Source organism: Priestia sp. ABM2_011, assembly GCF_056158845.1.
Genome location: NZ_JBSWUB010000001.1, coordinates 3739581 through 3797251, shown reverse-complemented (window position 1 = coordinate 3797251; position 57671 = coordinate 3739581). Strand labels below are relative to the sequence as shown.

Annotated in this window: 52 protein-coding genes (2 of these 52 cut by a window edge); 41 read left to right on the top strand and 11 right to left on the bottom strand. The window is 38.4% G+C overall.

Annotated elements, in window-relative coordinates; translation table 11 throughout:
* The 4 genes from ACXAE4_RS20195 to ACXAE4_RS20180 form a co-directional block, all read left to right on the top strand.
* Positions 1–968 carry the 3' portion of a LysM peptidoglycan-binding domain-containing protein gene (locus ACXAE4_RS20195; protein ID WP_475236731.1) on the top strand. Its footprint begins 487 nt before the window's first position, so the window shows 968 of its 1455 coding nt (coding positions 488–1455); its start codon lies beyond the left edge, outside the window; the stop codon is at positions 966–968.
* A 287-nt stretch (positions 969–1255) separates the two neighbouring features.
* Positions 1256–2458, top strand: a complete 1203-nt coding sequence (locus ACXAE4_RS20190) for a macrolide family glycosyltransferase (protein WP_224979990.1) — start codon at positions 1256–1258, stop codon at positions 2456–2458.
* Between the two features lie 44 nt (positions 2459–2502).
* Positions 2503–3411, top strand: a complete 909-nt coding sequence (gene galU / locus ACXAE4_RS20185) for a UTP--glucose-1-phosphate uridylyltransferase GalU (RefSeq protein WP_099000077.1) — start codon at positions 2503–2505, stop codon at positions 3409–3411.
* A 103-nt stretch (positions 3412–3514) separates the two neighbouring features.
* Positions 3515–4726, top strand: a complete 1212-nt coding sequence (locus tag ACXAE4_RS20180) for a sugar efflux transporter (RefSeq protein WP_154989238.1) — start codon at positions 3515–3517, stop codon at positions 4724–4726.
* Here the strand turns inward: ACXAE4_RS20180 and ACXAE4_RS20175 are convergent.
* Together ACXAE4_RS20175 and ACXAE4_RS20170 are read right to left on the bottom strand one after the other, a co-directional pair.
* Positions 4706–4927 carry a hypothetical protein gene (locus tag ACXAE4_RS20175; protein WP_154989236.1) on the bottom strand — a complete coding sequence of 74 codons (222 nt, stop codon included), beginning with the start codon at positions 4925–4927 and terminating at the stop codon, positions 4706–4708. The two genes, ACXAE4_RS20180 and ACXAE4_RS20175, sit on opposite strands and share 21 nt — an antisense overlap.
* Before the next feature lie 114 nt (positions 4928–5041).
* Positions 5042–6265, bottom strand: a complete 1224-nt coding sequence (locus ACXAE4_RS20170; RefSeq protein ID WP_028413992.1) for an MFS transporter — start codon at positions 6263–6265, stop codon at positions 5042–5044.
* A 419-nt stretch (positions 6266–6684) separates the two neighbouring features.
* Between ACXAE4_RS20170 and ACXAE4_RS20165 the strand changes: the two genes are divergently transcribed.
* The 6 genes from ACXAE4_RS20165 to ACXAE4_RS20140 all read left to right on the top strand — a co-directional run bounded on the left by ACXAE4_RS20165 (position 6685) and on the right by ACXAE4_RS20140 (position 12185).
* The gene (locus ACXAE4_RS20165; protein WP_028413991.1) at positions 6685–7056 is read left to right on the top strand and encodes a thiol-disulfide oxidoreductase DCC family protein; all 372 of its coding nucleotides are present in this window, start codon (positions 6685–6687) and stop codon (positions 7054–7056) included.
* 147 nt (positions 7057–7203) lie between these two features.
* On the top strand, positions 7204–8124 hold the full coding sequence (locus tag ACXAE4_RS20160; RefSeq protein ID WP_154989232.1) for an oxidoreductase: 921 nt from the start codon (positions 7204–7206) through the stop codon (positions 8122–8124).
* A gap of 181 nt (positions 8125–8305) precedes the next feature.
* Positions 8306–9286: a DUF3231 family protein gene (locus ACXAE4_RS20155; RefSeq protein WP_115653414.1), complete on the top strand. Its 981-nt coding sequence runs from the start codon at positions 8306–8308 to the stop codon at positions 9284–9286.
* Between the two features lie 200 nt (positions 9287–9486).
* Complete coding sequence (locus ACXAE4_RS20150; protein ID WP_099000066.1) at positions 9487–10227, top strand: DsbA family oxidoreductase; 741 nt, start codon at positions 9487–9489, stop codon at positions 10225–10227.
* A 198-nt stretch (positions 10228–10425) separates the two neighbouring features.
* On the top strand, positions 10426–11385 hold the full coding sequence (locus ACXAE4_RS20145; RefSeq protein WP_099000064.1) for a S8 family peptidase: 960 nt from the start codon (positions 10426–10428) through the stop codon (positions 11383–11385).
* A complete protein-coding gene (locus ACXAE4_RS20140) occupies positions 11382–12185 on the top strand; it encodes an endonuclease I family protein (protein ID WP_154989230.1) in 804 nt (267 codons plus the stop codon). Before ACXAE4_RS20145 ends, ACXAE4_RS20140 begins: the two co-directional genes overlap by 4 nt.
* Before the next feature lie 49 nt (positions 12186–12234).
* Here the strand turns inward: ACXAE4_RS20140 and ACXAE4_RS20135 are convergent, their stop codons facing one another.
* Positions 12235–12696: a MarR family winged helix-turn-helix transcriptional regulator gene (locus ACXAE4_RS20135; protein ID WP_014460864.1), complete on the bottom strand. Its 462-nt coding sequence runs from the start codon at positions 12694–12696 to the stop codon at positions 12235–12237.
* Positions 12697–12975: 279 nt separating this feature from the next.
* Between ACXAE4_RS20135 and ACXAE4_RS20130 the strand changes: the two genes are divergently transcribed.
* From ACXAE4_RS20130 to ACXAE4_RS20115, 4 genes are all read left to right on the top strand, one after another.
* A complete protein-coding gene (locus ACXAE4_RS20130) occupies positions 12976–13614 on the top strand; it encodes a biotin/lipoyl-containing protein (protein ID WP_099000061.1) in 639 nt (212 codons plus the stop codon).
* 33 nt (positions 13615–13647) lie between these two features.
* A complete protein-coding gene (locus ACXAE4_RS20125; protein ID WP_099000060.1) occupies positions 13648–15273 on the top strand; it encodes a DHA2 family efflux MFS transporter permease subunit in 1626 nt (541 codons plus the stop codon).
* Positions 15274–15334: 61 nt separating this feature from the next.
* Positions 15335–15763: a MarR family winged helix-turn-helix transcriptional regulator gene (locus tag ACXAE4_RS20120; RefSeq protein WP_047751338.1), complete on the top strand. Its 429-nt coding sequence runs from the start codon at positions 15335–15337 to the stop codon at positions 15761–15763.
* A gap of 45 nt (positions 15764–15808) precedes the next feature.
* Positions 15809–16006, top strand: a complete 198-nt coding sequence (locus ACXAE4_RS20115) for a helix-turn-helix domain-containing protein (protein WP_047751337.1) — start codon at positions 15809–15811, stop codon at positions 16004–16006.
* Positions 16007–16035: 29 nt separating this feature from the next.
* On the opposite strand, the gene ytzI is transcribed toward ACXAE4_RS20115, so the two are convergent.
* Positions 16036–16170 (bottom strand): YtzI protein, encoded by a 135-nt coding sequence (ytzI, locus tag ACXAE4_RS20110; RefSeq protein WP_014460859.1) that lies wholly within the window; start codon positions 16168–16170, stop codon positions 16036–16038.
* 128 nt (positions 16171–16298) lie between these two features.
* Between ytzI and ACXAE4_RS20105 the strand changes: the two genes are divergently transcribed.
* Positions 16299–16460 carry a YfhD family protein gene (locus ACXAE4_RS20105; protein ID WP_074894520.1) on the top strand — a complete coding sequence of 54 codons (162 nt, stop codon included), beginning with the start codon at positions 16299–16301 and terminating at the stop codon, positions 16458–16460.
* 38 nt (positions 16461–16498) lie between these two features.
* Here the strand turns inward: ACXAE4_RS20105 and ACXAE4_RS20100 are convergent, their stop codons facing one another.
* The 4 genes from ACXAE4_RS20100 to ACXAE4_RS20085 form a co-directional block, all read right to left on the bottom strand.
* The gene (locus tag ACXAE4_RS20100; RefSeq protein ID WP_098113438.1) at positions 16499–17506 is read right to left on the bottom strand and encodes a FecCD family ABC transporter permease; all 1008 of its coding nucleotides are present in this window, start codon (positions 17504–17506) and stop codon (positions 16499–16501) included.
* Positions 17503–18513, bottom strand: a complete 1011-nt coding sequence (locus tag ACXAE4_RS20095) for a FecCD family ABC transporter permease (RefSeq protein ID WP_154989226.1) — start codon at positions 18511–18513, stop codon at positions 17503–17505. The genes ACXAE4_RS20100 and ACXAE4_RS20095 overlap by 4 nt, the downstream gene beginning before the upstream one ends.
* 81 nt (positions 18514–18594) lie before the next feature.
* Complete coding sequence (locus tag ACXAE4_RS20090) at positions 18595–19515, bottom strand: iron-hydroxamate ABC transporter substrate-binding protein (RefSeq protein ID WP_028413979.1); 921 nt, start codon at positions 19513–19515, stop codon at positions 18595–18597.
* Positions 19516–20310, bottom strand: a complete 795-nt coding sequence (locus tag ACXAE4_RS20085) for an ABC transporter ATP-binding protein (protein ID WP_014460855.1) — start codon at positions 20308–20310, stop codon at positions 19516–19518.
* 189 nt (positions 20311–20499) lie between these two features.
* On the opposite strand from ACXAE4_RS20085, the gene ACXAE4_RS20080 reads away from it, so the two are divergent.
* The 6 genes from ACXAE4_RS20080 to ACXAE4_RS20055 all read left to right on the top strand — a co-directional run bounded on the left by ACXAE4_RS20080 (position 20500) and on the right by ACXAE4_RS20055 (position 26208).
* A complete protein-coding gene (locus tag ACXAE4_RS20080; protein WP_098113436.1) occupies positions 20500–21549 on the top strand; it encodes an NAD(P)/FAD-dependent oxidoreductase in 1050 nt (349 codons plus the stop codon).
* 154 nt (positions 21550–21703) lie between these two features.
* Complete coding sequence (gene megL, locus ACXAE4_RS20075) at positions 21704–22891, top strand: methionine gamma-lyase (protein WP_033578482.1); 1188 nt, start codon at positions 21704–21706, stop codon at positions 22889–22891.
* A 199-nt stretch (positions 22892–23090) separates the two neighbouring features.
* Positions 23091–24335 (top strand): Bcr/CflA family efflux MFS transporter, encoded by a 1245-nt coding sequence (locus ACXAE4_RS20070; protein ID WP_154989224.1) that lies wholly within the window; start codon positions 23091–23093, stop codon positions 24333–24335.
* A gap of 118 nt (positions 24336–24453) precedes the next feature.
* A complete protein-coding gene (locus tag ACXAE4_RS20065) occupies positions 24454–25296 on the top strand; it encodes an aldo/keto reductase (protein WP_154989222.1) in 843 nt (280 codons plus the stop codon).
* A 139-nt stretch (positions 25297–25435) separates the two neighbouring features.
* Positions 25436–25921 carry a PaaI family thioesterase gene (locus ACXAE4_RS20060; protein ID WP_098113433.1) on the top strand — a complete coding sequence of 162 codons (486 nt, stop codon included), beginning with the start codon at positions 25436–25438 and terminating at the stop codon, positions 25919–25921.
* 38 nt (positions 25922–25959) lie between these two features.
* Positions 25960–26208 (top strand): hypothetical protein, encoded by a 249-nt coding sequence (locus ACXAE4_RS20055; RefSeq protein WP_033578485.1) that lies wholly within the window; start codon positions 25960–25962, stop codon positions 26206–26208.
* 182 nt (positions 26209–26390) lie between these two features.
* Here ACXAE4_RS20055 and zwf read toward each other — a convergent pair whose 3' ends face one another.
* On the bottom strand, positions 26391–27905 hold the full coding sequence (zwf, locus tag ACXAE4_RS20050; RefSeq protein WP_154989220.1) for a glucose-6-phosphate dehydrogenase: 1515 nt from the start codon (positions 27903–27905) through the stop codon (positions 26391–26393).
* Between the two features lie 164 nt (positions 27906–28069).
* Between zwf and ACXAE4_RS20045 the strand changes: the two genes are divergently transcribed.
* The 11 genes from ACXAE4_RS20045 to ACXAE4_RS19995 all read left to right on the top strand — a co-directional run bounded on the left by ACXAE4_RS20045 (position 28070) and on the right by ACXAE4_RS19995 (position 42873).
* Positions 28070–28435: a winged helix-turn-helix transcriptional regulator gene (locus ACXAE4_RS20045; RefSeq protein ID WP_014460848.1), complete on the top strand. Its 366-nt coding sequence runs from the start codon at positions 28070–28072 to the stop codon at positions 28433–28435.
* Positions 28436–28634: 199 nt separating this feature from the next.
* Positions 28635–29276: a 3-hexulose-6-phosphate synthase gene (gene hxlA / locus ACXAE4_RS20040; protein WP_034266616.1), complete on the top strand. Its 642-nt coding sequence runs from the start codon at positions 28635–28637 to the stop codon at positions 29274–29276.
* A 362-nt stretch (positions 29277–29638) separates the two neighbouring features.
* Entirely contained in the window at positions 29639–32062 is a 2424-nt protein-coding gene (locus tag ACXAE4_RS20035; RefSeq protein WP_261765787.1) for a GcvT family protein, read from the top strand.
* 30 nt (positions 32063–32092) lie between these two features.
* Positions 32093–33253, top strand: a complete 1161-nt coding sequence (gene solA / locus ACXAE4_RS20030; protein ID WP_154989216.1) for an N-methyl-L-tryptophan oxidase — start codon at positions 32093–32095, stop codon at positions 33251–33253.
* A gap of 66 nt (positions 33254–33319) precedes the next feature.
* Positions 33320–34468 (top strand): aromatic ring-hydroxylating oxygenase subunit alpha, encoded by a 1149-nt coding sequence (locus ACXAE4_RS20025; protein WP_475236722.1) that lies wholly within the window; start codon positions 33320–33322, stop codon positions 34466–34468.
* Between the two features lie 81 nt (positions 34469–34549).
* Entirely contained in the window at positions 34550–35803 is a 1254-nt protein-coding gene (locus tag ACXAE4_RS20020) for a quaternary amine ABC transporter ATP-binding protein (protein ID WP_028413967.1), read from the top strand.
* Between the two features lie 2 nt (positions 35804–35805).
* Positions 35806–36669, top strand: coding sequence for an ABC transporter permease (locus tag ACXAE4_RS20015; protein ID WP_028413966.1), 864 nt, complete (start codon positions 35806–35808; stop codon positions 36667–36669).
* 21 nt (positions 36670–36690) lie between these two features.
* Positions 36691–37572: a glycine betaine ABC transporter substrate-binding protein gene (locus ACXAE4_RS20010; RefSeq protein ID WP_028413965.1), complete on the top strand. Its 882-nt coding sequence runs from the start codon at positions 36691–36693 to the stop codon at positions 37570–37572.
* Between the two features lie 129 nt (positions 37573–37701).
* Positions 37702–38754, top strand: a complete 1053-nt coding sequence (locus ACXAE4_RS20005; RefSeq protein WP_028413964.1) for a pyruvate kinase — start codon at positions 37702–37704, stop codon at positions 38752–38754.
* A gap of 492 nt (positions 38755–39246) precedes the next feature.
* Complete coding sequence (locus tag ACXAE4_RS20000; protein WP_034266623.1) at positions 39247–42000, top strand: CHASE3 domain-containing protein; 2754 nt, start codon at positions 39247–39249, stop codon at positions 41998–42000.
* Positions 42001–42018: 18 nt separating this feature from the next.
* Positions 42019–42873 carry a CheR family methyltransferase gene (locus ACXAE4_RS19995; RefSeq protein ID WP_154989212.1) on the top strand — a complete coding sequence of 285 codons (855 nt, stop codon included), beginning with the start codon at positions 42019–42021 and terminating at the stop codon, positions 42871–42873.
* A 29-nt stretch (positions 42874–42902) separates the two neighbouring features.
* Here the strand turns inward: ACXAE4_RS19995 and ACXAE4_RS19990 are convergent, their stop codons facing one another.
* Both ACXAE4_RS19990 and ACXAE4_RS19985 read right to left on the bottom strand, forming a co-directional pair.
* Positions 42903–44042, bottom strand: coding sequence for a SpoIIE family protein phosphatase (locus tag ACXAE4_RS19990; RefSeq protein ID WP_028413961.1), 1140 nt, complete (start codon positions 44040–44042; stop codon positions 42903–42905).
* Between the two features lie 186 nt (positions 44043–44228).
* The gene (locus ACXAE4_RS19985) at positions 44229–44843 is read right to left on the bottom strand and encodes a LysE family translocator (RefSeq protein ID WP_028413960.1); all 615 of its coding nucleotides are present in this window, start codon (positions 44841–44843) and stop codon (positions 44229–44231) included.
* 304 nt (positions 44844–45147) lie between these two features.
* On the opposite strand from ACXAE4_RS19985, the gene ACXAE4_RS19980 reads away from it, so the two are divergent.
* The 9 genes from ACXAE4_RS19980 to ACXAE4_RS19940 form a co-directional block, all read left to right on the top strand.
* Positions 45148–46521, top strand: a complete 1374-nt coding sequence (locus ACXAE4_RS19980; protein WP_028413959.1) for an amino acid permease — start codon at positions 45148–45150, stop codon at positions 46519–46521.
* A gap of 173 nt (positions 46522–46694) precedes the next feature.
* On the top strand, positions 46695–47387 hold the full coding sequence (locus ACXAE4_RS19975; protein WP_033578495.1) for a Crp/Fnr family transcriptional regulator: 693 nt from the start codon (positions 46695–46697) through the stop codon (positions 47385–47387).
* 36 nt (positions 47388–47423) lie between these two features.
* A complete protein-coding gene (locus ACXAE4_RS19970) occupies positions 47424–48140 on the top strand; it encodes a YjjG family noncanonical pyrimidine nucleotidase (protein ID WP_099000047.1) in 717 nt (238 codons plus the stop codon).
* Between the two features lie 219 nt (positions 48141–48359).
* Positions 48360–50048 (top strand): gamma-glutamyltransferase, encoded by a 1689-nt coding sequence (ggt, locus tag ACXAE4_RS19965; protein WP_099000045.1) that lies wholly within the window; start codon positions 48360–48362, stop codon positions 50046–50048.
* Positions 50049–50633: 585 nt separating this feature from the next.
* On the top strand, positions 50634–52088 hold the full coding sequence (locus ACXAE4_RS19960; RefSeq protein WP_028413955.1) for a glycoside hydrolase family 68 protein: 1455 nt from the start codon (positions 50634–50636) through the stop codon (positions 52086–52088).
* A 96-nt stretch (positions 52089–52184) separates the two neighbouring features.
* On the top strand, positions 52185–53750 hold the full coding sequence (locus ACXAE4_RS19955; protein WP_289578844.1) for a glycoside hydrolase family 32 protein: 1566 nt from the start codon (positions 52185–52187) through the stop codon (positions 53748–53750).
* Between the two features lie 106 nt (positions 53751–53856).
* Complete coding sequence (locus ACXAE4_RS19950) at positions 53857–54291, top strand: ferritin-like domain-containing protein (RefSeq protein WP_013056263.1); 435 nt, start codon at positions 53857–53859, stop codon at positions 54289–54291.
* A 303-nt stretch (positions 54292–54594) separates the two neighbouring features.
* On the top strand, positions 54595–56055 hold the full coding sequence (locus ACXAE4_RS19945) for an MDR family MFS transporter (protein ID WP_289578845.1): 1461 nt from the start codon (positions 54595–54597) through the stop codon (positions 56053–56055).
* A 462-nt stretch (positions 56056–56517) separates the two neighbouring features.
* A protein-coding gene (locus ACXAE4_RS19940) for a glycine C-acetyltransferase (RefSeq protein WP_289578846.1) crosses the window boundary here: on the top strand, positions 56518–57671 show its 5' portion. Its footprint extends 37 nt past the window's final position; 1154 of the gene's 1191 nt are visible here — the first part of the coding sequence; the start codon lies at positions 56518–56520; the stop codon falls past the right edge of the window.

Genomic DNA, 57671 nt, shown 5'->3' with positions numbered 1-57671 from the left:
GCTGGATCAAAAAATCTGATTTAGCACAAAAGAAGCATCAGCCAGTAGTTATGGGCTGGAGCTTTAATGAAAAAACAGCAGGCTATGCAGAATCGATGAAACAAAAGAACTTAGACGTTGTTTCACCACGCTGGTTTACGCTAACGCGGAGTGACAAAGTTGTTTCATCTTCTATAAATCCATCGTATGTTCAAACGGCTCACAAAAACGGCAAAAAAGTCTGGCCGCTCATCGGTAACAATTTCGATGATGTGCTGACAAGTGACGTCCTAGGCAATAAAGCAAAGCGGCAAAAGCTTGTATCGTCAGTCGAAAGTTCGCTTGTGAAAACAAACAGTGACGGTATTAACGTTGACTTTGAAAATATTAATATCAAAAACAAACAAGATTTTGTTTTATTTATTAAAGAATTAAAAGCAGCGTTAAAGCCTCATGGTATGACCGTTTCAGTAGACGTAACACGAGAGAATAATGATCCGTTTTGGTCAGGAAGCTTTGATCGAAAACAGATTGGTCAAGTGGCAGATTACGTCATTATGATGGGTTATGAAGAACACTGGGGAGGGAGTCAGGTTCCAGGGTCTGTGGCTTCGCTGCCTTGGGTGAAAGAAGGAACAGAACTTCTTATGAAAGATGTACCTGCACACAAAATCCTGCTGGGAGTTCCTTTTTATACGCGAGAATGGAAAACGGATCTATCTACCAAAAAAGTTGTCACAAAAGACTTAACGATGAAAGAAGCCGAAGCAATTATCTCTTCTAAAAAGTTAACTAAAAAATGGGACAGCCAAGCCTCTCAGTACTATGTAGAATACACCGAAAATGGTACGAAGCATCAAATATGGCTCGAAGACAAAGCATCTATGCAGCGCCGGGTTAAATTAATTAATGACTATCATTTAGGCGGGGCGGCAGCTTGGTATATTGGTTCAGAAACATCAGATATATGGGAGTTATATAACTTCTAAATAAAAAACACACCTTATGCTTAATGTAGCTAGGTGTGTTTTTTATTTTCATCATATCGAAGCGTATACATCTATTTACAAACGAGATAAATTTTACAATATTTGTTTTTCTTGAGTTAATTTATAACTATATTCCAAAATGAGCCTATTTAACCTTTTTTTAGTTGAAAACGCTTAATGACTTTACGATAAAGATAATTTATAGTAAATTCAGTTTCTATACAATAAATTTACCAAATGAATAATTAAGTGATTTAATTATTAACTAAGTGAAAGGAATGGATGTTATGGGAAATGTATTAGTAATAGGCTTTCCAGGTGAAGGACATGTGAACCCTTCTTTAGGAATTGTAAAAGAATTAATGGCTCAAGGGGAGAAGGTCGTCTATTACGGCATTGAAGACTATGCTGAAAAAATCCGAAAAGCAGGAGCGGAATTTCGTGAATACGAAGATTTTCGTCCAAGTCTTGATATGAGCAACCGTATGACCAAAGAAGAGTCTTATGACCGCTATGAAATAATGAATTTGTTTTTAAATGAATCTGAAAATATTATTACTAAAATTATGAGTGAAACGAAACATGAAACATATGATTATGTACTTTATGATTATCACCTTTTAGCAGGTTCCGCTGTGGCCGACCTTCTTCAGCTTCCAAAGGTTTCTCTTTGTACGACGTTTGCGTTAAATAAGGAGTTAGCAACTTGTATGATGCCAAGTGGTCAAACAGAACCTGACCAATCTTCCTTTTATCCTCAATTCGAAAAATCATTAAATAAGTTCAACAGCCAATATAATACGGAGTTAAAAGACTCCATGGACATTATGTCAAATCCAGGGGATATTACGTTAGTATTTACGTCAGAATTCTTTCAGCCGCACGTATCTGAATTTACGAGTGAGTACAAGTTTATTGGTCCTTCAATTGTTAAACGACTAGATATTGAAGATCCTTATTACTTACAAAATGAAAATGAAAAAATTATTTTTGTTTCTATGGGAACTATTTTTAATCAGCAGCTAGAAATCTATAACTTATGTATAGAAGCATTAAAAGATTTTGAGGGTAAAGTTATTTTATCTATTGGTAAAAATACAAAACCTGAAGAATTAGCACACATTCCAGAAAACTTCGTTGTAAAACAATACGTACCGCAGCTAGAAATTTTAAAACGTGCGGATTTATTTATTACTCACGGCGGAATGAACAGCAGCAGTGAAGGTTTATACTACGATACGCCGCTTGTCGTTATTCCAATGGCAGTGGATCAATTTATGGTAGGCGATCGCGTGCAGGAGTTAGGAGCAGGCGTGAAATTAGATAAAAATAACGTATCTGCTGAGCTCATCAAAAATACAGTTAACGACGTTTTAACTACTCACACATATAAACAGTATGCACAACAAATCGGAGAATCACTTCGCTCAGCGGGAGGATACAAGCAAGGTGTGAAAGAAATTTTCAAGATGGTGCCTGTTAAAGCGTAATAGATGTAAGACAGCTAGATAACTAACAGAGAGGAGTAAATCATATGCAGACTATAAAAAAAGCAGTTATACCAGCAGCAGGGTTAGGTACTCGTTTTTTACCCGTTACAAAATCTATCCCAAAAGAAATGCTTCCAATTGTAAATAAGCCCGTCATTCAATTTATTGTGGAAGAAGCCTTAAAATCAGGCATCGAAGATATTTTAATTGTTACAGGAAACGGAAAACAAGCGATTGAAAATCATTTTGACCATAATATTCAATTAGAACACTTGCTTCATCAAAAAGGAAAGACCGAACTATTAGAGGAAATGGAGCATATCTCTGAACTAGCGAATATTCATTACGTTCGTCAAAAAGAAATGAAAGGCCTTGGCCATGCGATTGGCTGTGCTCGACAATTTATTGGAAACGAACCGTTTGCAGTTTTACTTGGAGATGACTTAACAGACCCAGATCAGCCTTGTTTAAAACAGCTGATTGACCAGTATACCCAAACGGGATCGTCGGTTATCGGCGTGCAGCGCGTAGAGGAAGAAGCCGTTCATCGTTACGGGATTATAGATCCAAAAGTAAATAAAAACCGATTATACGAAGTGAATGGTTTTGTAGAAAAACCATCAGTCGAAGAAGCTCCGTCTAATTTAGGAATTATTGGACGCTATGTATTTACACCTGACATTTTTGATTATCTTGAAACGCAGGAAGCTGGAAAAGGTGGGGAGATTCAGCTAACGGATGCTATTCAGCGTATGAATATAGACCGTTCTATTTATGCTTACGAATTCGAAGGCGAACGTTATGATGCAGGGGAAAAATTAGATTTTATTTTTACGACCCTTGCTTTTGCGTTAAAAGATGAAGAATTAAAAGCACCTCTTTTAACTAAATTCAAAGAGCTGATCAACAAGGAAGAACAAAAAGAAAAAATTGCTGTACAAATTGGAAAATAACCTTTATTTACACACCTTTCTTCTACTGTTTCTTGAAGAAAGGTGCGTTTTTTTGCGAAAATGGAACGTTTGACAGCTGGATAGAAAGGGTTGAAATGAGTTTATGTCGAAAGCAGAAAATTCGTTTGTATCAGGCATAAAGATTGTATTTACAGACCGGGATTTTCGAACGATTTTTATTTCATTATTTATTATTGGGTTGTCTGTTGGCGGCTTTATGCCTTATTTAACGGTTTGGGCAACAAATACATTGCACGCCACTTCGTTTCAAGCAGGATTTTTATTTGTCCCAATGAGCATTCTTGGTTTAATCGTCTCGTTTTATTTGGCTTCTTTATCAGACAAATGGGGAAAACGAAAGCCATTTATTATTTGGGCCTTACTGATTGGAACCATTTCAAGAGTTCCCTTAGCGTTTACGCATTCTTATACAATAGCACTCATTTTACTTGCTATAGGAGGGTTTAATGCGTTTTCTTTTTTCTTTGCTCTGCTGAATGATTTTATTGTTAAAAAGGAAGAAAGTAAATCGCAGGCAGGTACGATTACCGGTACTGTGCGAATGGCATTTTCACAAGGCTATATTTTTGGACCGATGCTCGGAGCTTTAATCATTGACCACGGAGGGTATACTCTTTTATTTTTACTATCAGGGTTGTTATCGCTGGCAACTTTAGTGTGGGTTCTTTTTGCGCTTAAAGAAGACAGTATGCCTCAACCTTCAGCGCATGCATCTTCAAAAGCGCCAGCTGGTATACCTTCTGTATTAATAGCTGTATTCGTAGCAGCTCTTTTCATTTTTGCGGGGGACTCCGGTCGTTCTATGTATTTGCCGCTGTATGTAACAGATACATTAAAGCAATCCGTTTCGATTGTAGGTATTCTCTTTACCGTAACATCTGTTTTTGAGCTAGTATTTATGCCATTAGGAGGCTATTTTTCTGATAAGATTGGCGTTAAACGATTCTTTATTATTGGAGTAGCTTGCCAAGTGCTTTATTTTATTTTAACGAGTCTTCATCTACCGCTGAGTGGATTAATTGCGCTTCAAGTATTTTATGCTTTTATTCTATCCGCTACAATGGGAGTAGGAATGGTGTATGCTCAGTCACTAGCCCCGCGTCAAATTGGACTAGCCACAACGGCATATATGACGGCTATACAAACTTCAGCAGTTGTCAGTAGCTTAGCTATGGGGTCACTAGTTAACGTGATTCCGTTGCCTTCTACCTTTTACATTTTAGCTGTTTTTGCGGTTGTTTCAGGTGTGATGTTTCTATTTATGAAGCAAAAATCAGCTGAGGAAATGACTTAAAAAGTTAAGAAGAAGTTGAGGTTTTACTAAATTAATCCAATATAAAGACAAACAAATAGTATGCATGAGCTGCACTGCTTGTGACACCGCAGTTGATTTCCGTGCAAGTCTTCGCTTTGCGCGGGTGGCCGATGAGCCTCCTTGCGGGGTCTCATCTGTTCCACTTTCCCCGCAGGAGTCTTCGCCTTGCCCTCCAATCAACTGCTAGAAGGACCTAAAGAAATGACACATACGTTCACCATAACAAAAAACGAACCATTCATTAATGGTTCGTTTTTTTACTTTCTCTAAAATACTTTTGCCCCAGCCTCTTTTTTATGAGGCTGTTTCTTGAATTTGTTCGCGGGGCTTTTTATTTAAAATTTTGCGGTAGCGGTAATTAACAAAAGCCGCCGCCGCCATACCTACTACTGAAAGCATCGCATCAAAGATAAAGATAATTGAAATATGTCCCGTTTTAGACATGAGCCCTGTTGCTAAAGGCAATAAAATTGCAGCTAATCCAGCAGCGGTCGCTACAATTCCTGTAACCGTTCCTTTTTTGTTCCAGAAAAGCTCGGTCATAACGGTAATCGCTAATTGAAAGACCCCAGCCGTAGAAAATCCCATGAAAAAAGCAGCTGCAATTGCAATAGCAGGTACTTTAACAAATAGAAGCGTAAGTACAGCGATAAGAGTAATCATCGGGTAAACGAGAATAACCGTTACAGGACGAAGCACTTTGCTTAATAATACGGCTAATACTAAAACAGAGATTAAAGCTCCGATGCTGTAGTAGCTTAAAAGGCGAACCGAGCTGCTTTCAGCCATACCTAATACTTGTTGACCATAAGTAGGAAGCCAAATTTGAGCCACTGTAAACAGAGCTGTAGAAGTAAATCCAATCACAATAAGAGCGATTCCTTCTTGTTTCATGTTAGGAGGAGAGATAAATTTATTCTCTTCTGTACTTTGCTGTTGAACTGTATTCTGTTCGCGTTTATGATTGGGAAAAGGCAGTTTGAACATAAAGATCATATTTAGTAAATAAATAAGAGCGGGAAGGAAAAAAGCATACCCATAAAACAAATCACGATCCGCAAAAAAGGCAATCATAAACGGCAGAAGCGCTGCTCCAGCTGATATAAATGCTTTTACAAGAACACTGGCTGAACCTGAAGATTTAGGAAAAACTTCAATCAAAGCAGGGTATGTTCCAGCGTCCATAGCAGAGTTTGCAATACCAGCAATAATGGCAAAGATAAAGGCTGTTTGATAATTTGGCGATAATGGAATGCCAATTAAGAAAATAGCCATCGTCAGAGACGAAACAATAATCAAAGGTTTTCGTCCGACTTTATCAGACAAGATGCCTGATAGAGAATATGAAAGCAATTTTCCAATTCCGATAGCAGAAATGATATAGCTGATTCCAGCACCGTCGGTATTTAATTGTTTTGTCAAAAATGACATATTTGATGCAAGCATGATATTGACCATGCCAAGTAGAAAATAGTTAATATACATACCTGAAGCTGACAGCATGTACTTATTTTTCATCGTTTACACATCCTTACGTAAAAAAGCTTATATGAAATGGATAAAAGCAATCACCCAGCCCTCCTTTTTTCATCGTTATTTATAAACCTACTTCCATGATAAGTTTATGAAGACATTACCTTTACCTTTTATCATTGGATTTATTCAGTTCTTTTTAGTATGCGACTAAATGCGTGCATCTAGTGCTTCAAATCAATATGAAATCTATTCTAACATGTTTTTAGCGCTTTAAACCAAAAAAGTGATATTTTATAAAAAAATCCTATCTTCTTTCGCGGCTTCACAAAAGAAACTCCACAAAAAATGTTCGCTTTAAAGCCAGGCTGCACAAGAAGTACCTCTTAATGATGGTTATTAAAAATGAGAAAAGGGTATTTATAAACTAAGGAAAAAGAAATAAGGGAAGAAAGGTGGAAACAATGAAGCACAAAGTATTTTTTGATGCGGAATGTCCTTTATGTTACAACGTAAAAAAAATAATTAAAGCGCTGGACTGGACGAACCAAATCCAGTGGATTCCAGTTCAATACATTGAGCGAACGGAGTATAGCTACTTAAAAGAAGAAGGAAGAGACTTATATGATCAAATTCATATGGTCACCAAAAAAGGGGAAGTATTAGCAGGATTTGAAACGGTCAGACGGCTTTTAGCTGTTTTGCCTCTTACATGTCCAATCGGCGTGCTTCTGCATTTACCATTAATGAAAAAAGCGTTTAGTCCGCTATACAAATGGATATCCACAAACAGGTACGACTGGTTTGGGCGCTACGATTCGCCGCGAACCACATAAACATATAAAAGGGACAAGCTTTTAAAAAGCTTGTCCCTTTTGTTTTGAAAACATTATAATTTATACATAGTTTAATTTTTAAAAGCGTATGTGACCGAGACGCGTAAATTCTAGAAAAAAAGCTATAGCTGAAAGGGAGAACTTTATATGAAAACAAAATGGACAGCTGAACGAATGCCTGATCTAACGGGGAAAACTGCCCTTATAACGGGAGGAAACAGCGGTATTGGGTTTGAAGCTGCAAAGGCTCTAGCAGCTCGCGGAGCAGAAATCATTCTTGCTGTGCGTAATGAAGCAAAAGGGAAAGAAGCTAAGAAAAGAATTAAAGCAGATAACGGAAATGCTAAAGTGACTATTATGTCATTAGATCTTAGTGACTTGAGCTCTATTCGGCATTTTGCCAATCAATTTCTTCAACAATACTCGTCTTTGGATCTTCTCATTAATAATGCAGGCGTGATGGTGCCGCCTCACAGCAAAACGAAAGACGGATTTGAACTGCAGTTTGGCTGTAATCATTTAGGACATTTTGCACTTACGGGTTTGCTGCTTCCTTTACTAATGGCCACTCCACATTCACGTGTCGTAACGGTAAGCAGTATAGCCGCTAATTCTGGAGAAATCTATTTTGATAATCTAGATGGAGAAAAAGGCTACAGTCCAATGAAGTTCTATAGACAAAGCAAACTCGCCAACCTATTGTTTGCCAAAGAATTGCAAACTCGCTTAGAAGCAGCCGGATCAACGACAATTAGTGCCGCTGTACATCCAGGTATTTCTAATACAAACCTATTATCACGCGGTTCAGGCAAAGAACCAAACGGCTTGTTGAAATTTTTAGTCAAGCTATTTAGTCAATCTGCAGAAATGGGCGCGCTGCCTACTCTTTATGCAGCTACTGAATCAATAGAAGGCGGTACATATATTGGGCCAGACGGAAAAGATGCTAAAAAAGGATATCCTGTAAAAGATATGATGGGAGACGTTTTATTTAAACCGGACGTAGCGGAAAAACTATGGAGCGTATCTGAGGACTTAACAGGTGTTGAGTACTCGTTTCGTGCTTAAGATAAAAAACAGTTCTGTAAGTGCGGAGCTGTTTTTTTTGTTGCTCAAAAGCTATAGGTCAGGGGGTTAAATAAAAAAAAGAATGTTGGATAGCATAATGATAAGTAAACGTACAATGAGTATGTTCTCTTTTGAGAGATAAAAGCACTCAACAAAGCTGAAGAAGCGGAGGGAAGTAACAGTGCCTGATAAACCTAGTATTACCTCAAGTGAAATTGGAACGCTGTGGATGACATATCAGCAGAAAACGTTAATCATTTGCTTGTTGGATTATATGATTGAACATGCAGACGATGAAGATGCTAAAACAATTATGACGGACTTGCGTGAACAGCTCATTATATACATACGAAAGATAAAAACAATATTTGAAAAAGAAGGAGCCGTAGTGCCAACCGGGCTTTCATCTCAAGACGTAAACGTACAGGCTCCAAAACTATTTACTAATGGATTTGATATTATGTTTCTTCGTGTTATTAAAGAAATTAGTATGGGGATGTATACATTAAGTTTAGGTAAGGCCTACAGAGAAGATGTGGTGAAATTTTATCAAGATTTAACAAAGATTACGCAAGAGTGCTACGATTCCTGTACGCAGTACTTATTGAGAAAAGGAATTTTATCACGCCCACCCTATATTCCAATGCCAACTACCGTTGAGTTTGTTTCGGATAGAAAATATCTAAGCGGCTTAAATGTATTTGCGGACAAAAGAGTATTAAATACGATGGAGCTAGCGCAGATTTATCATGGAGTCGAAACAAACATTGTCGGGATGAAGTTAATGAAGGCTTTTTCTCAAACGGCGAAAGATGCCGAAGTGAAAAAGCATTTTTTGAAAGGAAAAGAGCTCAGTAAAAAGATTATTACGCGCCTAGAAGAAATAATTATACAAGACGATATTTCACCTTCTGTTGCCTCAACAGGAAGCATAACGACTTCTGAAACGCCTGCTTTTTCTGATCGTTTGATGCTGACATGCGATATTTTACTTAGTAATTTTAGCATTGGAAGTCAGGCATTTGGAGCAGCATTTAGTTTTCGAAGAGATATTGTGGCTAAAATGATGCTGATAGGAGAAGATGCGTTTCAATATGCAAGCGAAGCGACGGAAATTATGATTAAAAAAGGCTGGCTTGAAGTTCCACCAAGCATTAATTAGCTAATATGGAAATACGTATTTACATGATGCTCTTCTAAAAGCAATGAATTTAAAATAGGTGAGATAAAAACACCGTGCTGATTGAATACACTTAGTATGTAAATCAACACGGTGTTTTTGCTTTGTTTGAGCAAGTTATGATGGAATTTCTTCAAAGGTATGCTACGATAAGAATTATCTTGAATTGAAGAGGTGTCACGATGAAAATAGAAGTTTGGTCAGATTTTGTCTGTCCTTTTTGTTATATTGGAAAGCGTCGATTAGAGCAAGCGCTTCAGCAATTTGCAGACAAAGATGATGTGCAGGTTGAATTTAAAAGCTTCGAGCTAGATCCAAATGCCCCAGTTAATACTGGTAAAACGATTAATGAAGCTCTTGCTGCTAAGTATGGAATGACCATTGAACAAGCAAAGCAAGCAAATGAAGGTATCGGACAGCAGGCAGCTGGTGTGGGATTATCCTTTAATTTTGACGATATGAAGCCAACTAATACATTTGACGCTCATCGTTTAGCTAAATTTGCAAAAGCTCAAGGAAAAGAAGCAGCCATGACAGAAAAGCTTCTTTATGCATATTTTACTGAGTCAAAACATTTAGGTGAAGAAGAGACGCTGGTTGCTGTTGCAGAAGATGCAGGTCTTGACCGAGAAGAAGCACGTCAAATTCTTACGGATAAAAACGCATATGCAAATGAAGTGCGCAGTGATGAAGCAACGGCTCAGCAATATGGCATTAGCGGTGTTCCGTATTTTGTTATTAATCAAAAATATGCGATTTCAGGTGCACAGCCAGTCGAGACATTTGTAGGGGCTCTCCAACAAGTATGGGAAGAAGAAAATCCGACTCCCACTTTGAAGAGTCTTTCTCCAGAAGGCGCAGATGATGCCTTTTGTGCAGATGGTCAATGTGCCGTTCCTGATTCCTCTAAAAACCAACAATAAACAAAAAGCAGAGGCGGAAATTTCGCTTCTGCTTTTTGTTTATTTTAAAAAAAATTACAAAAATACAAACGTGTGTTCTATTTTGTGTTATAATAAGTTTAGAAGCAACAAACCTCGATGAGTGAACTCCAAAAATAAGCGATTAAAAGTGATCCCACCATGAACTAGCTTCCATTTAATCCTGCAGGGGGAATCTAAATGAAGAACAAAGTGCGCATTATCCCATTTCAAGTAGTTGAACAATTGAATCAATTTAATGAAGTCCCAGAAGGAGTCGCTCTAATTGGAGCAGAGGAAGTATGGAAGCAAACAAAAGGACAGGGAATAACCGTAGCGGTTTTGGATACTGGCTGTGAGGTTACACACCCAGATTTGCAGGAACGAATTATTGGAGGAAGAAATTTCACGCACGATGATCAGCAAAATCCTGATGTTTATCAAGACTATAATGGTCATGGTACTCACGTAGCAGGCACAATTGCAGCAGCTCATAATGGAAATGGTGTTGTAGGAGTGGCGCCGGAGGTGAATTTACTTATCCTGAAAGTACTTGATGGGAATGGTTCAGGTCAATATGAGTGGATTATCGAAGGTATTACCTACGCCATTCAGCAAAAAGTAGATATCATTTCAATGTCACTTGGAGGTCCGGCCGATGTGCCTGAGCTACATGAAGCGATTCAAGATGCTGTTGATCAGAATATTTTAGTTGTCTGCGCAGCGGGAAATGAAGGAGATGGAGAAAGCTCCACAGATGAGTTTGCGTACCCAGGCTCATATAATGAAGTGATTAGCGTAGGAGCGGTTGATTTAGAGAAACGTTCTTCGATATTTTCCAACTCGAACAACGAAGTAGACGTAGTGGCTCCGGGAGAGAGGATCGTATCAACTTACTTGAATGGAAAGTATGCCGCACTGAGCGGAACTTCTATGGCAACGCCTCACGTAGCGGGAGCTTTGGCATTGATAAAAGTTCTTTCAAATGAAACGTTTGGAAGAGAACTTACAGAACCAGAGCTTTACGCACAGTTAATCAGAAGAACACTTCCATTAAATGAATCACCAAGAGAAGTAGGAAACGGGTTTGTGCACTTGACCATTGTTGAAAAGCTGTTGCGTGAAGTTCAACGTCAAATGACTTCAGAGGTGATGGGATGAGAAGCAGTTTAGATATATTAATGGTGGAAAAACAGCAGGCAAAAGCCCTTTATCAGCAATACGTAAACAATCGAAGCTATTATGATGAAAAGACGGATGAAGAGAGTAAAAATCTTTATTATCGAGGTACTCCCTTTGAAAGAGAACCCATGCAAGCTTTGTTAACGGAAACGCATCAGCATTTGCTAAGTTATTCCCCCCATAAATATGTATATCCATGGGTGGATCTACAGGAGAATGGAGAGCTGAAGAGTCTGTATTCAGGAAAAGGAATGGATCCTTTAGAAACGATACAAAAAGATATTGATGCACTTCAGTCGCTTACTAACTCATCTGTTTCAAACAATGATATACTGCTAAACTGTGAGCACGTTGTCTCGCAGTCCTGGTTTGGAAAACAAGAGCCTATGAGAGGCGATTTACATCATTTATTTGCGTGTGAGCCTTCTTGTAACAGTCGAAGAGGTAATTCTTCTTATATTGACTTCCCGGATTATACACCGGAAGTTAAGCAATCAGATGTGAAAGAAGGATGCGGCAAAGCAGAAAAAGGTAAGTTTGAACCCGAATATGGAAAAGGAATTGTGGCTCGAGCTACGCTTTATTTTTTAATTCGCTATCATAATAAAATTGACTCTTCACGAGTAGATCTTCCTCTTTTACTAAAATGGCATGAAGAATTTAATGTTTCACTTTATGAAAAACATCGCAATGCAGCAATTTTTGAATTGCAAGGCAATCGAAATCCTTTTATCGATTTTCCTGACAAAGCAGCTGCCCTAATAAATTCTGCTTTCTAAAATAACAAAGAGCTTCGCTTCAATTCGAAGCGGAGCTCTTTTGGATAATCTAATATGAAAATCCATATTTATCACTTAAAAGGGCATCCATTTTATTTAATAAGCGAAAATATTCTTCTTGTTCTTCTACAGTTAGAGCTGCTAGCATATCTTTTAAAAATACATTTCGCTTCTCTGTAATCATTGAAACAAGCTTTTTTGATTCATCGGTCAATGAAACCCACACCACTCTCCGGTCTTTTTCGTCTCGCACGCGCTGAATGAGAGATTCTTCTTCCAATTGATTTAATAAGCTAGTTGTAGCGCCCGAGGTTAAGTGAAGTTTATTTGAAATATCTGCTACCATATACTTTGTGCCGCTGGCAATGTAGTTTAAGATATAAAACTTAGTGGGTGTTAAGTGATAAGGCTGCGTTTTTAATGTTTCTTCGACTAAATGTCGCATATATTGAAAAAAAGATGTGTTAATTTGGTAAAGGTGCTCAATTTTTGATTCTAAATTGTTATCCATGCTAGCTTCCATCTCCTTGTACACTACGGACATATATAAACTAACTCTAAAATAAAATGAAACAATTGTAAAGGATGGCAATGATTATCTTTAACCATCGTTATTATTTTTAAATTAATATCTTTACGAAAAAATATCTTTATGATAAAGTTATTTAGGTGGTTAACCAAATAGATGATTATAAAGAAACATATCTCCTAATAGATGGAGATAATATATTTATGAAAAAGCTATATAAAAAAGTAATTTTATTAGTGAAGTATTAAGGAGGAGTAATGAATGTCTAGAAGTCGCTTAATGGTAACAAATTTTATTGGAATCATCGTTATTTTAGCTTTATTAATTGGAGGAGGATATTATTACGTTCAAAAATCGAACTATATTACAACGGATAACGCTAAAGTATCTGGAGATGTATACAACGTAGTTGCACCTGCAGCAGGTAAGGTAGCAAGCTGGACAGTGGAAGAAGGAAATGATGTATCAAAAGATGCTGAAATTGCTAAGATTCAAGCTGAAAAAGGCTCTGTAGCTGCTACAGTACCAGCAGATGGAAAAATTATTCAAACAAATGTAAAAGAAAATCAAATGGTTCAAGCTGGACAGCAAATTGCAACCGAAGTAGATATGAAAGATCTATTTATCGTAGCGAATATCAAAGAGGATCAGCTTAAGGATATTAAAGAGGGCGACGATGTAGATGTAACAGTAGATGGAGACAGTGGTACAAAAATTGACGGTAAAGTTGAAGAAGTGGGATATGCAACTAATTCACTTTCAGCTTTAACATCGAACTCAAGCTCAGATGGAAACTACACAAAAGTATCTCAAACGGTTCCTGTAAAAATCTCTATTTCCAATTATTCAGAGCATGTGCTACCAGGAATGAACGCTGAAGTAAAAATTTCAAAAGACTAATTCTTACTACAACAGTTCAAGAAGGGAGGAAATATGATGACAGCCAGTATAGAAAACACAAGTGATGGATCCATCAAAAAGCATATTCCGCTATTGATTGTTTTAATGCTTGGTTTGTTTCTTGCAATATTAAATCAAACGTTACTAAACGTAGCCATCCCGCATTTAATTACTGAGTTTGGCGTAACCGCAAATACAGCTCAGTGGTTGTTAACTGGATATATGCTTGTGAACGGGGCGTTAATTCCGCTTTCAGCTTTTTTAATTGAACGATTTGGTGTGCGTCGCTTGTTCTTATTTGCAATGGTTTGTTTTACAGTAGGGTCATTGATTTGCGGAATTGCACCTACATTTTCGATTATGCTTACCGGCCGTTTAATTCAAGCTATTGGCGGAGGTGTCTTATCGCCTCTTGTTATGACCATTATTGTGTTTATTTTCCCTCCTCACATGCGAGGAAAAGGGATGGGTATTTTTGGATTAGCCATGATGTTCGCACCGGCTATTGGTCCAACATTATCTGGATGGGTTATTCAAAACTATGATTGGCACATCCTTTTTAACGGCATGGTGCCATTAGGTGCGATTGTATTAATTATTGCTTTCTTTCAATTAAAAGACATTCAGCCTCCAAAGGATGTAAAAGTTCACATGCCTTCGGTTGTGACATCACTTGCAGGTATGGGATTATTGCTTTACGGATTTAGTGAAGCTGGAAATGACGGCTGGACGGATTCAGTTGTTCTTTCTACAATCATTGGCGGGGCAGTTCTTTTAATTATATTTGTTCTTCAACAAATTAAATCTGAAAAGCCGCTATTGGATATGCGCGTGTTTAAATATAATATTTTTTCACTATCAAATATTATTAGTATTGCGATTACAATCAGTATGTACGCAGGTATGTTCTTGCTTCCAATTTACTTGCAAAATATCCGCGGATATTCTGCTTTTGATTCAGGACTGCTGTTGCTTCCTGGCGCACTTGTTATGCTGGTTATGTCCCCGATTTCAGGTACATTGTTTGATAAAGTGGGACCTCGTCCGCTAGCAATCGTTGGTATGCTCATTACATCTATTTCAACGTTTGAATTTACGAAGCTGACGATGGATACACCATTTAATCATATTTTAGCGATTTATATTATCCGCTCGTTCGGTATGTCACTGTTAATGATGCCAATTATGACAGCGGGTTTAAATCAGCTTCCGCAGCGACTAAGCAGTCACGGAACGTCAATGTCTAATACGCTTCGTCAAGTAAGTGGTTCAATTGGTATTAGTTTAATGACGACCATTTTTACAAACCGTACAACGTATCATGTAAATGAAATCAGCAGTTCCATGAATACGTCTGATCCATTCTTTATGAATAGCTTTCATTTATTTGTACAAAAAGTAGCTGCTACTTTGCATTTATCACAAGATCAAGCTCAGCAGCAAGCGCTGACGATTTTATCTGGAAAAATGACGCAGCAAGGTACGATTCAAGGTATTAACGATGCTTTTTATTGGGCAACAGCGATTTCTGTTATCGGTTTAATTTTAAGTTTCTTCCTTCGTGACGTACGTAAAGATAAAGTAGTCGAAAAAAAGAAATCAAAAGCTCAAGAGGAAGATATTCGTATGCTTCCAGCTCCAAAAAGTATAAATTCATAAAGTGCTATAGAATCAAAAGTTCATCATAAAACATGTTGGAGAGAAAGGGGCGGTGAGGTGGATGGATCCATTGATATTTGGTGAAGAAATTCAAAGAATTTCAATATCTTTAAACAAAAAAGTAATGACAAATGTAAAAAGCCTTTTACAGTATTACAGAATTACCCCTTTTCAATATCATATTTTACTGATTGTTGAACGTGCACGTACAATGCCTGTGACCAAAGTGGCAGACGAAATGAAGGCGAGCCCAAGCGTTATCACAGCATCAATTACACGTTTGTATGAACTGAATCTTGTGGAGCGCTACCATTCAAAAGAAGATCGGCGTAAAGTTATGGTTGAGCTTACAAACAAGGGAAAACAAGTGATTCAAGCGGCTGAGAAAGACATGCAGCAAAGGGTTGAAAAACTGTTTGCATGCTATAAAGAAGAAGAGCAGCAGCAATTTCTCACGCTCTGTCGGCAGCTAGATGAACATGTGACTTGAACTTGAGCAGAAAAAAGTATATTGAGTTAAGCGGAGTGAGTGTAAATGAATAAAGAGATGGTAAAAAACATTCGGAAAAACTACAATATGAATCAGCGAAACTTCGCTCAAGCAGTGAACTGCAGTTTTTCTTTAATTGCACTGGTTGAAGTGGGTAAGCGAAGAGTAACAAAAAACTTGGAAGACAAAATTAAGCAAGCATTTCAATTGAACGATCATGATTTAAAATCACTGCGAGGGTAATACAAAAAGTAGGTGTGAAACGAGCTCACCTACTTTTTTTCGTCTTGTTTTTTTGTAAGTGGATCTACCGTATGTTTGTAATCATAAGCTTTCGAAGTGGTAACCACGCACAGCAGTAAAATAACAAATACAATGATAATAGAGAGCGTAATAATGATGACCATATAACACGTCCTTTCTTTTTCTTATTATGTATGCCTTCGGTCTTATTGGTAAAATTCCTTCTTTCTCCACATAGTGCAGAAACGACAAACGCATACTATTAACAGTCTAGAATAAAGGAGTGTTCATAATGAATGAAAAAGAGTTGAAAAAACAATTAAAAAAGGTAGCGGATTATCCTGCATCTAAAGCAGATGGAGTAGATGAAGAGTTTTCTCGTGAATTAGCAGACCAAGACGATTTAGAAGCACAGGCTAGAGCGAACGCTGCAGATGAAAGACAAAAAAAATAATAACTAGACGCGCTTCTTCTAAGAAGCGCGTCTGTTTATTATTTTTTTAAAAGCAAATAAACAAAGTAAGGAGCACCGATTACGGCGGCAATAATTCCTGCCGGTATACCGTTAGGATCGGCAATGTTATGTCCTATTGTATCTGCAATCAGCAAAAGCCAGCCGCCTAGTAAAATGGCAACGGGAATAAAAAGCTGGTTCCTCGGTCCGACTAAGCCTTTGGCAATATGAGGAGCAAGAAGCCCAATAAAGGCCACGCCGCCTGTAACTGAAACTGCTGCTGCCGCTAATGCAACCGCGGCTAGAAGCAATGTTATACGCTCTTTCTCCATAGCGATACCGACTCCAATAGCTGCAGCTTCATTTAAGTTAAAAATGTTTAATGAATTTGCTTTGTACAATATAAAAGGAATCAAGACAAGAAGCCAAGGTAGAAGTGCCCATATAAAAGGCCAGTCTGACCCCCAAATGTTTCCTGCGATCCATTTAGCAATAAAATCAACTTTAGCACGATCAGCTGATGACATAATCACCACCATCATTCCAGAAAGAGCCATCGAAAAACCTACGCCTGTTAAAATAAGCTTCACAGGCTGCAGCCCTTGGCTTTTACTATATGAACAAAGGTAGATAAGACCAGCTGTAAACAAGGCGCCGATGAACCCTACTAACGGAAGAGCATACACGAAAGAGCCAGCTTCAATTGGAAAAAATAAAAAGAATACGGCAATTGCGACGCCTGCTCCTGAATTAATTCCTATAATTCCAGGTTCCGCTAAGTCATTGCGCGTAACACCTTGTAAGATAGCGCCTGATAAAGCTAGAGCCATTCCTGCTAAAAGAGTAATGATAATTCGCGGAAGTCGAATTGAAAAAAGAACGAACTCATCTGCAAAATTCCCTTTGCCAAAAAGAGTAGGAAACACTTTATTGTAAGGAAGGGGTGCATCACCGAGTCCCATTCCTATCACAACCGTTCCAAGAATCAAAACAGTGAGAAGCATCATAATTATTCGTTGTTTTCTAATAAGCGCTGGGTGAATCATGAGAATGCTTTTCCTCCTTTACGAACAATAACTAAAAAGAAAGGTAAACCAATCATCGATACAACTGCTGCTATCGGTGTTTCATAAGGAGCACTGACCGTTCGAGCCAATGTATCAGCGAGCAGCATAAACGCTGCGCCAGTGATAGCGGACATAGGGATAATAAAACGATAGTCAGTTCCTACAATTCCTCGTACAATATGAGGAATCATCAAGCCGATAAACACCATGTTTCCCACTAGCGCAACAGAAGCACCCGCAAGAAGAATCATGACGACAAATAAAATGGTTTTGACTTTTGTCGTTTGCTGGCCCAATCCTACAGCCACTTCTTCATTTAAACTCAGAATAGTAAGCTGCCGAGAAAGCAAAAGGGCAATGAATATACCTCCGAGAATAAAAGGAACAATGATTTGAAGCTGTTCCCAAGAAGTGCCTACCATTCCCCCAGCAGTCCACATCGATATATCTTTTGAAATTTTGAAATAAATACCAACGCCTTCTCCAATGGCATAAAGAAATGCTGAAACGGCAGCTCCCGCTAGTACAATTCGAAGCGGAGAAAATCCTCCTCTTTTTAGAGCAGCAATCCCAAACACTAGGATTGCGCCAACCCCGGCTCCTATAAAGCAAGCAATCGTAGTACCCAAATAATTTATAGCAGGGATCAAGGCAATTGTTACAGCTAAAGCCGCATTTGCGCCAGACGTTAACCCTAAAAGTCCTGGATCTGCAAGTGGGTTTCTTGTCATACCTTGCATAATAGCCCCTGATACTGATAAAGCAGCCCCCACAAAAACAGCGGCGATTTCACGAGGTAAACGAATATCTCTGATGATCGAAATCTGTTCGTTTACACTGCTTGATGAAAGTGCTAGCCATACATCTTTTATCGATATGTCAGCAGCGCCAAAAACCATTGAAGAAACAAACATTATGATGAATACGAGCAGCATACCTATTAATTTGTATAAAAAAGGAACGAAACGCTGATTGTCTTTTTTCATAACACACCCATCTTTTCATGTAAGAATAAATTTAGTAAAACAAAGTAAGAGGAATTCTAAAAAGAATTCCTCTTGAATGAATTACTTGCCAAGAAATTTTTGAGTAAAGAAATCTAGTTGATAATCTAATGTGATTGGATCATTAAAATAAAATTCTTTTGCATTTGCTTCAAATACGTGATTATTCTTTACAGCAGGAATATTTTTGTACGTATCTGTTTTCTCAAATGATGTATCTCCATCTTGGTTTTTGCTAAAGATTAAATAATCTCCGGCATATTCAGGAAGAACTTCTGGCGAAATCGCATAGTATCCATCTTTCAAAGCCATTTTCTTTACTTTCTCCGGCATTTTTAATTTCATTTCTTGATAAAGAATCTCCGTTCCGCGTCCCCAGTTATCCCCAAACACATAAAGCTGCTTGTCAAAGTTCTCAATAACTGAAACCGTGCTATCTTCGCCAATTTTAGCTTTGATATCAGAACCAGCTTTTGCCGCACGCTTTTTAAAGTCGTCTACCCATGATTGTGCTTCTTTTTCTTTATTTAATAGCTTTCCAATTTCTACATGCTGAGTAAGGTAATCTACTTTATCGTATGTATACGTGACAGTAGGGGCAATTTTTTTCAATTTATCAATATTTTTTGTAGTAGATAAGCCAATAATTAAGTCAGGCTTTAATTCAATGATCTTTTCTAAATTTTCGTCTGATACTTCTTCCACGCCTTTTAATTTCTTTTCAAAGCGGGGATTCATTTTAGACCATGAGTCTACTCCGACAATGTTAACACCTAAAGAAAGTACGTTACCTGCATAGGAACCTAACACAACAACACGTTTCGGATTAGCCGGAACTTTTACAGGGCCGTCTTCAGATTGATATGTGATCGTCTTGGATTCGCTGTTTTTGCTAGAATCATTTTTGCTTTCAGTTGAACCGCTGCTGCAGGCACTAATAAGTAATACGAATATAAGCATGAATGGAAGCAATAATTTTTTCATTTAGTTATCTCCTCTTAATAAGTTATACGTGATGCACATTGGTTTATTTGTTCTCGGATCTCGTCCAATTTCAGCGTCGATATGAAACACTTTTTTTAGAACGTCCTGCGTAATGACTTCTTCACATTTTCCGGCTTTGACAATTTCACCATCTTTTAAAGCGATAATATAATCCGCAAAGCGAGCGGCTTGATTTAGATCATGAAGCACCATTACAACTGTACGTCCTTGCTCTTTGTTTAATTTTTGAAGCAGCTCAAGCACTTCTAACTGATGAGCCATATCCAAGTAGGTAGTCGGCTCATCAAGAAATATAATATCGGTTTCTTGAGCTAAAGCCATCGCAATCCACACTCGCTGGCGCTGACCGCCTGAAAGAGAATCTACAGGACGAAACTTGTAATCTTTTGTTCCGGTTACTTCAAGAGCCCAGTCAATCGTTTGATAATCTTCTTTTGATAGACGCCCAAACCCCTTTTGATAGGGAAATCGCCCATAAGATACAAGTTCTCCCACCGTTAAGCCTTTAGCACTTTCAGGGGTTTGAGGGAGAATAGCCATTTTTTTAGCGAGTGCTTTTGTATGTTCTGTTGAAATGTTTTCGCCGTCTAAAATAACGGAACCGGATTGATGAGAAATAATGCGGGTAATGGCTTTCAAAAGCGTTGATTTGCCGCATCCGTTTGAACCAATAATTGTAGTAATCTTTTTGTCTGGAATGTTAACGCTTAAATTCTTTACTATTAGACGTTCACCATAACTAATATGTAATTTCTCTGTATATAGGCGAACCATATCTGACCCTCCGTTTACATTTAATACAACAAATACTTGATAATGATTATCAGTATCGTTTACTTTACATACTATAATTCGAACGTTTCCGGATGTCAATAGTTATTTTTATTGTCAAAACGTTGAAGAAGATGTATATTTAAATGAGAATGATAATCAATGACAATTGATTACGAGGAGTGAACGTGCATGATACACAATGAACTTTTTGATGTGACAATTATAGGCGGGGGACCGGCTGGCCTTTATTCTGCCTTTTATAGCGGGCTAAGGGAAATGAAAACAAAGCTGATTGAATATCAGCCAAAACTAGGCGGAAAACTTCACGTTTATCCTGAAAAAATGATTTGGGATGTAGGGGGCCAAACGCCTATTTCCGGTGCGAAGCTTATTGAACAGCTTGTGGAACAAGGACTGACGTTTGATCCGACTGTTGTTTTAGATGAGAAGATTGAATCCATTTCTCGCTTGAAAGATGGTATTTTCCAGCTGACGGGTTCTTCAGGTGAACATCATTACTCTAAAACCATTATCCTTGCTGTTGGAGGAGGTATTTTAAATCCGCAAAAGCTCAAAATTGAAGGAGCAGAACGTTTTGAAATATCAAACTTAAACTATACGGTTAAATCTCTGCAGCATTTTAAAAATAAAACGGTGATTGTTTCCGGGGGAGGCAATTCAGCCATTGATTGGGCAAATGAGCTAGAGCCCGTTGCTAAAAAGGTATATATTACGTACCGAAACAGTGAACTAAACGGTCATGAAGCACAAGTAAGACAATTAATAAACAGTTCGGCTCGGTGTCTGCTTAACACATCTATTACAAAATTAGTGGCTGATGCGACGCATGAATTTATTGAAAAAGTTGAGCTGACTAATCATCAAACCGGTGAGGTTTCTTATTTATCGATTGACGAAGTTATCATTAATCACGGTTATAAAAGAGATACAGAGCTGTTAAAAAACAGCGAACTACATATCAAAACCATTGATGACTATTACGTTGCAGGTAATGCAGCAAGCGAAACGTCTGTAGAAGGTGTATATGCAGCTGGAGATCTTCTCATGCACGAAGGAAAAGTCCATCTGATTACCGGCGCTTTTCAAGATGCTGCTAATGCCGTAAACAAAGCAAAACAATTCGTTCAGCCCTCTGCTGCTAAGACAGCTATGGTTTCTTCTCATAATGAAGTATTTAAAAAGCGTAATTCAATACTAATTAAACAGATGATGAAGTAAAGCGAGGTGCAGTGTGCATGTCGCTTCCTTCTCTACGGTGGAATTATCTACATAGATAGGCAGGGAACGAAAAAAGAAAAGAGAAATATAATAAAAGAAAACGCTTACATTTTTAAAAATGACACAGCGCTTGTTTGCATAAGGGGGAAGCCGTATGAACGAAAAAAAGAAATATCAGTTTGAAACAAAAGCCATTCACGCAGGGTACGAATCAAAACATCATTTTGATAGTTTAGCTCCACCTATTTATCAAACGTCTACATTTACATTTTCATCTCTAGAACAAGGTGCAAACCGATTTAGCGGAGAAGAAAATGGTTATGTATATTCTCGGTTATCTAATCCGACGGTCACCATTTTAGAAGAGCGTATGGCACAGCTTGAAGAAGGCGAAGCCGCTTTGGCATTTGGATCAGGAATGGCTGCAGTATCGGCTGTATTGATTGGACTTACAAAAGCAGGCGATCATATTTTATGTTCTAAAGGAGTGTATGGATGCACGTTTGGTTTACTGGAAATGCTTGAGGAAAAATATCAAATCCATCATTCTTTTTCCAACTTGGAAACTGAGGAAGAAATTCTTGCTGCTATCAAAGAAGATACAGCATGTATTTATATTGAAACACCGATTAACCCGACTATGACTTTAGTAGATTTAGAGTTAGTGACTTGTATCGCCAAACAAAAAGGAATTCCCGTGGTAGTAGACAATACCTTTTCAACTCCTTATTTGCAGCAGCCGCTGAAGCTTGGATGCGACTTAGTTATTCATAGCGCAACTAAATTTATTGGTGGACACGGAGATGTTGTGGCAGGAATTGTAGTAGGGGACAAAGAGGTTATTTCCGTACTGCGCAAAACGACGCAAAAAGATATTGGAGGTATTCTTTCACCATTTGATGCGTGGCTGTTACTCCGAGGCTTAAAAACACTGGCCGTTCGAATGGATCGCCACTGTGAGAATGCTGAACATATCGCAAAACAATTAAGTCTCCATCCCAAGGTAAAAGCCGTTTATTATCCAGGGGATAAAAACAGCACTGCTTATTCTCTCATGAAAAAGCAAATGAAAAAAGGAGGGGGGCTTCTCTCTTTTGAAGTGGAAGGCGGTTATAAAGAAACCGTAAAAGTGGTGAATCAGCTTAAGCTCATTTCCATTGCGGTGAGTCTTGGGGATGCTGAAACACTTATTCAGCATCCTGCCTCGATGACGCATGCAGTTGTGCCGGAAGAAGCTCGAAAAGAAATGGGCATCTCAAATGAACTTCTTCGTTTATCAGTTGGGCTGGAAGCTTGGGAAGATATTATGAGAGATTTACAGCAGGCATTAGATAGTATATAAAAAACAGCGCTTGGAGGAATTTCAAGCGCTGTTTTTTATGTTAACCGTATGTAGTTGTAGTTACTCATACCTCCTTCTTTGCCAGTGGAACTTTATCTGCATCTCTAGACAAATGTCCTAGACAGAAGGGGTGCCTTTCAATAGACTAGAGGTTATCTGTGAAAATACAATATTTAGGTAAGGAAGGTGCTCTGCTATTATGCTTCATAATCCAACTGGAAAAAAACGTCTAGGATTGGCGTTTCTTCTCAGCACGCTTGCGATATTAGGTCCGCTTAATATCGATATGTATTTGCCAAGTTTTCCAGCTATTGCTGATCATTTAGATGCGCGAGCTTCACTTGTACAGCTTAGCTTAACATCGTGTTTACTAGGACTTGCCGTTGGTCAAATCGTGATTGGTCCAATCAGTGATGCAAAGGGACGAAAAGGACCTTTACTCATCTCCATCTCTTTATTTATGTTATCGTCATTGCTCTGTGCACTGGCTCCTACTATCACGGCTTTAGTTATCGCACGCTTTTTGCAGGGGTTTACGGCTTCGGCAGGAGTTGTTCTTTCTCGCGCCATTGTCAGAGACGTTTTTAGCGGAAGAGAACTTACGAAGTTTTTTGCTCTGTTAATGGTTATCAATGCCTTTGCACCAATGATAGCACCGATGGCCGGAGGTGCTATTTTACTTCTTCCTTTTGCAAGCTGGCATACTATTTTCTTGTTTTTAAGTTTAATAGGTCTTTTAATTGTTTTAACAATCTCAATGCGTTTAAAAGAAACTTTGCCCATTGAAAATAGAACACCAAGTTCAATTGGTCATTCTGTTCGCACAATGGGCAGTTTATTACAAGACCGTTCTTTTATTGGGTATGCCCTAACTATCGGACTGGTCCATGGAGGAAGCTTTGCTTATGTATCAGGCACTCCATTTGTCTATCAAGAAATATACCATGTTTCTCCGCAAGTTTTTAGCATTTTGTTTGGTATTAACGGCTTGGCTATTGTGACTGGAAGCTTTATTATTGGGCGCTTTAGCGGAATTATCCATGAAAGAAGCCTGCTTCGCATTGCCGTGATTACGGCTGTAAGTGCTACTAGCGTACTTCTTATCATGACTATGCTTAAAGGACCGCTTGCTACGATTGTTATTCCCATTTTTATTTACATGATCTCTATAGGAATGACGATCACAGGCTCGGTGACATTGGCAATGAAAAATCAAGGACATAGAGCAGGGAGTGCAAGTGCCGTGTTAGGTATGCTTCCATTAACTTTAGGATCAATTGTTTCTCCTTTAGTAGGGATCAACGAAACAACAGCGATTCCGATGGCTGCTATCTTATTTAGTACGGCGCTTTTAGGTTTTGTAGCTTTCTTTACGTTAACTAAAAACAAGAAAGAAGCAGAAAAGTGCGAAGTTAATGAGTTTAAAACGGAGGTTTCTCCGTAATCGCTTTTTGGATTGTTTTAAAAGCATCACTCCTTTGTGAAAAGGAGTGATGCAAATTTATTCAAGTATTGGATAATATATGCTAACCTTAGGGCATGATCGAAAGGAGTGGATAATAATGAGTAAAGTAATTCCTGAAATAACCCTTAATGACGGGGTAACCTTGCCTGCTATAGGTTTTGGTACATACAAGCTTAACGGAAATGAAGGAGTCAACGCTATAACGAGTGCGATTGATGTAGGGTATCGTTTAATCGATACTGCTTATAATTACGAAAATGAAGGCACTGTGGGGCAAGCTCTCCGAAAAACACCGGTTTCTAGACAAGAACTATTTGTTACCTCTAAACTCCCAGGGCGATACCATACGTATGACAAAGCAATTCCTACCATTCAAGAATCTTTATATCGCGCGAATTTAGACTATTACGATTTGTATCTTATTCATTGGCCTAATCCTAAACAAGATCATTATGTAGAAGCTTGGCAAGCACTGATTGATGCGAAGCGCTGGGGCTTGATTCGTTCAATTGGTGTTTGTAATTTTCTTCCCGAGCATATTGAGCGATTGGAAAAAGAGACGGGCATTTTACCAAGCATCAACCAAATTGAACTTCATCCTTTTTTTAATCAACATCAATACCGAAATTGGTATCAAGAAAAAAACATTCAAATTGAATCTTGGAGTCCACTAGGACGAGCGAGTGCTGTTTTAGAAAATGAAACAATTAAACAAATTGCAGACCGTCATAATAAGACAGTTTCACAAGTGATTTTGCGATGGCATTATCAGCTAGGAGCGATTGCAATTCCTAAATCGTCATCCCGCAAGCGGCAGATTGAAAACATATCGATTTTTTCATTTTCTTTAGATGAAACGGAGATGAATATGCTTTCAGAATTGAACCGCGAAGATGGAAGACTTAATAATCAAGACCCCGCTGCCTATGAAGAATTTTAACGATAAGGCCTCACTTATTTTTTAAGTGAGGCTTTTCTTCTAAGATTTTTAGTTATGTAAGCTTGAAAATAGTCCGTTTAGTTCTAACGATTGTAAGAGAAAATGTGTTAAAATATTCCGAAAAAAGGAGTGGTGAACCATGGAAAAAGTAGTAAAAGCGATTCAAGACGAATATCCGGATGATTTTGCATGGTGTTACGGCTGCGGCCGATTAAATCAAGACGGCTATCATTTTCGGACAGGATGGCTAGGAGAAAAAACAATTACCCTTTATACACCTAAGCCTGAACATACAGCTATACCAGGATTTGTATATGGCGGACTTCTTGCATCACTGATTGATTGTCATGGAACAGGCTCTGCATCTCTTGCTCTATACCGTAAAAATGGCTGCGAAATAGGAGATTCAGCAGAGCCGCCGCGGTTTGTTACCGGTTCTCTCCACGTAGATTTTAAAAAACCAACGCCACAGGGTGAAGTACTAAAAGCGATAGGAACCGTTGAAGAAATTCACCCGAAGAAATGGAGAGTTAAAACAGAAGTATACGCGAATGACATTATTGTTGCGACCGGAGAAGTTGTGGCAGTTGTTATGCCAAATACGTTTAAACGCCAAGAAGACTAAAAAATGCAAAACAGTTACATAAAAGAGGAGGAAAAGGTATGGGTAAATGTAATTTAGACCACTCGGTAGAAGATGTACATCAGAAGTTTAATTCGCAGTCACAGTGGCTGCCAGAAGATATTCGTTCATTATTTCATGAGTTTCTCGTGCGAAACCCTTCGCAAACAACATTAAACGAGATGTTTCATTTGCTGAAGAAATATGATTTGGTTGATGAACAAGAAAGAAAAGAGCGAGATCGAAAAATCAAATGGCTGATATTAAATAAAGAAGATACGAAGATTTAATTTTTTAAGTGTCATAGATTTAGCCAGGTGAAGTTATTTGAAACATGTACAAAAAGAGGATGGAACATGAATGTTTTAGTTAAAGGAAGGTCCGAACAACGTATCATTCGGATCTTTCCATTGTTTTAGTTATGTCTCAATCTCTTTTTATAGATTAGAAATAATCTAGGGTAATTATAAAACTACCACCACTTAAACCCATCTTCTTCTAACAAATGCTTTGAAGCTGTTGGTCCCATTGTACCAGCAGAGTAAAAATGAAGAGGAAAGTCCTCATTGTTAAAAGCTTCTAAAATAGGCTGCACCCATTTCCAAGATAATTCAACTTCTTCCCAATGAGCAAAAAACGTGGAGTCTCCCTGTAGAGCATCAAATAACAGCAGTTCATAAGCTTCTGGTACTTCTTTTTGATTTGTGGAGAAATTGATAAAAATAGGTTCGATTTTATTGCCATTCAAAGGATTTTTGCTGTTTAATTGCAGCGAAATACCTTCATTTGGGCTGATTTCGACAACTAAAAGGTTAGGAATGATTTCATCGGCTGTATAAACCTCCTTTAAAGGATGTTTAAATTCAATGACGATACGCGTGCATTTTTTACTCATTCTTTTTCCCGTGCGAAGATAGAAAGGCACTCCTTTCCAAAGCTCATGATCAATCCATACCCGGACTGCTATAAATGTTTCATTGACGGAAGCAGCATTGATGCCGGGCTCTTCTTTATATCCTATAACGGAACAATTTTGGATTTTTCCCGCTTTGTATTGACCTCTTATGACGTTCGAATGGATAACCTCTTTTTGTAGAGGGCGAAGGCTTTTCATAATTTTTATCTTTTGTTGGCGAGTCTTTGCGATGTTAAGTGTCTTTGGCAGCTGCATGGCAGTCATCATAAGCATTTGAAGCATATGGTTTTGGAACATATCCCTAATTGCACCGGACTGATCATAGTAAGGCGCTCTTTCTTCTACACCAACTGTTTCACTAGCTGTAATTTGGACATTTGCAACGTAGTGATGATTCCATAGTGCTTGTAAAATAGGGTTTGCAGCTGCTAGAGCCTCCAAATTTTGAATCATTGGTTTTCCCAGATAGTGGTCGATACGATAAATCTCTTCTTCATTGAACGTTTCAGTAAGCTTTTGATTTAACACTTGAGCAGATTGTAAATCGTGTCCGAAAGGCTTTTCGATAATAAGACGTTTCAAGCCTTTTGTAGATCCTAATCCGCCGCTATTTATATTTGAAGCAATAACGTCTACAAATTCAGGAGCCACTGATAAATAGAAAAGACGATTTTCAGGAATATTTAATTCTGCTTCACCTTCTTGAATAGCATGCAGCAACTGGTCATATCCATCACTGTTGGTAACATCCATTTTATGATAGCGAACTGTCTTAAGAAATTCTTTTACCTTGGATTCACCTTGGCTAAAGCGCCTTGAAAAAGTCTTTACGGATTCTCCTACATATATTTGAAAGGCATCATTAGACCAGTTGCTTCTACCCGTACCAATAATAGAAAAGGAAGAAGGCAGCTTTTTATCTAAAAATAAATTATATAACGCAGGAAAAATTTTTCTTTTAGCTAAATCTCCTGTTGCTCCAAATAAGATAAAGGTCATGGAATCCACTTCTAACGCTTGTGGTAAATGAGACTTGAGACAATTATCACGTGAACGAGCTACGCTGTCCAATTGATCTCCTCCTTTATTTTAACGGTCTATTGCAGTGAATATAGTCTTTTACCATCTTTACAGATTACAGTATAGCAGGTACAATTTTCCTTTATAAGTAGACACTTTATTTTCATATAGTGTCTAAAACTATACTATTACACATAAAAAGGGAGGAAAAAGGATTGAGCAGACTTTTTAGCAAAACGTTTAACTGTGAAAAGGAATTAACGTTGACGATTATTGGAGGCAAGTGGAAAATGTTGATTATGTGGCATCTAGGAAAAGAAGGAACAAAGCGATTTGGTGAGTTAAAATCTATGATGCCGGGAATTACTCAGCGAATGTTAGTAAGTCAGCTGCGAGAATTAGAAGAAGATCAAATCGTTCACCGAAAAGTCTATCCGGTTGTACCTCCAAAAGTTGAATATTCCTTGACTGAGCACGGGAGAAGCTTGATGCCCATTCTTGAAAGCATGGACGAGTGGGGAAAAAATTATATGGAAACCTTTATAGAACCTGAAATGAATAACTCCACACATATGGGATAAAATCTTTTCTTGAGAAGGTTACAAAAACGCCTTTATTATTCAGAATTTTCTAAAATAAATGCAAGTGATAAGATACACGCATCCATAGTATATTTTTAGTGACTATATGTTTTAAAAGTGCCTACTTTTTTTTTGAAAGTAACGGTTTTACAATGAATTCATGCTAGGCAACCTCATTTAATGAAGGAGTGAAGCAGGTATGGAACTTCAATTAGCATTGGATCTTGTAAACATTTCAGAGGCAAAAGAAGTAGTGCAGGAGGTTCAAGAGTATATCGATATTGTAGAAATTGGTACTCCGGTTGTGATTAACGAAGGGCTAAAAGCAGTCAAAGAAATCAAGGAAGCATTTCCGTCTTTAAAGGTATTAGCTGATTTGAAAATTATGGATGCAGGTGCTTATGAAGTCATGAAAGCTTCTGAAGCGGGTGCTAGTATTATTACCATACTTGGCGCTACTAACGATTCGACTATAAAAGGCGCTGTAGAAGAGGCCAAAAAACAAGGAACACAAATTCTTGTCGATATGATTAATGTAAAAAACCTTGAACAACGTGCAAAAGAAGTCGATGCACTCGGTGTTGACTATATTTGTGTACACACAGGGTATGATCTTCAAGCTGAAGGAGAGACTCCGTTTGAGCAGCTTCAAACGATTAAACGAGTTGTGAAAAATGCAAAAACAGCGGTGGCAGGAGGTATTAAACTGAATACACTTCCTGAAGTCGTGCAGTCACAGCCGGATCTTGTGATTGTAGGAGGGGGGATTACAAGTGAAAAAGACAAAAGAAACGTTGCAGAAGAAATGAAAAAAGTAGTCAAACAGGCAACTTTGGTCTAAAAATAAGCAAAAGTATTTAAGCCTTCAAAATTAATTAATCGGTAAATGGTTTAAAAAGAAGATAGCTAAGTTATTTTAGCTATCTTCTTTCCGTCATTTTTGATATAACCATTCATTGATAAGTGTCATTTTGACAGATAGATAGTTTCTTTAAAATTCGTTATTCGAAAGAAAAAAACGGCGATTTTTCTGGTATTTTAAAGTTAAGAAAGCGTTATCCGAACATTAGCGGAAGAAAGGGCAAAAAAATCTATGTCACACTTTTTAACAAAATACTTTGAAAATTATGAATATTAAAAATATAATTAACTATCGACAATATTTAACATCTTCAAACCAAAAAAGGAGGGAGATATAAAGTGATGGAACATAAGAAAATAGTAGTGATAGGAGCTGGAATTGTCGGGTGCAGCATTGCCTACTATTTAAGTAAAATGGGGCAACGAAACATAACAGTGATTGAGCAAGGCCCTTTGCTAGAAACAGGAGGATCTACCTCTCACGCTCCGGGGCTTGTATTTCAGCTTAGCTTTTCAAAAATCCTGACAACACTAGCTTCTCAAACAGTCGAGACCTTTAAAGAGTTGAGTACAGATGAACAGCGCTCGTTTTATCCTGTCGGCAGTTTAGAAGTTGCCCGTACACCAGAGCGATTAGAAGATCTAAAGAGAAAGGCTGGTGTTGCCAGCTCATGGGGAATCGAAGCTTTTCTTCTTTCACCGCAGGAATGCGCGGAAAAAAATTCGTTGATTTGTCCTGATCGTATTTGCGGAGGTCTCTATGTTCCGTCAGACGGTATTGCTAAACCTTTGCATGCCGTTGATAAAATGACTCGTTTTTCTAAAGAGTGCGGAGTAGAGTTTTACGGTCATACAGAAGTGACGGATATTGAAGTGACAAAGGGTCAAGTAAAAGCAGTGTACACAAGTGTCGGGAAATTCGAAGCAGATGTAATCGTATGCTGTGCTGGATTTTGGGGACCTCGCATCGGAGAAATGGTCGGTGTAACGATCCCTCTTCAGCCAATGGCTCATCAATATGTGTTTACAAATGATTTATTTGAGTTGAACGGAGAAACGGAAGAAGCCGCCACTCCTCTTATTCGAGATCAAGATAATTCAATTTATTTTCGTCAAGTAGAAAAAGGGCTTGGGATTGGATCATATCAGCATGAGCCGTTTCCAGTCGAACTCAGTGATATTACAAAATACGGAGAAACAAAAGAAATGCCTTCTGTTAAACCTTTTACACCAAAAGATTTTGAAAAACCGTGGGAAGATTCAATAGAGTTAATTCCGGCATTAAAACAAACGGGAATAAAAAAAGGAATGAACGGCATTTTTTCATTCACGCCCGATGGTATGCCGCTGCTTGGTGAATCACAAACGATACAGGGATTTTGGGTAGCAGAAGCTATATGGGTAACGCACTCTGCAGGTGTCGCAAAACAAATGGCTGAATGGATGATGAATGGTGCGCCGACTGTGGATTTAGAGCTATGCGACATTAATCGTTTCGATACGTATGCATGCAGCCCTGCTTATTACAAACAGCGGTCTATTGAAGAGTATGAAGAGGTTTATAGTATTCACCATCCATTTATGCAGCGAAAAGTATCGCGAAACATGCGCGTGAGTCCATTTTATATGCGTCAACAAGAACTGAAAGCTTATTTTAATGAAAAAGCAGGATGGGAGCAGCCCCAGTGGTATGAAGCTAACTATCCGCTTATATCTACTTATGAAAAGATGATGGTAATAAGAAATGGATGGGCTGCTGAATATTGGTCACCAATTATTGAAGCTGAACATTTGCATACTCGTCAGCACGCAGCTCTTTACGATACAACGGCAGCAAAGAAAAGGTTAGAAATTAAAGGAGAAGGAGCTCTCCAGTTTTTACAGAAGCTAACGACAGGAAATATAGACATTGCAGTAGGTCAAAGCATACGCACGTGTATGTTGCATGAGCGAGGCGGCATAAAAGATCAAATAACGGTTATTCGCAAAAATATATCCACTTTCTTGATTGTTTGTACGGGAGCTGTAGAAGCAAGCTGGATTCAAAAACACGTGCCACACAGCGATCAAGTTGTTTTTCAAGATGTAACGTCAGGGACATGCAGTTTAGCATTAATTGGCCCTAAAGCTACAGGAGTAATGAAGTCCATGGTTCAACGCTCAGACCTTGGCAACACTTGGATTGAAGGGCAAGCGAAAACGCTGTTTATCGAAAATGTTTCAGTCCTTGCTCTGCGTGATTCCTGCGGGGGAATGGAGAGCTGGGAATTAATTACGACTTCCGATCAAGGTCTGAATTTATGGGATTTATTAATGGAAGAAGGACAGCCTTATCAGCTGATTGCTGGGGGAGACCGAGCTCTTGAAAACCTTCGAATTGAATCTTTTTCGTTAAAAAGCGGGAAAGACTTTTGGAGCGAACATCATCCATATGAAGTCGATCTTCATGAAATGGTTGATTTGACAAAACCAGTTTTTATTGGAAAAGAGGCATTGCTTGATCGTCAGCGAAAAGATTCTGAAACAGTATTAGCGACGCTCGTATTAGATGATCCTTCAGCGATAGTAATGGGATATGAACCGGTCTTTTATGGAGAAACGGCCCTCGGATTTGTGACAAGTGCTGGCTATTCATACAGCTTAGGCAAAGGAATTGTACACACCTTATTATCTCAAGCTGTACATGAAGAAATGGTTTTAGAAGTTGAATACTTTGGTCAGCGTTATAAAGCAGCAATGATGACACACTCCCCAGCGGTAGTTTAATTGATCAATCGAAAGGCAGGAGGAATGCAGATGTCAACACATTATGATGTCATTATTATCGGATTAGGAGCTATGGGGAGTACGGCTGCTTATCAGCTCGCCAAAAAAGGGCAGCGGGTATTGGGGTTAGAACAATACGGTCCTGCTCATGATCTAGGATCGAGTCACGGCGGTTCTAGAATTATTCGGCAGTCGTATTTTGAAGACCCTGCTTATGTTCCATTGTTGCTTCGCGCCTACGAATTGTGGAATGAAATTGAAAGAGAAAGCGGTCAAGAAATTCTTACGGTTACCGGTGGACTTATGATGGGACCTCCTGATAGCTTGACGGTTTCTGGAAGCATCGAAAGCTCTAAACAGTGGAATCTTGCGTATGAGATTCTAGAAGCAAAGGATATTTACAAACGGTTTCCGGTATTTACACCTTCACCTGCTACGGTTGCTCTATATGAAGAAAAAGCTGGATTCGTTAGGCCGGAAGCAAGCGTATATACTCACCTTCTTCAAGCAGAAAAATACGGAGCTGAGCTTCATTTTTTTGAAGAAGTGGTGTCGTGGGAAGCCCATCCTTCTGGTGAAGGCGTGCGTGTTGTAACAGCTAATGGAATATATGAAGCTGGAAAAATCATTATTTCTGCAGGCGCCTGGGCACCCGATTTATTACGGGAATTAGGTTTTAGCTTACAAGTAGAGCGTCATGTGCAAATGTTTTTTGAACCAACACAAGGAATAGACGTTTTTTCAGTGGGAAAACAGCCGATTTATATTTGGGAAGCAGATGATTATGTACAGTTGTATGGTTTCCCTTCTTTTGGATTAAAGGCTGAAGGAGCAAAAGTGGCGTTTTTCCGAAAAGGAACGGCGTGTACGCCGGAAACGATTGATCGAAATATATATGAAGATGAAGTGAACATGATGCGGCACTATCTAGCTCAAGGTCTTCCGCAGCTCAACGGTCGGTTTTTACAAGGGAAAACGTGCATGTATACCAATACACCAGATGAACATTTTGTCATTTCGCTGCATCCTGAATATCCTCAAGTAGCAATTGCAGCGGGATTTTCCGGACATGGTTTTAAGTTTGCAAGCGTAGTAGGAGAGATTTTAGCAGATTTAGTGACAGAGGGAAAAACCAATCACCCAATTGATTTGTTTGCTCCGCAGCGATTTGCGGCGAACAAAATAGTATAAATCGTCGTCAGCTCTTGCGAATGGTTCTATTTAAATGTTTCTAAAGAAGCGAAGGAGGAATAGCAGATGGTTATGGAACATGGTTTAGTAAATGATAATGGGAGACTTGAGCCCACGTTGAAAGGAGAGCTGTATACATCTTCGGACATTTTTAAGTTAGAAAAAGATCATATATTTTCTAAATCATGGAGTTTAGTTGCATTTGAATACGAAATAGCAGAACCAGGACAATATATTACAACGAGAGTTGAAGGCGAAAATATTTTAATTACTAGAGGAAAAGACCATATACTGCGAGGATTTTTAAACGTATGTCGGCATCGAGGAGCTAAGCTGTGCAGCCAAGCATCCGGTAAAGCAGGGGTCATTCGCTGTCCGTATCATTCGTGGAGCTATAGCTTAGATGGTGATTTAGTAGGTGTTCCTAACACAAGCCACTGTCGAGAAGAACTCGTGCATAACGAAAGTTACGGACTAACATCCGTTCACATTGAAATGTGGCACGGCATGGTTTGGGTTAATTTATCAGACAATCCGATATCTGTTGAATATCAGCTAGACGCACAAATTTTTGATCGTTTTGGAGAGCTTTATACGTTTGCTAGGTATGAAATTCAAAATTTAAAATCCGCTCATCGTGAAGAGTACGAAGTCGAGGCAAACTGGAAGCTTATTGTAGAAAACTTTCAAGAATGTTATCACTGTTCCTCTATTCACCCTGAGCTTACGGCAACGCTCCCTGAATTTCGTTCGGGAGTCGGCACTCAAAATTCAGTAGGCGGTGGAGCTAAGTTTGGCAATGAGTTAGAAGGTTTTTCAATTAGCGGGAAAGGAAGCCGTCCTATGTTAAAAGGGTTGCTTCCTGAAGATGACCGCACGTATTTTGGCATTACCGTTCTGCCGCTTGTATTTATCAACTTAACACCAGATCACGTTATTATTCATCGTATTATTCCAATCAGTGCAGAAAAGTCCAAAGTAATTTGCGAATGGTTATTCGACCCGGAAGAAATGGCTAAGCCTGATTTTGACCCAAAAGATGCCGTGGAATTATTTCACCGCGTTAATTTACAAGATTTTGAAGCGTGTGAGTGGTGTCAAGAAAATATGAGCTCAAAATCTTATAAAGAAGGAGGGATTTTAGTACCTATCGAACAGCACGTTTCGCATTTTTACAATTATGTATTAGAAGCAATCGGTATGAAGGTCGAATAGTAAATAGAAGCGGTCTGGCACATTATCTCGGTGTGCCAGACCATCTCTAACAATCTACTTTAAAAATAAGGGGGAAATAAATTGAGTACAAGCTCTAAACTAACAGAACCCATTATCCGCGTTACCGATGTTTCAAAAGTGTTTGGCCGTCAAAAAGAACAGGCTCTTAAGCTGAGAGAGTCTGGACAAAGTAAATATGAAGTCGAACAAGCTACTAAGACAACCGTTGCTATTTACAATGCTCATTTCGAAGTGAAAAAGGGAGAAACCTTTGTGTTAATTGGATTATCAGGAAGCGGTAAATCTACTTTACTTCGATGTTTGAACGGACTTATAGAACCAACAGAAGGGACGGTATATCTAGAAAATACAGATATTTCTCATATGCCAAAAAGACAGCTTCAGCAAGTACGAAGAAATAAAATTGGAATGGTATTCCAAAATGTAGGCCTTCTTCCAAACCGCACCGTAATTGACAATATTACGTTCGGTCTAGAAATTCAAGGCGTATCAGCAAGCGAAAGGGAAAAGCGAGGGAAAGAGGCGCTTGAAATGGTGGGGTTAAATGGACAAGCTTATAAAAGAATTTATGAATTATCAGGAGGTATGCAGCAGCGGGTTGGATTAGCGAGAGCCCTTGCTTCTGAACAAGAGATTTTGCTGATGGATGAGCCTTTTTCGGCGTTAGATCCTCTTATTCGAAGAGATATGCAAAAGCTATTTCTTGATATTCAAGGAGAAGTACAAAAAACAGTTATCTTTGTAACGCATGATCTAGATGAAGCATTAACTTTAGGGCACCGGGCTGCCGTAATGAAAGACGGAGAGATTGTACAGCTTGGAACGGCTGAAGATATTTTAAGTCAACCCGCAACCGATTATGTAAAACTGCTTGTTCAAGACGTTAATTACGGCAAAATCCGCCTTGCTAAAGACGCTGTTATTCCGGTAGAAACGGCTGCCTATGAGTATGAATCACCACAAGTTATATTAAGAAGAATGAGAACCAATCATTTATCTACGATTTTTGTTCTTGATAGTTCTGACCGCTTATTAGGTATGATGAGCATCTATACAGTGATGGAGCTTATTGAAGCTCATAAGCATGATTTAAAAGGAAAAGCATTGACACAGCCGCATTGCGTCAATCCTGATATGTCTTTACAAGAAATGATTCCTCTATTTACAGACAGTCATTCGCCTGTAGTCATTGTTGATAATCATCATCGCCTACAAGGTATGATTTCCCCGAGCACTCTTATTGCAAATCTCACTGAACGTATTGCAGTGACCGAGCAGCAAGAAGTTAAATCATATCAAGTGGAGGTTCGATAAATATGATGGTGAATGCTGCGATGATTCCTCGTATTCCTTTAGATAAATGGGCAAATTCATTTGTTGATTACATGATTGATAGTTTTTCAGGTGTATTTACTGGAATCAACCAGATAATGACCAGTTTAATCAGCAGCCTTGAATGGGCATTGACAGCCTCTCCTCCGCTAGTAACTGTCCTTGTTTTTGTTCTATTAGCGCTATGGTTGACAGATTGGAAGATAGCTGCATTTACGTGTTTTGGGTTACTTCTTATTATTAGCTTGGATTTATGGGAAGCATCAATGCTGACCTTATCTCTCGTTTTAGCTTCTACGATTATCTCACTTTTATTCGGCGTTCCTTTAGGCATATTATCACACCGCTTTAACAAAGTGGGGGCAGTCATAAAGCCTATTCTTGATATTATGCAAACGATGCCTGCTTTTGTTTACTTAATTCCTTCCGTACTTTTATTTGGATTAGGGAATGTTACAGCTCTTATTGCTACGTTTATTTTCGCAATGCCGCCTGCCGTTCGTCTGACGCTGCTTGGGCTTCAGCAAGTTCCGCACACCACTTTAGAAGCAGCGGAAGCTTTTGGAGCGACAGAATGGCAAAAATTAATTAAAGTCCAGCTGCCGCTCGCTTTGCCTATGATTATGTCGGGTGTAAACCAAGTTATTATGCTATCACTTTCGATGGTTGTTATTTCTTCCATGGTCGGTGCGGGAGGCCTAGGTGCAGAGGTATTACGAAGCATCAGTATGCTGGATGTAGGCTTAGGGTTTATCGGTGGGATTGCGGTTGTTATTATTGCCGTTATCTTAGATCGTTTAACGCATCTTTCTACTCGAAAAAGCCAAGATATTCAATCAAGCAAATAAAATGGATAAAGGTGGGATTAGATGAAACATTCAAAAAAAATTTCTTTTATTATGCTAACAATCGTCGTCATGCTGCTTGTCTCTGCATGCGGAAATAGCAATACGGCAAGCGGCACGACGACTAAAAAAGAAATTACAATTGGGTACATACCATGGGACGAAGCCGTAGCCGTTACGTTTTTATGGAAGGAATTATTAGAGGAAAAAGGCTATAAAGTTAAAGCAGTTCAAAGTGACGTAGCCCCGCTTTTCTCAGGAGTTGCTCAAGGAAATATTGATTTATTTTTGGATGTATGGATGCCTACTACCCATAGTTCTTACATGAAAAGATTCGGAAAACAAGTAGACGTTCTCGGCACTTGGTACGATCAAGCAGACAGCGGATTAGCCGTTCCCGACTATGTAGACGCGCAGTCGATAGGTGATTTAAAAAATAAGAAAGGGGAGTTTAACGGAAAGATTATTAGCATTGAACCGGGATCTGGAATCAATGGTCTTACGAAAGACCATGCCATGCCCAGCTATGGGTTAACAGACTGGAATTTAGTAGAGAGCAGTACAGCTGCGATGCTATCGGAATTGGATAAAGCCATTGCTAATAAAGAACCTATTGTTGTTACGTTATGGCGCCCGCACTGGGCTTTTGAAAAGTATAATCTCAGATACTTAAAAGATCCCAAAAATACGATGAATCCAACTGGACCTGAGAAAATACAGTCAATCAGTAAAAAAGCTTTTAAGGAAGATTATCCAGAAGCAGCAAAGTGGCTTAAAGATTTTTCGATTAGCGCTGATCAATTGGCATCATTAGAATCAGAAATTAACAGTGCAAAAGACGAAACAAAAGGCGTGAAAAACTGGATTTCTAAAAATAAGAAAGTGACGGAAAGCTGGGTAAAGTAATAAAAAGGCTGTCTCTTAGGCAAGTTATTGACTAAGAGGCATTTTTTTGTGGTGATATACCTATTTTTGTATAAAGCTTATCTCTTTTATGGAAATGGGCATCCTACATTAAAAGGATGGTGAAAGGCAGTGGTAATCGATAGAATCTGTACAATCGGACCTGTTAGTAATAAGAAAGATGTACTAGAGAGACTGTTGGAAAAAGGAATGACAATTGCTCGGCTGAATTTATCTCATGGGTCGCATGAAAGTCATAAAACAATTATAGATACGTTAAGATCTTTAAATTCCTCTATTCAAATTTTAGGAGATTTACAAGGTCCTAAAATTAGACTTGGAGTGATAAAGTCAAAAGAAATAGTGTTAAAAGAAGGCGCATCTTTTATTTTATATACAGAGCAGATGTCAGGAAATGAAAAAGGAGCCAGCGTTGACTATAAGGGTATCGTGAAGGATGTTCAAACAGGAAGCAAAATCTTAATCAATGACGGTCAAGTAGAACTGGCTGTTGAAGGAGTAGAAGAAGATACACTTGTCACAAAGGTAAAAAAGGGCGGATCTATTTCGTCTCATAAAGGCGTGAATTTGCCAGGTGCTCGCGTCGGTTTGCCGGCCATTACTGAAAAAGACAAAAAAGACATCGTATTCTTATTGAAAGAAAAAGTAGATTTTCTTGCTTGTTCGTTCGTAAGAACCCCTGAACATTTAAAAGACATTAAAGATTTTATCCATTTAAAACATCTAAATGCACCAAAGCTGATTGCGAAAGTGGAAACAATGGAAGCTATAGAAAATTTCAAGCAAATATGTGAAGAAGGCGATGGAATTATGATTGCACGAGGAGATTTAGGGGTAGAGCTACCGTATGAATGGATTCCTTTGCTCCAAAAAATATTAATTCATGAATGCAGCTTGCACGATAAATATGTGATCACCGCGACACAAATGCTTCAATCAATGGTGAGCAGCGCAATTCCTACAAGAGCCGAGGTGACGGATGTGTTTCAGGCAGTACTGGACGGCACGAATGCAGTGATGCTTTCTGCTGAAACAGCAGCTGGGAAATATCCGATTGAAAGCATGGAAACACTTTATAAAGTATCACATCTTGCTGAAACGCTTCAAAATAAAAGAGTTGCGAGCTCCGCAGAGATTTTGGCAATGTTAAAGAGCTCGAGATAAAAAGTACAGCAAGTAGATATGTAAGTTTAAAAAATATATTTAAATTAAAAAAAGTGGCAATGTTTTCTGCTATCCAAGTACAATTCAATTAATGAATGCTTTGCATTTTGCATATAAGTATTTATACCTATGTTGTCATAATTTATGTGATTCCCCAAAGCATAAATTACTTTTCATTACCTTATTGTGTACAAATATATTATGAGATAAGCCCATGCTTGTACAGGCATGGGCTTATCTTTATATAGCGTTTTAAAACGTCAATTTCTAATTGGGGAATTAATCTTCACCTCTTGCACAATAAATATTCTTCTGTACAAAAATAGAGTGTATAATAGGAATGTTGACTTGATAGGAAAAAGAGAGAAGCCTTATCAAGCAAAGGAAGATGGAGTGGAGAGTGTGTACTGAAAGTGAAATTGTCCAGCGGCAAAAATAAACATGTTTTTCGAATGCTTCTAGAAGAATATCTAGAATGAAAGTAGGAACATTATGGAAAAGAAAATGAGGTTTGGCATCAAATCCAAAATTATTATTGGATATTTAATTGTTATTGTCTGTTTATTTATTGCATTTATTGTTTTAAACAGTCAAATTTCATCTTTGCAAAAAGAGCGAAATTTTATCATTGATCATGATATTGAAGTCCATGATCTGACCAATCGAATTGAAAAGCACCTGCTTGATATGGAAACCGGACAAAGAGGCTATATTATTACAGGAGAAGCGAGTTACTTAGAACCTTATAACAGTGCAGCAACAAGTTGGGAAAAAGATTATAATGCGCTGTATCAGCTTCTAAATAATAATCCAAATCAGCAGGAGAAACTGGAGAAGATTAAAGGAAGTATTCAAGACTGGATTGAAGCTGCTGGTGAACCGACCATTGCATTAAAAAAAGAAAATAATACAAAAGAGCTTCAGCAATTTTTTGAGAAAGATCCTGGGCGCCAGTATATGGACGATATACGCAGCCAGTTTACTTCTTTTAGAAATGTAGAGAAAAAATCGACTGAAACAAGAGCAACAGAGTTAGACGAGAAAAATCAAAAAATTAAAATTGGACTTTACGGTTTGCTGTTATTCGTTACGCTTATTTCACTTGCTATCGCTATTGTGTTGTCTAATTCTATTGTGAATACGATTAAAGAAGTTACGCAAACGATCAAACGAATTACGGCTTCAAAAGGCGAGTTAAAAGGAAGAATTAAAGTTCGATCTAATGATGAAATTAAAGATTTAGGGCTAGCCACGAACGCGTTGTTAGAAAATATTGAAGAGCGAAACTGGCTTCAAACGAACATTGCTCATGCTGTAACGATGTACCAAGGCATAGCATCTGTAGACAAGCTTGCGGAAAAATTTCTCTTTACGGTTTCAGAAATGACACAAGCTTCTTTCGGAGCATTTTATGTTCGAGAGGAAAATGATAAAGGAAACTTATTCGTCAAACAAGCTGCTTTTGCAGATAGAAAAGGCGACGCGGGAAGAGAGAGCTTTTTGATAGGCGAAGGGCTTATTGGACAAGCTGCTTTAGAGAAAAGAACCTTTGTCATAAACGATGTACCTGACACGTACCAGCTCATTACTTCAGGATTAGGAGACGTAAAACCTAAGAGTATTTTTATTGTACCCGTCTTGTTTGAAGATGAAGTAATTGCTGTTATCGAGCTTGCATCGCTGCACGAGTTTACAGTTTTAGAGCAAGAACTTATTAGTCAAGTGATTGAAACGTTTGGTCTCACTATCAATGGCGTAATTAGACGTATGGAAATTGCTCGTCTATTAAAAGAATCTCAGGCGATGACAGAAGAGCTCCAAGCTCAGTCTGAAGAACTTCAAACACAATCAGAAGAACTGCAAATGCAGTCTGAAGAGCTGCGTATGATTAATGAACAGCTAGAAGAAAGAACAAAAGACGCAGAAGAAAAATCGTTTGAATTAGAGGCTGCAAAAGAAGATTTAGAAGAAAAAGCGCATCAGCTGGAGTTGAATTCTCAATATAAATCTGAATTTCTTGCTAATATGTCGCATGAGCTTCGAACACCACTTAACAGCATTCTTATTCTGTCTGAAATGCTTGAGGAAAACGCAGCTAAAACGCTATCTGAAGATGAAGAAGAATACGCTCGTATTATTCATTCTTCAGGAAAAGACTTGCTCGCATTAATCAACGATATCTTGGATTTATCAAAAGTAGAGTCTGGAAAACTAGATATTTTACTAGCTGAGATGAATATGAGTGAGCTTCCAGATCAAATCGAACGTAATTTCAGCCACGTTGCTGAACAGAAAAACGTACAATTGAAAATTAATAAAGCACAAGATGTACCGGACATCATTCACACAGATGAAAAGAGATTCCAGCAAATTGTGAAAAATCTTTTATCAAATGCATTTAAATTTACGGAATCGGGATCTGTCACAGTATCCATTCAACGAGTAGCTGACCATCGTCTTACAACAGCTATGCGTACAGTTGATACGGATTGCTGGCTAGAAATAGCTGTAGCTGATACAGGGATTGGTATACCAAAAGAAAAGCATCAGCTTATCTTTGAAGCGTTTCAGCAGGCAGATGGAGCTACGGTCCGCAAGTACGGAGGAACGGGACTTGGCTTATCTATTTGCAGTGAGTTTGCAAAATTATTGGGCGGCTGGATTTCTCTAAGCAGTGAAGTAGGAAAAGGAAGTACGTTTACACTCTATCTTCCTAGTCTCTCTAATGGTCTTATTGACTATGAAAAAGTGAATTTTGCATATGAAGAAGTAGCGGTATCTGTAGAAGAAGCTGAACCTGAAGCAGAAATAACTGAAATTGATCATCCTGTACAACCAGTTGAATCTTCACTGCAAGATGGTGAAAATGTGTTTCAAGATAAGCGAGTGCTCATCGTAGATGATGACCAGCGCAACATCTTTGCCTTAAAAACTGCGCTAGCTAAACAAGGTATGACCATTATGACAGCTCATAACGGAATAGAGTGTCTTGAAATGATGGAAAATAGTGAACCATTTGATCTCATTTTAATGGATATTATGATGCCGCAAATGGATGGATATGAAGCCATGCAGAAAATTAGAGGAGAGCTAAAGCTTGTTGATTTGCCTATTATTGCATTAACCGCTAAAGCGATGAAAAACGATCGTGAAAAATGCTTGGAAGCTGGAGCTTCAGATTATATCAGTAAACCTTTAGATTTAAATCAGCTGTTCTCCGTTATGCGTGTATGGCTAGTAAATTAAGCGGGGTATGAAACATAAATGGATATGAAGCACCTAGATTTAAGTGAAGACTTAGTTATGAATAAAAAAACAGATTTAGAGATCGATTTACTGCTGACGGCTATTTATCGATTAACGGGATTCGATTTCAGACAGTACGCTAAATCTTCTATTTGTCGCCGAGTCTATAATCGAATGAAAGTTGAACGTATTCCAACCGTGTCTCGATTGTTAGAAAAAGCGATTCACGAAGAAGAATTTATGAATCAGCTTTTAAATGATTTTTCAATAAATGTAACAGAGATGTTTCGCGATCCAAGCTTTTTTAAAGCATTTCGCACAAAAGTGATTCCGGTATTAAAGGATTATCCGGAAATTCGCATTTGGCACGCTGGCTGTGCAACGGGCGAAGAGGTATTTTCTATGGCGATTCTTTTAGAAGAAGAAGGGTTAATGGATAAAACGGTCATTTACGCAACCGATATGAACGAAGATGTATTAGAAAAAGCAAAACAAGGCGCCTTTTCTTTACGTAAAATGAAGTCATATACAAAAAATTATATTCAAGCCGGGGGAAAAAATGCCTTCTCGGAATATTATCAAACGGATCATCACTATGCATATTTTCATCCGTCGCTGTTAAAAAATATTATCTTTGCTCAGCATAATTTAGTCACGGATCAGTCATTTAATGAATTTCACGTCATCATTTGCCGAAACGTCCTTATTTATTTTACAGCTCAGCTGCAAAATCAAGTGTATAATTTATTTTCAGAAAGCCTGTGTGTAAAAGGGTTTCTTGGGCTTGGCGATAAAGAAACGCTTCGCTTTGCTGAGGGAGCAGCTTCTTATATTGAGTTTGCAGGGAACGAGCGCATCTATCAAAAGCAATAAAAAAAGACCTCATTGTGAGGTCTTTTTTATTATGCTTGTGCTTGAATCATAAGCACGCACATGTCATCAGGCTGATTTAACTTTTGTTCTTCTGAGAAAATTTCATTCATAAATGCCTGCGGATTTGTCCATTTTTGTTCAGTAAGTTGTTGAAGACGAAGAGCAGATTCATTTTCGCAAGGGCCCATCGATTCAAGAGCTCCGTCTGTAAATAGCAAAATTTGCACATCGTTCTCAAAGCTGACAACAGATTTCTGAACGTCCATTTCTTCAAAAAACCCTACAGGGCAGCTTCCTCGTTGAAGAGGAACGAGCGTATGTTCATCCACTAACATATAACCTTCTGGGTGCCCGGCATTCACATATTCTACTGTCTTGGCTTCCGTATCAATCACTAAATAAATAGCAGTGAAATAGTAAGGGATTTCATCTTTTTCGCTGTGCAATAATTCCATGTAGCGATTCAACTCTGTAATAACCTGCTCAGGGTCTATGAGGGACTTGATAGCTTCTCTGAGCACAGACGAAATAAACATACAAACAAGCGAGGCAGAGATGCCGTGCCCCATCATATCAAAAAGAATAATACCGTACCGGTGCTCGTCAATTTTGTGCCAATAGTACATATCACCCGCTAATTTAAAAGAAGGATAATATGAAACTTCCATTTGAATATCTTTCTCTCGTAAAGGGGGGCTGAGTAAGTTTTGCTGTACGTGCGTAGCTAAATCTAACTCAGTTTGAATTTTCTTTTCATGTTCCGTGTGCCAGTCAATTTCTGCTTTAAGGCGTAAGGCTACCCGCATACGAGCCAGCAGTTCCACTTTATTAATCGGCTTTGTGACGTAATCTGTTCCGCCAGCGTCTAGAGCTTCTACTAATTTGCTGCTGTCTTCTAGGGCTGTGACAAAGATAATTGGAATATGTTTTAAGCGTTCTACCTGTTGAATTCGCCTGCAGGCTTCGATTCCATCAATTTCGGGCATCATAATATCAAGTAAAATCAAATCGACCGAATTCGTTTTTGAGTTCTCATCGTCCAGGTTAAGATAGTCAAAAAGCGCATGGGCAGACGTAAGAGACACACAGTTATCGTAGCCAGCGCCTTTTAGAATTTTTTCAATCACAAATAGATTGACTTGATTGTCATCTACGAGCAGAATGGTCATGCTTTATTTCCCCTTATTATGTTTGAAGACTATTGATTGAGTATGTAGTTTTCAAGCATTTTTTATACTTTTTCTGTTTTTCTATTTATCTATTATACAGAAAACACAGCGTTTAGGGTATTTTTTAAGATTATTCTTTTCTATTAAAAAAGTCACTTGTCCCCAGAAAAGGAGACAAGTGACTTTTTATAGCAACTTGTATAACGCAAATATCCCGAAAGTCAGTACCACCGCTCCCGAAATACGATTTACCCAGATCAAGCTGTTATTCGTAAACTTCGACCGGGCAAGACTAATAGCAAAACTGAGCGAAAGCCACCAGCAGGCCGATCCTAAAAATACGCCTGCAACCATTGTCAGCGCAGAAGCAACATCAAATGCTGATTTACTAATGCCTACACCAGAAAACACGCCAATAAAAAATAAGATCGTCATTGGATTCGTAACCGTTAAAAAGAGAACGGATGTATACGAACGAAGCAACCCTTCTCCTTTAGCAGCAGCAGCGTGCTCTGCAGGTTGAGAACGAAAAGTTTGTACACCTAAATAGCATAAAAATAATCCCCCAATCAGCTGAAGCCAAATCTTTTGGGTTAATAAAAAGGTTGTAATGAACGTTAAGCCAAACGCAGCGATGCATCCATAAAGAGCATCTGCTGTAGCTGCTCCCAGCCCGGATACAAACCCGTGTAATCGCCCTTTAGATAACGTGCGATTGATGCATAAAATACCAATGGGACCGACGGGAGCAGCAACGGAAAACCCAATCACTAACCCCTTGAGAAAATAAAATAAGTTCATCTTTTATGTTGCTCCTAAGAAGTTTTTCTTTAGTATAGTACAAAAGCAATCATGAATGAAGGAAATTTTGATAAAGTTTTTAACGCATGTATTTAGTCTGGTCGGGTACAACATAATAGGGTGATAGAAAAAACATCATTAGTGAATTTGTTTTAATCATTAAAAAGTTCAAAGACTAAATTATTTTACACAGAAAATTAAATGTAGTAAAATAGTTTACTGTTACATACATAGAAAGATCTACCATTAAAAAATAGACTATAAAAAGTATTGTTAGTAACAAGATGAAGAGAGGTTAGTCATCATGAGTAATCTGTTTGCAAAAAAAGATGTTAATAAGCTGTTAGAGGAAAATGCAGCAAAAGAATCAGCTAAGACACTAGGGTTATTTGATGTTATTTTGATGGGAGTAGGAGCAACCATTGGGACAGGAGTTCTGGTTATAGCAGGACTAGTTGCCGCCAGGGATGCAGGGCCCTCGGTCTCCGTTTCATTTATTATTTCTGCAATAGCCTGTATTCTTGTTGCGTTGTGCTATGCAGAATTTGGCTCAGCTGTTCCAAGTTCAGGAGGCGCATATACATACATATATGTTTCATTAGGGAAATTTGTAGCGCATTTAATAGGGTGGTCCATTGTGGGATGCTATACGGTGTCTTTAGCGTCTGTAGCAGGCGGATGGTCTTCTTACGTAAATAATGTGCTTACTGAGTTTGGTATTAGACTTCCTGAATCGTTAACCGCCATACCGAGCGACGGAGGTATCATTAACCTTCCGGCAGTATTTATTGTGCTGTGCATGTCGTTTTTATTAACAAGAGGGGTAAAAGAAAGTAAAAAAATAAATAACTTAATGGTTTTAATCAAGATAGGTATTGTTCTTTTATTTGTAGCCGTAGGCGTCTTTTTTATTCATACAAATAACTGGCACCCATTTACTCCTTTTGGTGTGAAAGGAATCTTTGCAGGCGCAGCTTCCGTCTTTTTCGCTTATAACGGATTTGATGCCATTTCTACTTCGGCAGAAGAAGTGAAAAATCCGCAAAGAAACTTGCCGCTAGGTATTTTGATTGCACTGAGTGTTTGTGCAGTCATTTACGTAGTCATTGCATTAGTATTAACAGGGATGGTTTCTTATAAAGAGCTAAACGTGGGCGATGCGTTATCATATGCGCTCAATAGCGTTGGACAAGAATGGGCAGCGCTTATTGTATCTATAGGAGCAGTTATTGGTATAATGGCCGTCGTGTTTGCTTATTTGTTTGTTGTGCCTCGCGTACTGATGTCAATGAGTCATGATGGATTATTGCCCTCTCTTTTTTCAAAAGTAAACCGAAAGAACAGTGAGCCTGTTATATCCACATGGCTTGTCGGCGCATTAGGCGCGATTGTAGCTGGTTTTGTTGACTTAAAACAGCTGGCGGATTTAGCCAATATGCTAGCGATTGTTACGTTTGCTGCCGTTTCATTTTCAATTTTGGCTCTGCGAAAAACTCAGCCTAATTTAAAGCGCGGTTTCAAAGTACCTTTTGTGCCATTCATTCCGATTCTTGCTATTCTTTGCTGTATCTTTCTTATGTTTAACTTATCAATGGTAACGTGGATGTACTCAATCGGCTGGATGCTGATTGGCGTCTTTATTTACGTTGGATACGGGAGAAATAAAAAGAGCGTTTAGCAAAAAAAGACTCTAAGCAAACGAGCTAGAGTCTTTTTTGTGTATATATTTCTTTTGAAAGGGATCTATGAACATAACGTAAAAATTAAAATTTTATTCGGGACATATGTCCTTTTTATTTTGGGAAGTGTTATTGTTTAATAAAAAGAAACCGTTATGATGGAGAGGAAAACATGAGGGAAATTACGAGTGAGAAACAACTGCTGGAGTATATAAATACTTATAAATTAGAGTCAGTTTTCAAGAAAGACTTACTACCGCATTTGTCACTGTATGATGTGGAGGCAGGAGAACGTCTTTGTTCTCAAGGAGATGCGTCTCATTGTTTGTACATACTGGTGAAAGGCAAGGTTAAAGTTTATACCATATCGCCCGAAGGCAAGACGCTTGTTCTTTCCTTTAAACAGCCCCTTGAAGTGATAGGCGATATTGAGTATGTACAGGATGTTGATATTATGAATACGGTTGAAGCCGTTTCACCTTTAGTTGTAATTGGTATACCATACAAACGATTAAAACAGCATGCGAGTGATGATCCACAGCTGCTGACGTTTTTACTGGAAATGCTCACAAAAAAGTTTTGCGCAAAATCGAACTCGCTCAGCTTTAATTTAATGTACCCAGTTGAAGTGCGGCTGGCTAGCTACTTGCTCTCTATTTTTTGTGAAGAATCACATTTGGTTATGGATCAAAAAACAGAAAGCCTAAAAGATATAGCCAATTTAATCGGAACGACTTACCGGCATTTAAATCGTGTTCTTCAGAAATTTGTAGCGCAAGGAGTTATTGAAAAACAGAAAGGCTCTATTATTCTCAAAGATAAAGAAAAACTGAGCTGTCTAGCAAACGACAATATATACGAGTAGAAAAAGCAATAGATTAGTTGAAGGGGAGAGAGAAGAATGAAAACATACAGAACGCTTCTATTTGACATTGATAATACGCTTTTAGATTTTAACGCAGCCGAAGAGCAGGCTTTACAGCTTCTTTTTGCTAACCACAATATTCCGCTGACTGATGAAAGCAAAAAACGTTATAGCTTGATAAACCAGGGGTTATGGACAGCTTTTGAAGAAAATAAAATAAGCCGTGAGCAAGTTGTAAATACTCGCTTTTCTACTCTATGTAAAGAATATGGAATAGAGAAAGACGGAAAGCTGCTTGAAGCAGAGTACCGAACGTATTTGAACAATGGCCATCAGCTAATTGACGGAGCAATTGAGGTAATTAAAAAACTGAGCTGTCACTATGAATTATATGTTGTTACAAATGGCGTATCGGCTACTCAATATAAGCGCCTTCAGGACTCAGGTCTATATCCTTATTTTAAAGAAGTATTTGTTTCAGAAGATACGGGCTTTCAAAAACCTATGAAGGAATATTTTGATTATGTTTTTTTACGTATAAAAGAGCTGTCCGTACATGAAACATTAATTGTTGGAGATTCTTTGAGTGCAGACATTCAAGGCGGGCAGCTAGCCGGTATTGATACGTGCTGGTTTAATCCTCAGGAAAAAAAGAATGATACAAATTGGAATTCAACCTATGAAATAGGAAGGCTTCAAGAGCTTTATACCCTGCTTAATGTAAATAATGAAGTAGCTTCGGTACAAGTATAAAAGTGTATAAATGTTAAAAAACACAAAAAGTGCTAACCTTTTCTTTAAACAAAAAGGGGTGGCGCTTTTTCTATTTTATGGCTTTCACAGGCTTAAAATATGCTAGGGATATCGGTCTAGGTACAGTAATCAATACAAATTTAAACAGTTTTATCCCAAAAGCAATAGGGTATTTTACCAATATCCCAGATAAAGTAAGTAACTAGGAGGTCGTAAAAGATGATTAATGGAAAAAGTTTATCTCGTTCAGGAAAGAGTTCATATAGAAGAGAAACAGCGGTTGGAAAAACAGGAATGGTAGCCAGTGCTCATCCAATTGCAACAGACGCCGGAGAACAGGTGCTAAGAGCTGGCGGCAACGCAATTGATGCAGCAATTGCCGTTCAGTTTGGGCTTAACGTCGGAGAACCGATGATGACCGGTATTGGAGGCAGCGGCTTTTTTATGGTATACCACAATGAAAGCAAAACAACTAAAATTTTTGACGGGCATTCTCAGGCTCCTAAAGCAGCTTATTCTGAAATGTTTCTTGATGAAAATAAAGAAGTTATTCCGTTTAGAAAGCGTTCTACTCATGCAACGGCAATTGGAATTCCAGGGATTTTAAAGGCGATGGAAGCAGCTCGTAAAGAGTATGGAACAAAACCCCTTGCTGAATTAATTGAACCGGCTGCCAAAGCAGCAGAAGCGGGTGTGGAAACAAACTGGGTGCTTGGAGATATTTTAAAAACATATGCCTATCGACTAGGAGAACATGCTAAGCAGCTATATTCTCCAAAAGGCAAGCCTATGCAAGAAGGAGACATGATTAATAAAAAAGATCTTGCTAAAACATTCCGCATTCTTCAAGAAAAAGGTATCGAGGCTTTTTATGAAGGTGAAATTGCAGAAGCCATTATTTCAACGATAAAAGAGCACGGCGGTTTTATGGAACTGTCAGATTTGAAAGAATACCAGATTAAGATTGATGAACCCGTGTGGGGAGATTATAAAGGATACCGAATTGCTTCTTCCAACATGCCTAGTGCAGGAGGAGCTACGGTGCTGCAAATTTTAAAGCTATTAGAGAACTTCGATGTGTCTCAGTACGACGTGAAATCGTGGGAAAAGTATTATTTGTTTGCAGAAGCTATGCGCATTGCATTTTCAGATAAAATTGCATTCTCTGGAGATCCAGCCTACAGTGACATTCCATTAAAAGGGCTTTTAAATGACGAATATATAAAGGAACGTCAAAAATTAATTAATTGGAAGCATAAAAATGAGAAAGTTGATTTTGGCAACCCGTGGGATTATGAGAAAGGCCAAAAAGTGAACGTTGTGCGTCAGCCTTATGAACCTGAACGCGAGCTTAGTGAAACAACTCACTTCACGGTAGTTGACCGCTGGGGCAATATTGTCGCGTGTACATCAACTGTGGAACATCCTTTTGGTACAGGAATTATGGTTAAAGACCATGGATTTTTACTCAACAACGAGCTTACTGATTTTGATGCTATTCCTGGAGGGCTAAACCAAGCGGATGCAGGAAAGCGTCCGGTTAGCTGTAAAAGCCCAACCATCGTTTTTAAAGACAGTGAACCTGTACTCACTTTAGGGTCTCCGGGCGGACCAACCATTGTAGGCTCTGTGTTCCAAACGCTTATGAATGTCTTAGACTATGGAATGGATATAAAAGAAGCGATTGAAGAACCAAGAATTTTTAATAGTACAGGATCACTTATCGGTTGGGAAGCCGGAGTGGATATGAATGCCAAAGGAGAGCTAGAAGCCATGGGGTTTAATTTTGGAGATGAGCCGTTCCCAATCGGAAATGTTCAAGGTATTCAAATTGATAAAGAAAACGGCCGTTTATTTGGAGCAGCTGATTCCAGCCGTGAAGGAAAAGCAACTGGCTTAGACTCTTAATATTAAAAAGATGCATCATACGCTCCCTCTTTTACAAGAAGGGATGGCGTATGATGCATTAAAAAAGATAAAAATAAGTAGGTAAAAAGAAGGAATATTTTTTTCGGAAAACATACTTTAGACCTTTATTAGCATCATCCTAATCTCCAGAAAGGAAAAAGAATAGAACGTTTTCATGTCCGAATAATAAAAAAGAGTACTGATTTTTCAAGATATTGATGAAAACAAAATGATTGGAAAGCATAAAAAAAGGAATAGCGCTTTCAATGCTAGAAAGATAGAGTATTTAATCGTGTAAAGAGTATAAAACGCAACGGCTGGAAAACGTAGTTTGGAATGGAAAAAAAGTCGTACCCTTTTTTTGAAAAACGGTTACATAAAAAGTCTCTTGCACGTAAACTTTGGTCCTAGTTACAGCTCAATGAAAAAGATGAAAATGAGAAATAGCTACATTTGGCACGTTTGACTTTCGTCATTTATCCAAGTAATCTTTTGGTTGAACGGAACCGGTTCTGTTTTCGGATTTTTAATAGCTAATTGAATTAATAAATTTATATTCTTTACTAACCCAAAAGGAGAAAACATATGAAAATGAAACGAGTTGCTAAGCATACAACTGCTGCTACATTGGCTGCAGCCCTACTAGTAGGCGGGGGATACCAAACATTTGCTAAAGGAAACGACAGCAAAGACTTTAATAACAGCTACGGAATTTCGCATATTACTCGCGATAATATGGTGAAAATTCCACAGCAGCAAAACAGTGATCAGTTTAAAGTTCCTGCTTTTGACGAATCAACTATTAAAAACATTGCTTCTGCTAAGGGAAAAGATGCATCGGGAAATACAATTGACTTAGATGTATGGGACAGCTGGCCATTACAAAATGCTGACGGAACAGTGGCGACTTATCATGGATATCAAATTGTGTTTGCCCTAGCAGGTGATCCAAAAGATTCGAATGACACGTCTGTTTATCTTTTCTATAAAAAAGCTGGAGACAAATCGATTGACAGCTGGAAAAACGCTGGAAGAGTGTTTAAAGACAGCGATAAATTCGTTCCGAATGACCCGCACCTTAAAAATCAAACACAAGAATGGTCTGGTTCTGCCACATTAACGAAAGATGGTAAAGTTCGTTTATTCTACACGGATTATTCAGGTAAACAATACGGAAAACAAACGTTAACGACAGCTCAAGTGAACATGTCTCAGCCAAACGATAATACGTTAAAAGTTGACGGAGTAGAAGATTACAAGTCAATCTTTGATGGTGACGGAAAGATTTATCAAACGGTTCAGCAGTTTATTGATGAAGGCGGTTATGACACAGGGGATAACCATACGCTAAGAGATCCTCATTACATAGAAGACAATGGACATAAGTACCTTGTTTTCGAAGCTAACACTGGAACAGAAGATGGCTATCAAGGCGAAGACTCTCTATATAACAGAGCATACTACGGAGGAAACAATCCTTTCTTCCAATCTGAAAAGAAAAAGCTTCTTGAAGGATCTAATAAAGAAAAAGCTTCTTTAGCAAACGGGGCTTTGGGCATTATTGAGTTAAATGATGACTATACGCTCAAAAAAGTAATGAAGCCGCTTATCACATCAAATACAGTTACAGACGAAATTGAACGTGCAAACATTTTCAAAAAAGATGGAAAATGGTACTTGTTCACTGATTCTCGCGGATCTAAAATGACGATTGATGGAATCGGACAAGATGATGTGTATATGCTAGGCTATGTTTCAAATACGTTAACAGGAAAATATAAGCCTTTAAATGATACGGGATTAGTTCTTCATATGGATTTAGATCCTAATGATAAAACATTTACGTATTCTCACTTTGCCGTACCGCAAACAAAAGGTAATAATGTTGTTATTACAAGCTACATGACAAACAGAGGCTTTTATGAAGACAACCACTCTACATTTGCACCAAGCTTCTTAGTAAATATTGACGGTTCAAAAACATCTGTTGTAAAAGATAGCGTTCTTGAACAAGGTCAGTTAACAGTGGATGAAGACTAAGCCCTTTGCAATAGCAACAAAAGAAAATGGTGATTGTAATCACCATTTTCTTTTGTTTTATTCGATGTAGACAAAAAAGAGAAAGGCGGGGTTTGTTTGAAGAAAAAAGGTGCTTATAAATGGATAACGCTTGCCGTTCTTTTAGTTGTAATAGCCGGACTCATTATAGCAGGCGTATCCAAAAAAGAGGATACAAAAGATCGAGGAAAAGAAAAAGGAAATAAAAGTGAATCCACTTATCGCCCGGTGTATCATTTTAGCACGCCTGATAAATGGAAAAATGATCCTCAAAAGCCCATTTATTTTGACGGAGAGTATCATTACTATTACTTATACAATCATGATTACCCTAAAGGGAACGGGACGGAATGGCGACATGCAACGTCTAAAGATTTGGTTCATTGGAAAGATAAAGGAGTAGCTATTCCAAAGTATACAAATAAAAATGGCGATATATGGTCCGGATCCGTTGTAGAAGATAAAGAGAACACAGCAGGTTTTGGTAAAGGCGCAATTGTAGCGATTATGACCCAGCCTTCTGCTGATGGACAAAAGCAAGAACAGTATTTATGGTATAGCACCGATAGAGGAAAAACCTTTAAATCATATAGCAAAAATCCTATCATGCCTAATCCAGGCACCAAAGATTTTCGAGATCCCAAAGTCATATGGGATAATGAACATGATAAGTGGGTTCTCGTCATGTCAGAAGGTGAAAAAATCGGATTTTATGAATCTTCTAATCTAAAGGATTGGACGTATACGGGAGGATTTGTCACTAAAGATATTGGCATTACAGAATGTCCAGATCTTTTTCAAATGAAGGCGGATGACGGGACAGTTAAGTGGGTTCTCGGGACAAGTGCAAATGGAAAAGAAAGCGGAAAGCCAAACACCTATGCTTATTGGACAGGAAATTACGATGGAACAACATTCACTCCCGATATGGATGATCCGCAATGGCTAGATCATGGTTTTGATTGGTACGGAGCAGTCACGTTTAAAGACGGTAAAAATGAGGATTCTTTAGAAAAACGCTACGCTTTTGCATGGATGAACAACTGGGATTATCCAGATAAGACACCAACGATGAAAGATGGGTTTAACGGATTCGATTCAGTAACCCGTGAAATTACGCTTTCAAAACAAGACAACGATCAGTACAGCCTGTTATCAAAGCCTGTTGAGGAATTAAATCAGCTAACTGATTCAACAAATTCTCTCAAGCAAGTAGAAGTAAACGGAGAGAAAAAGTTAAAGATAAAAGGTGAAGCTTATCAGCTTGATACAGATATTTCATGGTCAGATGCAGAAAATGTAGGCTTACGACTTCGAGAGTCCGCAGATCAAAAGCGGCACATTGATGTCGGGGTTTTTGCAAAAGATAACGTCTCATATGTGAATAGAAGCTATAGTAATCAGCCTGATCAAAGCAAAAAATATGTGGAAAGCCGCGATTACTTTGATGCAGGCAAGAAAAATGTTCATTTGAAGATATTGGTAGATAAAACAAGTATTGAAGTCTTTATTGATGATGGAAAAACCGTACATTCTAGCGAGGTGTTTCCTCGTCACAACGACCAAGGAATTACGCTTTTTTCCCAAGGAGGAACGTCTTTCTTTAAGAACATAGAAATCAAACATTTTCGTTCCAGTCAGTAAATTCCCTATTTTTAAAAAAGGGAGCAGAATATCACCTTATTATGGTTTAGGACTCGTTAAAAAGGGTATATGCCTACTAACAGTAAATGAAAGGGTGTTTATTCAAATGGAAGAGAAAATGAGACAACTAATAGAGGGACTTAATACCGATTTAGCGGGTGAATATTCAGCGGTTATTCAGTACACTTACTATGCGTCTACAGTAACCGGCCTAGAATATCAAATTTTAAAACCTTTCTTTGAAGGAGAAATTCCTGATGAGCAAGGGCATGCCCTTTATTTATCAGAAAAAATTAAAAACCTTGGCGGTGAGCCAACAACAAAGCCAGCTGAGGTGAAGCACGTCTCAAACGTGACGGAAATGCTTAAAGAAGCGAGCAAGGCTGAAAAAGAAACGATCCAGCGCTACGAAGAGCGAAAGAAGCAAGCAGAAGAGTTAGGATTAACAGAGCTTGTTGTCAAACTTGAGGATATGATTGCAGATGAAACAAATCATATGGAAGAAATGGAACGTTTATTAAAAGATCCCCGACTAAGTTAATTATACAAAATACGTAAAAAGCATCCCGTACCAGGTGTTACGGGGTGCTTTTTTGTAATTGAAAAAGGGAATTAAACATCATGTACGCATGTTTCTATTAATGAGAGGAAAGTCATATTTTTGAAATTATCTATCGTTTTGAAAAAATTTATAGTAAAATAATTATTTGGCTGCATATGGCAGCAACTATATGCGAGGCATCACATACATATAAAGGCTAAAAGGGTATCCGTATATTGAAACCGCTTTTATCTTCTGCAAGAAAAAAACACGGTATGCCCGCAGTTGTAAGGAGAGAAAAAAATGAGGAAACGAATCATGACAGCGCTGCTGCTTGTCACTGTTTTAGCTGCAATGGAAGGAACCATTGTCAGTACGGCTGTTCCAAGAATTACAAGTGATTTGTCGGGCATTGAGCTAGTTAGCTGGGTGTATGCCATTTATATGCTGACAACCGCTGTATCTACACCTATATACGGAAAGTTAGCAGATTTATTCGGCCGCAAAAAAGTTATGCTTGTTGGAATTATTATTTTTTTAATCGGATCGATACTTTGCGGACTTAGCTTTTCGATGCAGCAATTAATTGTCTATAGAGCAATCCAAGGGCTAGGCGCCGGGGTCGTTATGCCGCTTACAATGATTATTATTGGCGACTTGTATGAAGAAGCAAAAGAAAGAGCCAAAGCGCAAGGATGGATTAGCGCAGTTTGGGGAGTTGCTGGAGTTCTCGGTCCTCTTCTTGGGGGATTTTTAGTCGATACGCTGTCTTGGCGCTATATTTTCTTTTTAAATATACCGTTTGGACTAATGGCTTTTATTGTTCTTTTAGTAAACTATAAAGAAGAAGTGGTAAAAGAAAAACGCTATATCGATTACATTGGAGCGGTGACGTTTTCAGTGGGAACCATTGCATTTTTATACGCGCTTTTAACCGGAAGTCAGCATCAAAACTGGGGAGATCCAACCATTATAGGATTATTTGTTCTAGCTGTTCTGACATTCATTGGCTTTATTTATATCGAAAAGAAATCGCCCGAACCTCTTATCCCGCTTGAACTGTTTTCTATTCGAAGTGTATCTGTTATAAACTTATTAACACTTCTTGTCGGATCAGTAGTTATTAGTATTACGGTCTACCTTCCAATTTGGAGTCAAGGGGTGCTGGGGAAAAGTGCAACTGCTGCAGGTTTTGTACTAATGCCTATGCCAGTATGCTGGACGATTGGTTCACTGCTTTCAGGGAATTTAGTGGGGCGTCTTAAAACGCACTCCATTCTTACGCTGGGCACGGCAATCGTAAGTACAGCATGTTTTATGCTGTTTTTAGTCTCCACCCACTCACCCGTATTTTTAATTTATGTAGCCGTTGGGGTCCTTGGGTTAGGAATGGGTATTATTACGCCTATTTTTATGCTAGTTATTCAATCAGCGGTTCCAGCTAGCAAAAGAGGAGTAGCGGTGGCTCTTAATACGTTTACAAATACATTTAGTCAAACGCTAGGTTCCGCAGTGTTTGGTACAATTTTTAACTTAGTGACGCTTTCACAAGCAAAGAAATTAGGGCAAGAAAATTTGAATGCTTCGTTTGAGACAGGCAGGGTACCACCAGAAGAACTGTCAAAGCTGCATGAAATTCTTGCATCAGGTGTTCACATTATTTACAGCGGAACGTTTTTAGCAGCCTTACTAAGCTTTGTTGTTTCATGCTTTCTAGTAAAAACAAGACATGAAAAAATAAAGAATGTATCTGTGCAAAAGTAACGGAAGAGACTGTTATAAAAGTATTTTAATTGAAGGACAATCCGAACGAGTCTGATTAAGGACCAAACTCGTTCGGATTTTTTTATTGGTAGGTGAATGTAGGTACTTTTAGCTGTTGAATTAGTTATGTATCAGTCTTTTTTTTAAAAGAATTATCAAAGAGAGAAAAGAAAAAAGATATTGTCTAATAACGTTCGGGAAAAATCGTTAACAGAAGGACGGATTTTTATTATTGCCGAAAATTTCTTATTTTTTGTTTTTTTAGTATGGACATTTACTTGGTTGTTGATTATTATAAATTCTATAAGTATTGAATTTTAAGCGCTTTCAAAAGAAACATTTGTCTTTCTCAGGAACACACTTGAATTTTAACTCATATACTGTAAGTGCTTAGATTAATCTTTTAATGGGGAAAAGAGAAGTTTATAAGACGTGTTGAACAACAATGAGGAGGTATGGAAGATGACAAGTAGAGGTTTAAAAGAATTCTTGAATAATAATTTAGAAGACTTAAAAGATAAAGGGCTGTACAACGTTATCAATCCTTTAGAGGGACCAAACGGGCCTGTTATTCAAATTGAGGGGAAACAACTAATTAATTTATCTTCCAACAACTATTTGGGGCTTGCTACAGACGAAAGGCTTATTAGTGCGTGCAACAAAGCGACTGAAAAATATGGAGTGGGGGCTGGAGCTGTCCGGACAATTAATGGAACTCTAGATATTCATATTGAGCTAGAGGAAAAGCTTGCCGAGTTTAAGCATACGGAAGCAGCTATAGCTTACCAATCTGGCTTTAACTGCAATATGGCAGCTATCTCTGCGGTTATGGATAAACATGACGCGATTTTATCAGATGAGCTGAATCACGCTTCAATTATTGACGGATGCCGATTGTCAAAAGCAAAAATTATTCCTTACAAGCATTCGGATATGGAAGATCTTCGTGCAAAAGCAGGCGAAGCACAAAAGTCCGGTGCCTATAATAAAATAATGGTAATTACCGACGGTGTATTCTCAATGGATGGAGACATTGCTAAGCTTCCGGAAATTGTAGAAATCGCACAGGAATTTGATTTAATCACATACGTAGATGATGCTCACGGATCGGGCGTATTAGGTAACGGCATGGGCACAGTCAAACATTTTGGCTTATCTGAAAAAGTAGACTTCCAAATTGGAACATTGTCAAAAGCGATTGGAGCTGTAGGCGGATACGTAGCTGGAAAAAAAGACTTAATTGACTGGTTGAAAGTACGAAGCCGCCCGTTTTTATTCTCGACTGCTATTACACCAGGCACGGCTGCTGCTTGTATTAAAGCGATTGAAATTCTAAGCACAAGTACAGAGCTGCAGGATCAAATGTGGGAAAACAGCCGTTATTTAAAGCAAGGATTAAAAGAGCTGGGCTTTGATACCGGCGAAAGTGAAACACCTATTACTCCGTGCATTATAGGAGATGAAAATCAAACGCAGATTTTTAGTGAGAGATTAATAGAAGAAGGGGTATACGCTAAATCAATTGTTTTCCCTACCGTTCCAAGAGGAACAGGACGCGTTCGCAATATGCCAACGGCTGCTCATACAAAAGAAATGTTAGATGAAGCACTTCGTAT

What these genes read in the sequence shown, in the direction of transcription:
- ACXAE4_RS20190 (WP_224979990.1), top strand. Translation starts at nt 1,256, where the DNA reads ATGGGAAATGTATTAGTAATAGGCTTTCCAGGTGAAGGACATGTGAAC.
- galU (WP_099000077.1), top strand. Translation starts at nt 2,503, where the DNA reads ATGCAGACTATAAAAAAAGCAGTTATACCAGCAGCAGGGTTAGGTACT.
- ACXAE4_RS20180 (WP_154989238.1), top strand. Translation starts at nt 3,515, where the DNA reads ATGTCGAAAGCAGAAAATTCGTTTGTATCAGGCATAAAGATTGTATTT.
- ACXAE4_RS20170 (WP_028413992.1), bottom strand. Translation starts at nt 6,265, where the DNA reads ATGAAAAATAAGTACATGCTGTCAGCTTCAGGTATGTATATTAACTAT.
- ACXAE4_RS20165 (WP_028413991.1), top strand. Translation starts at nt 6,685, where the DNA reads ATGAAGCACAAAGTATTTTTTGATGCGGAATGTCCTTTATGTTACAAC.
- ACXAE4_RS20160 (WP_154989232.1), top strand. Translation starts at nt 7,204, where the DNA reads ATGAAAACAAAATGGACAGCTGAACGAATGCCTGATCTAACGGGGAAA.
- ACXAE4_RS20150 (WP_099000066.1), top strand. Translation starts at nt 9,487, where the DNA reads ATGAAAATAGAAGTTTGGTCAGATTTTGTCTGTCCTTTTTGTTATATT.
- ACXAE4_RS20145 (WP_099000064.1), top strand. Translation starts at nt 10,426, where the DNA reads ATGAAGAACAAAGTGCGCATTATCCCATTTCAAGTAGTTGAACAATTG.
- ACXAE4_RS20140 (WP_154989230.1), top strand. Translation starts at nt 11,382, where the DNA reads ATGAGAAGCAGTTTAGATATATTAATGGTGGAAAAACAGCAGGCAAAA.
- ACXAE4_RS20135 (WP_014460864.1), bottom strand. Translation starts at nt 12,696, where the DNA reads ATGGATAACAATTTAGAATCAAAAATTGAGCACCTTTACCAAATTAAC.
- ACXAE4_RS20130 (WP_099000061.1), top strand. Translation starts at nt 12,976, where the DNA reads ATGTCTAGAAGTCGCTTAATGGTAACAAATTTTATTGGAATCATCGTT.
- ACXAE4_RS20125 (WP_099000060.1), top strand. Translation starts at nt 13,648, where the DNA reads ATGATGACAGCCAGTATAGAAAACACAAGTGATGGATCCATCAAAAAG.
- ACXAE4_RS20120 (WP_047751338.1), top strand. Translation starts at nt 15,335, where the DNA reads ATGGATCCATTGATATTTGGTGAAGAAATTCAAAGAATTTCAATATCT.
- ACXAE4_RS20115 (WP_047751337.1), top strand. Translation starts at nt 15,809, where the DNA reads ATGAATAAAGAGATGGTAAAAAACATTCGGAAAAACTACAATATGAAT.
- ytzI (WP_014460859.1), bottom strand. Translation starts at nt 16,170, where the DNA reads ATGGTCATCATTATTACGCTCTCTATTATCATTGTATTTGTTATTTTA.
- ACXAE4_RS20105 (WP_074894520.1), top strand. Translation starts at nt 16,299, where the DNA reads ATGAATGAAAAAGAGTTGAAAAAACAATTAAAAAAGGTAGCGGATTAT.
- ACXAE4_RS20100 (WP_098113438.1), bottom strand. Translation starts at nt 17,506, where the DNA reads ATGATTCACCCAGCGCTTATTAGAAAACAACGAATAATTATGATGCTT.
- ACXAE4_RS20095 (WP_154989226.1), bottom strand. Translation starts at nt 18,513, where the DNA reads ATGAAAAAAGACAATCAGCGTTTCGTTCCTTTTTTATACAAATTAATA.
- ACXAE4_RS20090 (WP_028413979.1), bottom strand. Translation starts at nt 19,515, where the DNA reads ATGAAAAAATTATTGCTTCCATTCATGCTTATATTCGTATTACTTATT.
- ACXAE4_RS20085 (WP_014460855.1), bottom strand. Translation starts at nt 20,310, where the DNA reads ATGGTTCGCCTATATACAGAGAAATTACATATTAGTTATGGTGAACGT.
- ACXAE4_RS20080 (WP_098113436.1), top strand. Translation starts at nt 20,500, where the DNA reads ATGATACACAATGAACTTTTTGATGTGACAATTATAGGCGGGGGACCG.
- megL (WP_033578482.1), top strand. Translation starts at nt 21,704, where the DNA reads ATGAACGAAAAAAAGAAATATCAGTTTGAAACAAAAGCCATTCACGCA.
- ACXAE4_RS20070 (WP_154989224.1), top strand. Translation starts at nt 23,091, where the DNA reads ATGCTTCATAATCCAACTGGAAAAAAACGTCTAGGATTGGCGTTTCTT.
- ACXAE4_RS20065 (WP_154989222.1), top strand. Translation starts at nt 24,454, where the DNA reads ATGAGTAAAGTAATTCCTGAAATAACCCTTAATGACGGGGTAACCTTG.
- ACXAE4_RS20060 (WP_098113433.1), top strand. Translation starts at nt 25,436, where the DNA reads ATGGAAAAAGTAGTAAAAGCGATTCAAGACGAATATCCGGATGATTTT.
- ACXAE4_RS20055 (WP_033578485.1), top strand. Translation starts at nt 25,960, where the DNA reads ATGGGTAAATGTAATTTAGACCACTCGGTAGAAGATGTACATCAGAAG.
- hxlA (WP_034266616.1), top strand. Translation starts at nt 28,635, where the DNA reads ATGGAACTTCAATTAGCATTGGATCTTGTAAACATTTCAGAGGCAAAA.
- ACXAE4_RS20035 (WP_261765787.1), top strand. Translation starts at nt 29,639, where the DNA reads ATGGAACATAAGAAAATAGTAGTGATAGGAGCTGGAATTGTCGGGTGC.
- solA (WP_154989216.1), top strand. Translation starts at nt 32,093, where the DNA reads ATGTCAACACATTATGATGTCATTATTATCGGATTAGGAGCTATGGGG.
- ACXAE4_RS20025 (WP_475236722.1), top strand. Translation starts at nt 33,320, where the DNA reads ATGGTTATGGAACATGGTTTAGTAAATGATAATGGGAGACTTGAGCCC.
- ACXAE4_RS20015 (WP_028413966.1), top strand. Translation starts at nt 35,806, where the DNA reads ATGATGGTGAATGCTGCGATGATTCCTCGTATTCCTTTAGATAAATGG.
- ACXAE4_RS20010 (WP_028413965.1), top strand. Translation starts at nt 36,691, where the DNA reads ATGAAACATTCAAAAAAAATTTCTTTTATTATGCTAACAATCGTCGTC.
- ACXAE4_RS20000 (WP_034266623.1), top strand. Translation starts at nt 39,247, where the DNA reads ATGGAAAAGAAAATGAGGTTTGGCATCAAATCCAAAATTATTATTGGA.
- ACXAE4_RS19995 (WP_154989212.1), top strand. Translation starts at nt 42,019, where the DNA reads ATGGATATGAAGCACCTAGATTTAAGTGAAGACTTAGTTATGAATAAA.
- ACXAE4_RS19990 (WP_028413961.1), bottom strand. Translation starts at nt 44,042, where the DNA reads ATGACCATTCTGCTCGTAGATGACAATCAAGTCAATCTATTTGTGATT.
- ACXAE4_RS19985 (WP_028413960.1), bottom strand. Translation starts at nt 44,843, where the DNA reads ATGAACTTATTTTATTTTCTCAAGGGGTTAGTGATTGGGTTTTCCGTT.
- ACXAE4_RS19980 (WP_028413959.1), top strand. Translation starts at nt 45,148, where the DNA reads ATGAGTAATCTGTTTGCAAAAAAAGATGTTAATAAGCTGTTAGAGGAA.
- ACXAE4_RS19975 (WP_033578495.1), top strand. Translation starts at nt 46,695, where the DNA reads ATGAGGGAAATTACGAGTGAGAAACAACTGCTGGAGTATATAAATACT.
- ACXAE4_RS19970 (WP_099000047.1), top strand. Translation starts at nt 47,424, where the DNA reads ATGAAAACATACAGAACGCTTCTATTTGACATTGATAATACGCTTTTA.
- ggt (WP_099000045.1), top strand. Translation starts at nt 48,360, where the DNA reads ATGATTAATGGAAAAAGTTTATCTCGTTCAGGAAAGAGTTCATATAGA.
- ACXAE4_RS19960 (WP_028413955.1), top strand. Translation starts at nt 50,634, where the DNA reads ATGAAAATGAAACGAGTTGCTAAGCATACAACTGCTGCTACATTGGCT.
- ACXAE4_RS19950 (WP_013056263.1), top strand. Translation starts at nt 53,857, where the DNA reads ATGGAAGAGAAAATGAGACAACTAATAGAGGGACTTAATACCGATTTA.
- ACXAE4_RS19945 (WP_289578845.1), top strand. Translation starts at nt 54,595, where the DNA reads ATGAGGAAACGAATCATGACAGCGCTGCTGCTTGTCACTGTTTTAGCT.